Annotated in this window: 46 protein-coding genes, 2 pseudogenes and 1 riboswitch (1 of these 49 cut by a window edge); of the genes and pseudogenes, 32 read left to right on the forward strand and 16 right to left on the reverse strand. The window is 71.4% G+C overall.

Annotated elements, in window-relative coordinates:
• The 4 genes in view from G401_RS58595 to G401_RS57750 are tightly spaced (at most 56 nt apart) and all read left to right on the forward strand, a layout consistent with a single transcriptional unit that may run on beyond the window.
• Nucleotides 1–1321, forward strand: partial view of a helix-hairpin-helix domain-containing protein gene (locus G401_RS58595; RefSeq protein WP_051366841.1) — the 3' portion only. Its footprint begins 176 nt before the window's first position; only the last 1321 of its 1497 coding nucleotides appear in the window; the start codon falls outside the window, past its left edge; the stop codon is at nt 1319–1321.
• Nucleotides 1318–3597: a ComEC/Rec2 family competence protein gene (locus G401_RS46790; RefSeq protein ID WP_051366842.1), complete on the forward strand. Its 2280-nt coding sequence runs from the start codon at nt 1318–1320 to the stop codon at nt 3595–3597. The genes G401_RS58595 and G401_RS46790 overlap by 4 nt, the downstream gene beginning before the upstream one ends.
• Nucleotides 3598–3653: 56 nt before the next feature.
• Nucleotides 3654–4619 (forward strand): DNA polymerase III subunit delta, encoded by a 966-nt coding sequence (gene holA / locus G401_RS0119160; RefSeq protein ID WP_027343780.1) that lies wholly within the window; start codon nt 3654–3656, stop codon nt 4617–4619.
• Complete coding sequence (locus G401_RS57750) at nt 4616–5026, forward strand: hypothetical protein (protein ID WP_051366843.1); 411 nt, start codon at nt 4616–4618, stop codon at nt 5024–5026. Before holA ends, G401_RS57750 begins: the two co-directional genes overlap by 4 nt.
• A 140-nt stretch (nt 5027–5166) precedes the next feature.
• Here G401_RS57750 and rpsT read toward each other — a convergent pair whose 3' ends face one another.
• Nucleotides 5167–5433, reverse strand: coding sequence for a 30S ribosomal protein S20 (gene rpsT / locus G401_RS0119170; protein WP_027343781.1), 267 nt, complete (start codon nt 5431–5433; stop codon nt 5167–5169).
• 257 nt (nt 5434–5690) lie between these two features.
• Between rpsT and G401_RS0119175 the strand changes: the two genes are divergently transcribed.
• The 5 genes from G401_RS0119175 to G401_RS0119195 all read left to right on the forward strand — a co-directional run bounded on the left by G401_RS0119175 (nt 5691) and on the right by G401_RS0119195 (nt 11186).
• On the forward strand, nt 5691–6230 hold the full coding sequence (locus G401_RS0119175; RefSeq protein ID WP_027343782.1) for a DUF4240 domain-containing protein: 540 nt from the start codon (nt 5691–5693) through the stop codon (nt 6228–6230).
• A 203-nt stretch (nt 6231–6433) separates the two neighbouring features.
• Nucleotides 6434–8308 (forward strand): translation elongation factor 4, encoded by a 1875-nt coding sequence (gene lepA / locus G401_RS0119180; protein WP_027343783.1) that lies wholly within the window; start codon nt 6434–6436, stop codon nt 8306–8308.
• Nucleotides 8309–8388: 80 nt separating this feature from the next.
• Complete coding sequence (locus G401_RS46800; protein WP_051366844.1) at nt 8389–8820, forward strand: NUDIX hydrolase; 432 nt, start codon at nt 8389–8391, stop codon at nt 8818–8820.
• Between the two features lie 96 nt (nt 8821–8916).
• Entirely contained in the window at nt 8917–10041 is a 1125-nt protein-coding gene (locus G401_RS0119190) for a hypothetical protein (RefSeq protein WP_027343784.1), read from the forward strand.
• A gap of 203 nt (nt 10042–10244) precedes the next feature.
• Nucleotides 10245–11186 (forward strand): hypothetical protein, encoded by a 942-nt coding sequence (locus tag G401_RS0119195; RefSeq protein ID WP_027343785.1) that lies wholly within the window; start codon nt 10245–10247, stop codon nt 11184–11186.
• Nucleotides 11187–11243: 57 nt separating this feature from the next.
• Here the strand turns inward: G401_RS0119195 and G401_RS0119200 are convergent, their stop codons facing one another.
• The 3 genes from G401_RS0119200 to G401_RS0119210 form a co-directional block, all read right to left on the reverse strand.
• Nucleotides 11244–12152 carry a phytanoyl-CoA dioxygenase family protein gene (locus tag G401_RS0119200; protein WP_027343786.1) on the reverse strand — a complete coding sequence of 303 codons (909 nt, stop codon included), beginning with the start codon at nt 12150–12152 and terminating at the stop codon, nt 11244–11246.
• A gap of 211 nt (nt 12153–12363) precedes the next feature.
• Nucleotides 12364–13218, reverse strand: coding sequence for a hypothetical protein (locus G401_RS0119205; protein WP_027343787.1), 855 nt, complete (start codon nt 13216–13218; stop codon nt 12364–12366).
• A gap of 36 nt (nt 13219–13254) precedes the next feature.
• Nucleotides 13255–14013: an enoyl-CoA hydratase-related protein gene (locus tag G401_RS0119210; protein ID WP_027343788.1), complete on the reverse strand. Its 759-nt coding sequence runs from the start codon at nt 14011–14013 to the stop codon at nt 13255–13257.
• Between the two features lie 73 nt (nt 14014–14086).
• Between G401_RS0119210 and hemW the strand changes: the two genes are divergently transcribed.
• Nucleotides 14087–15268, forward strand: a complete 1182-nt coding sequence (gene hemW, locus G401_RS0119215; protein ID WP_051366865.1) for a radical SAM family heme chaperone HemW — start codon at nt 14087–14089, stop codon at nt 15266–15268.
• On the opposite strand, the gene G401_RS46805 is transcribed toward hemW, so the two are convergent.
• Nucleotides 15261–15743, reverse strand: coding sequence for a DUF4870 domain-containing protein (locus G401_RS46805; protein WP_051366845.1), 483 nt, complete (start codon nt 15741–15743; stop codon nt 15261–15263). The two genes, hemW and G401_RS46805, sit on opposite strands and share 8 nt — an antisense overlap.
• Nucleotides 15744–16033: 290 nt before the next feature.
• Between G401_RS46805 and hrcA the strand changes: the two genes are divergently transcribed.
• The 9 genes from hrcA to G401_RS0119265 all read left to right on the forward strand — a co-directional run bounded on the left by hrcA (nt 16034) and on the right by G401_RS0119265 (nt 24133).
• Nucleotides 16034–17053, forward strand: a complete 1020-nt coding sequence (gene hrcA / locus G401_RS0119225) for a heat-inducible transcriptional repressor HrcA (RefSeq protein WP_027343790.1) — start codon at nt 16034–16036, stop codon at nt 17051–17053.
• Between the two features lie 17 nt (nt 17054–17070).
• Nucleotides 17071–18198, forward strand: a complete 1128-nt coding sequence (gene dnaJ / locus G401_RS0119230; RefSeq protein WP_027343791.1) for a molecular chaperone DnaJ — start codon at nt 17071–17073, stop codon at nt 18196–18198.
• A gap of 12 nt (nt 18199–18210) precedes the next feature.
• Entirely contained in the window at nt 18211–18936 is a 726-nt protein-coding gene (locus G401_RS0119235; protein WP_027343792.1) for a 16S rRNA (uracil(1498)-N(3))-methyltransferase, read from the forward strand.
• Between the two features lie 11 nt (nt 18937–18947).
• Entirely contained in the window at nt 18948–19295 is a 348-nt protein-coding gene (locus G401_RS0119240) for an HIT domain-containing protein (protein ID WP_084557344.1), read from the forward strand.
• A complete protein-coding gene (locus tag G401_RS0119245; protein WP_027343794.1) occupies nt 19292–20641 on the forward strand; it encodes a serine hydrolase domain-containing protein in 1350 nt (449 codons plus the stop codon). Before G401_RS0119240 ends, G401_RS0119245 begins: the two co-directional genes overlap by 4 nt.
• A gap of 227 nt (nt 20642–20868) precedes the next feature.
• Nucleotides 20869–21933 (forward strand): PhoH family protein, encoded by a 1065-nt coding sequence (locus G401_RS0119250; protein WP_051366846.1) that lies wholly within the window; start codon nt 20869–20871, stop codon nt 21931–21933.
• Nucleotides 21934–21994: 61 nt separating this feature from the next.
• Nucleotides 21995–22516, forward strand: a complete 522-nt coding sequence (ybeY, locus tag G401_RS0119255) for an rRNA maturation RNase YbeY (RefSeq protein WP_027343796.1) — start codon at nt 21995–21997, stop codon at nt 22514–22516.
• Nucleotides 22513–23778: a hemolysin family protein gene (locus G401_RS46810; protein ID WP_051366847.1), complete on the forward strand. Its 1266-nt coding sequence runs from the start codon at nt 22513–22515 to the stop codon at nt 23776–23778. Before ybeY ends, G401_RS46810 begins: the two co-directional genes overlap by 4 nt.
• On the forward strand, nt 23771–24133 hold the full coding sequence (locus G401_RS0119265) for a hypothetical protein (RefSeq protein WP_027343797.1): 363 nt from the start codon (nt 23771–23773) through the stop codon (nt 24131–24133). The genes G401_RS46810 and G401_RS0119265 overlap by 8 nt, the downstream gene beginning before the upstream one ends.
• Nucleotides 24134–24168: 35 nt before the next feature.
• On the opposite strand, the gene era is transcribed toward G401_RS0119265, so the two are convergent.
• Entirely contained in the window at nt 24169–25056 is an 888-nt protein-coding gene (era, locus tag G401_RS0119270) for a GTPase Era (protein ID WP_027343798.1), read from the reverse strand.
• 124 nt (nt 25057–25180) lie between these two features.
• Between era and gatB the strand changes: the two genes are divergently transcribed.
• A complete protein-coding gene (gene gatB / locus G401_RS0119275) occupies nt 25181–26674 on the forward strand; it encodes an Asp-tRNA(Asn)/Glu-tRNA(Gln) amidotransferase subunit GatB (protein WP_027343799.1) in 1494 nt (497 codons plus the stop codon).
• Between the two features lie 124 nt (nt 26675–26798).
• Here the strand turns inward: gatB and G401_RS46815 are convergent, their stop codons facing one another.
• Together G401_RS46815 and G401_RS0119285 are read right to left on the reverse strand one after the other, a co-directional pair.
• Nucleotides 26799–28382, reverse strand: coding sequence for a metallophosphoesterase family protein (locus tag G401_RS46815; protein WP_064741798.1), 1584 nt, complete (start codon nt 28380–28382; stop codon nt 26799–26801).
• On the reverse strand, nt 28382–29479 hold the full coding sequence (locus G401_RS0119285; RefSeq protein ID WP_034592170.1) for a PQQ-dependent sugar dehydrogenase: 1098 nt from the start codon (nt 29477–29479) through the stop codon (nt 28382–28384). Before G401_RS0119285 ends, G401_RS46815 begins: the two co-directional genes overlap by 1 nt.
• Before the next feature lie 81 nt (nt 29480–29560).
• On the opposite strand from G401_RS0119285, the gene G401_RS46820 reads away from it, so the two are divergent.
• Both G401_RS46820 and G401_RS0119295 read left to right on the forward strand, forming a co-directional pair.
• Nucleotides 29561–30061 (forward strand): SigE family RNA polymerase sigma factor, encoded by a 501-nt coding sequence (locus G401_RS46820; RefSeq protein ID WP_034592172.1) that lies wholly within the window; start codon nt 29561–29563, stop codon nt 30059–30061.
• Nucleotides 30058–31395 carry a hypothetical protein gene (locus G401_RS0119295; protein ID WP_027343801.1) on the forward strand — a complete coding sequence of 446 codons (1338 nt, stop codon included), beginning with the start codon at nt 30058–30060 and terminating at the stop codon, nt 31393–31395. The genes G401_RS46820 and G401_RS0119295 overlap by 4 nt, the downstream gene beginning before the upstream one ends.
• Nucleotide 31396: 1 nt before the next feature.
• Here G401_RS0119295 and G401_RS57755 read toward each other — a convergent pair whose 3' ends face one another.
• Together G401_RS57755 and G401_RS57760 are read right to left on the reverse strand one after the other, a co-directional pair.
• Nucleotides 31397–32740, reverse strand: coding sequence for an outer membrane protein assembly factor BamB family protein (locus tag G401_RS57755; RefSeq protein WP_322787743.1), 1344 nt, complete (start codon nt 32738–32740; stop codon nt 31397–31399).
• A 111-nt stretch (nt 32741–32851) separates the two neighbouring features.
• A pseudogene (locus G401_RS57760) lies at nt 32852–33298 on the reverse strand (RNA polymerase sigma factor); the annotation flags it as partial.
• 112 nt (nt 33299–33410) lie between these two features.
• Here G401_RS57760 and G401_RS0119305 point away from each other — a divergent pair.
• A complete protein-coding gene (locus tag G401_RS0119305) occupies nt 33411–34334 on the forward strand; it encodes a 2-hydroxyacid dehydrogenase (protein ID WP_051366849.1) in 924 nt (307 codons plus the stop codon).
• Here the strand turns inward: G401_RS0119305 and G401_RS0119310 are convergent.
• Entirely contained in the window at nt 34328–34690 is a 363-nt protein-coding gene (locus tag G401_RS0119310; RefSeq protein WP_027343803.1) for a PH domain-containing protein, read from the reverse strand. The two genes, G401_RS0119305 and G401_RS0119310, sit on opposite strands and share 7 nt — an antisense overlap.
• Nucleotides 34691–34790: 100 nt before the next feature.
• Here G401_RS0119310 and G401_RS0119315 point away from each other — a divergent pair, with 100 nt between their 5' ends.
• Nucleotides 34791–35873, forward strand: coding sequence for a WD40/YVTN/BNR-like repeat-containing protein (locus G401_RS0119315; RefSeq protein WP_027343804.1), 1083 nt, complete (start codon nt 34791–34793; stop codon nt 35871–35873).
• On the forward strand, nt 35870–36565 hold the full coding sequence (locus G401_RS57765) for a hotdog fold thioesterase (protein WP_245601778.1): 696 nt from the start codon (nt 35870–35872) through the stop codon (nt 36563–36565). Before G401_RS0119315 ends, G401_RS57765 begins: the two co-directional genes overlap by 4 nt.
• A 34-nt stretch (nt 36566–36599) precedes the next feature.
• Here the strand turns inward: G401_RS57765 and G401_RS46830 are convergent, their stop codons facing one another.
• Nucleotides 36600–37169: a hypothetical protein gene (locus G401_RS46830; protein WP_034592173.1), complete on the reverse strand. Its 570-nt coding sequence runs from the start codon at nt 37167–37169 to the stop codon at nt 36600–36602.
• 82 nt (nt 37170–37251) lie between these two features.
• Nucleotides 37252–38517 (reverse strand): serine hydroxymethyltransferase, encoded by a 1266-nt coding sequence (locus tag G401_RS0119330; protein ID WP_027343806.1) that lies wholly within the window; start codon nt 38515–38517, stop codon nt 37252–37254.
• A 29-nt stretch (nt 38518–38546) separates the two neighbouring features.
• Nucleotides 38547–38642: riboswitch (ZMP/ZTP riboswitch) on the reverse strand.
• A gap of 143 nt (nt 38643–38785) precedes the next feature.
• Between G401_RS0119330 and G401_RS52940 the strand changes: the two genes are divergently transcribed.
• Together G401_RS52940 and G401_RS0119340 are read left to right on the forward strand one after the other, a co-directional pair.
• On the forward strand, nt 38786–40765 hold the full coding sequence (locus tag G401_RS52940) for a cellulase family glycosylhydrolase (protein ID WP_051366850.1): 1980 nt from the start codon (nt 38786–38788) through the stop codon (nt 40763–40765).
• 110 nt (nt 40766–40875) lie between these two features.
• Complete coding sequence (locus tag G401_RS0119340; protein ID WP_027343807.1) at nt 40876–41205, forward strand: nucleoside triphosphate pyrophosphohydrolase family protein; 330 nt, start codon at nt 40876–40878, stop codon at nt 41203–41205.
• Nucleotides 41206–41214: 9 nt separating this feature from the next.
• On the opposite strand, the pseudogene G401_RS46840 reads toward G401_RS0119340, so the two are convergent.
• Together G401_RS46840 and G401_RS0119350 are read right to left on the reverse strand one after the other, a co-directional pair.
• Nucleotides 41215–42395: pseudogene (locus tag G401_RS46840) on the reverse strand (glycosyltransferase).
• Between the two features lie 200 nt (nt 42396–42595).
• Nucleotides 42596–43180, reverse strand: coding sequence for a thioredoxin family protein (locus tag G401_RS0119350; RefSeq protein ID WP_027343808.1), 585 nt, complete (start codon nt 43178–43180; stop codon nt 42596–42598).
• A gap of 53 nt (nt 43181–43233) precedes the next feature.
• Here G401_RS0119350 and G401_RS46845 point away from each other — a divergent pair, with 53 nt between their 5' ends.
• Entirely contained in the window at nt 43234–43962 is a 729-nt protein-coding gene (locus G401_RS46845) for a methyltransferase domain-containing protein (protein ID WP_034592174.1), read from the forward strand.
• 4 nt (nt 43963–43966) lie between these two features.
• Here G401_RS46845 and ilvD read toward each other — a convergent pair whose 3' ends face one another.
• Nucleotides 43967–45811 carry a dihydroxy-acid dehydratase gene (gene ilvD, locus G401_RS0119360; protein WP_027343809.1) on the reverse strand — a complete coding sequence of 615 codons (1845 nt, stop codon included), beginning with the start codon at nt 45809–45811 and terminating at the stop codon, nt 43967–43969.
• Between the two features lie 212 nt (nt 45812–46023).
• Between ilvD and G401_RS46850 the strand changes: the two genes are divergently transcribed.
• The 4 genes from G401_RS46850 (at nt 46024) to ilvC (ending at nt 52022) form a co-directional block, all read left to right on the forward strand.
• On the forward strand, nt 46024–48411 hold the full coding sequence (locus G401_RS46850) for a putative bifunctional diguanylate cyclase/phosphodiesterase (protein WP_245601780.1): 2388 nt from the start codon (nt 46024–46026) through the stop codon (nt 48409–48411).
• Between the two features lie 143 nt (nt 48412–48554).
• Nucleotides 48555–50375 (forward strand): acetolactate synthase large subunit, encoded by a 1821-nt coding sequence (locus tag G401_RS0119370; RefSeq protein ID WP_027343810.1) that lies wholly within the window; start codon nt 48555–48557, stop codon nt 50373–50375.
• Nucleotides 50375–50896, forward strand: coding sequence for an acetolactate synthase small subunit (gene ilvN, locus G401_RS0119375; protein ID WP_027343811.1), 522 nt, complete (start codon nt 50375–50377; stop codon nt 50894–50896). Before G401_RS0119370 ends, ilvN begins: the two co-directional genes overlap by 1 nt.
• A gap of 61 nt (nt 50897–50957) precedes the next feature.
• Complete coding sequence (ilvC, locus tag G401_RS0119380; protein WP_051366852.1) at nt 50958–52022, forward strand: ketol-acid reductoisomerase; 1065 nt, start codon at nt 50958–50960, stop codon at nt 52020–52022.
• The last annotated feature ends 225 nt before the right edge of the window (nt 52023–52247 follow it).

The raw sequence follows: 52247 nt of genomic DNA on the forward strand, positions 1-52247 counted from the left end.
CGACGAGACGGGCGCGGACTCCGTGCCGTCCGAGTGGCCGGACCCCTCAGCGTGGCCGGAACCCTCAGGGGGGCCGGAACCCTCAGGGTGGTCGGAATCCTCGGTGTCGTCCGGATCGGTGTCGCCGGAGTTCTCAGCGTCGCCGGGATCCTCCTCGCGGCCGGGATCCGCAGCGCGGCCGGACGACCGCGCGGCCGCGATGGACCGGCTCGCCGCATGGGGTCTGCTCACCGGGGAGGCGGTCGAGCAGCGACCGGCCGCCGCCGACGACCGTGACCTGGGCCGCTGGCGGAGGCGGGTCGCGGACCTGCCCGGTGAGCTGGTCGTCGACCAGCCCGGGGCGCTCTTCACCGAAGCGGTGGCGGCACCGCCCGCCGGCCCGCCCTTCGCCGGGGCGCCGCCTGCCGGCCTGCCCCTCGCCGGACCACCGCCTGTCGGCCTGCCCTCTACCGGGTCGTCGCCAGCCGGGTCGCCGCCGGTCGGGTCGCCGACTGCCGGGTCGCGGCCAGTCGGGCCACCGCGAAGGCCTCACGGCACCTGGCCCGATCGCCGCCGCCGCGACCGTCCCAGCGGTCCCACGTGGAGCGACGAGCCGACCGATCCGTTCCGGCCGGCCTGGGCCGACGAGGTGACCGATCCGAGCCTGCGGACCCCGGGCGCGCACCGGCGCGACGGCCGTGGGCACGACGATCCCGGCCGCGGGGACCAACCCCCGGATCCGCCGGCGAAGAGCGCCCTGCCCACCGCGGCAGCTTTCGACCCCGGCCGTCCCGGGCTGAAGGTGATCGCCGTCGTGGCGGCCGTGGTCGTGGTCGGCGCAGCCGGGTTCGCCTGGTTCACCCGCCCGCACGAGGAACCGGTCGCGCCCGCCCCGGCCCTGAGCGCCGAGACGTCCACCGCCTCAGCCGATCCGGGCGGCCAGGTCGTCGTCGCCGTCGGCGGCAAGGTGGCTCGGCCCGGTCTCGTACGCCTCCCGGCCGGCAGTCGGGTGGCGGACGCGGTCGCGGCGGCGGGCGGCGCGCTCCCCGGCACCGATCTGTCCACGGTGAACCTGGCGAGGAAGGTCGTCGACGGCGAGCTGATCACGATTGGCGGCCCGGCCGGCGGGGGCGCGGCGGGCGGCGTACCGGGGAAGGTCAGCTTGAACTCGGCGACCGTTGCCCAGCTGGACGCCCTGCCCGGCGTCGGTCCCGTCCTCGCCCAGCGGATCGTCGAGTACCGCGACCGGAAGGGCGGCTTCGGGAGCGTCACCGAACTGCGCCAGGTCGACGGCATCGGCGACGCCAAGTACGCCGAGATCAAGGACCTCGTGATCCTGTGACCGGCCCCGATCTCCGGCTGGCCCCGGTGGCGCTGGCCTGCTGGCTCGGCGCGTACGCGTGCCTCGGCTGGACCGCGACCGTCTCCTTCGCCGTCGCCGGGGCGGCCGTGGCGCTGGCGTACCTCGCCCGGGGGCGGGCCGCCGTCGCGACCGGACTGATCGGGCTGGCGCTGGCCGGAGCGGCGACCGGGATCAGGCTGACCGCCCGGGACGACCCGGCCCTGCGCGACCTGGCCGACCGCCACGCCACCGTACGCGTCGAGCTGACCGTGTCCGACGATCCACACGCGGTGGCCGGCCGGCGGCCGACCTGGGCGATCGCCGCGCACCTCACGCACCTGACCGGCGGTGACGGGTCCGGGGCGGCGGGACGGGACCGCCGGGAGAACGCCGACGTCCTCGTTCTGGCCTCGGATCCGGCCTGGCGGAACCTGCTGCCCGGCCAGCACGTCACCGCGGACGGCCGCCTCGCCCCGCCTCGGGACCGCGGACTCCTCGCCGCGATCGTCTCCGTGAACGAGCCGCCGGCCGCGGCGACCGCGCCACCCTGGGTGCAACGCGCGGCGGGCGGCCTGCGGGCGGGGCTCCGCGACGCCTGCGCCGGACTCGATCCCCGGCCCGGCGGCCTGCTGCCCGGCCTCGTCGTGGGCGACACCTCCCGGCTGCCGCCCGAGGTGGCCGATGACTTCCGGGCCGTCGGGATGACCCACCTGACGGCCGTCTCGGGCTCGAATCTCGCCGTCATCCTCGGCTGCCTGCTGTACGCCGCCCGCTGGGCGAGGGCCGGGCCGCGCCTGAGCGCTGGGCTGTGCGTACTCGGGGTGGTGGGCTTCGTGATCCTGGCCCGGCCGTCGCCGAGCGTGCTGCGCGCGGCGGTGATGGGGGCGATCGCGCTGGTCGCGCTGGCGACCGGCCGGGGCCGGGCGGCGCTGCCGGCGTTGTGCGCCACGGTGACCGTGCTGGTGGTGGCGGATCCAGGGCTGGCCGGCGATCCGGGCTTCGCGTTGAGCGTGTGCGCGACCGCCGGCCTGCTGCTGCTCGCGCCACCCTGGCGGGATGCGTTGCGGCGCAGAGGTTTCCCGCGCTGGGCCGCGGAGGCGCTGGCGGTTCCGGCGGCGGCGCAGGTCGCGTGCGGCCCGGTGATCGCCGCGATCTCGGGCACCGTCAGCATCGTGGCGATCCCGGCGAACCTGCTGGTGGCCGCGGCGATCACGCCCGCGACCCTGCTCGGCGTGGCGGCCACCGCGCTCTCGGCGGTCTGGCCGGCCGGGGCCGCCGCGGTGGCGTGGCTCGCGAGCTGGCCCGTGTGGTGGCTGGTCGAGGTCGCGCGGGTCGGCGCCGGCCTGCCGCTGGGCAACCTGCCCTGGCCCGCCGGTACGCCCGGCGCGCTGCTCCTGGCCGGCCTCACGATCCTTCTCCTGGTGGGATTCCGCAGCACCCTGATCCGCCGGCTCGTCCTGGTCGCGGTGCTGTCGGCGGTCCTCGGCGCCGCCCCGGTACGCCTGCTCGCGTCGGGCTGGCCGCCGCCGGGCTGGATCTACGTCATGTGCGACGTCGGGCAGGGTGACGCCACGGTGCTGAGGACCGGCGATCATCAGGCGATCGTCGTGGACGCCGGACCGGGTCCATCCCTAGTGGACGGTTGCCTCGACGATCTCGGCATCACCGACGTTCCGCTCCTGGTGATCACCCATTTCCACGCCGATCACGTGGGCGGCGTCGCGGGCGTGTTCGACCACCGGCGCGTACGCGCGGTCGTGACGTCGGCGTGGCCGGAACCGGTGGAGGGCCGGCGGCTGCTGGCCGAACAGGCCGCCGCGGTCCCGGTCACCGCCGCCGAACCCGGCCAGGTACGCCGCATCGGCCCGGTCACGCTGACCATCCTGGGACCGGTGACGGCGTTGCGCGGCACCCGCTCCGATCCCAATGACAACTCGGTCGTGGCGCTGGCCGCCACCGGCGGCGTACGCGTGCTGCTGACGGGGGACGCCGAGGTCGAGGAGCAGGAGGAACTGGCCGGTCTGGTGGGACGCGTCGACGTGCTCAAGGTCGCCCATCACGGCAGTGCCTTCCAGGCGCCCGCCTTCCTCGACGCCGTCCGGCCGAGAGTGGCTCTCGTCTCGGTGGGGCAAGGGAATCCGTACGGGCATCCGAGCCCGTCGGTCCTCGCGTACCTGAGCCGGGGCGGGGCGCGGGTGGTGCGTACCGACCTGGCCGGCGACATCGCGATTGTGGTGACTCAAGGTGCTATTGCCATCACACTCCGCGATCCTTAGCTGCCGGACCCGATCGAGTGAGCGGATCATGGCCGCTGGCATGCGAGGATGGCTGTGTGAGTGCTCCCGCGCTGCTGTTGGTCCTGGGCGACGAGGAACTGCTGGCCGCCCGGGCGGTCGCCGAGGTCGTCGACGCGGTCCGCCGTGACGATCCACTCGCGGCGCTCACCGAGTTCGCCGCGTCCGACCTGCTGCCCGGCGAACTGGCCGGCGCGTTGAGCCCGTCGCTGTTCGGCGGGCGCCCGGTCGTCGTCGTCCTCAATGGACAGGACGCGAAGAAGGACCTGGCCGCTGCCCTCACCGCGTACGCGCAGAATCCCGACCCCGACGTCAGCCTCGTCGTCTGCCACGCCGGCGGCGCCAAGGGCAAGGCGCTCGCCGACGCGCTGAAGAACGCGGGCGCCCAGGTGGCCGTCGCCGCCAAGCTGACCCGGCACGGCGACCGCGCCGAATTCGTCCGCAACGAGTTCCGGCGGCTGGGCGGGAAATGCTCCGGCGACGCCGCCGAGGCCCTGCTCGAAGCGGTCGGCAACGACCTGCGCGAACTGGCGTCGGCCTGCGCCCAGCTGATGGCCGACACCGACGGGCGCATCGACGTCGAGGTGGTCCACCGGTACTACCGCGGCAAGGCGGAGGTCAGCGGCTTCTCGGTCGCCGACGCGGCCGTGGCCGGCGACGTACCGGCCGCCCTGGAGGCGCTCCGCTGGGCACTGGCCACCGGCGTCGATCCCGTTCCGATCGCCGACGCGCTCGCCGACGGCGTACGCACGGTCGCCCGGGTGGCCAGTGCGGCTCGGGGCGGCGGGAACGCGTACCAGATGGCGAGCAAGCTCGGCATGCCGGCCTGGAAGATCGAGAAGGCGCAGCGGGTGGCCCGCGGCTGGACGCCGGAGGGCCTCGTGACCGCGATGGCCGCCGCCGCACGCTGCAACGCCGAGGTCAAGGGCGGCTCCGACGATCGCGGGTACGCCCTCGAACGCGCGGTCATGTCCGTCGCGGCGGCCCGGGGCGGCGGCCGATGAGCGACCGGCCGCCCTACTACGCGCGCATCCTGCGGCTGAAGTATCTGCGACCGGGCGGGCTGCTCTGCTTCTTCTTCTTCGAAGGTGCGATCGCCCTGGCCACCCTGCTCGCCATGGCCGAACTCGTCTCGTGGTGGGCCGTCCTCGTCCTGCCCGGCGCGGTCGCCGCCATGGTCAAGATCAACGACGTGATCGCCGGGTTCGGGGCGAGATCGGCCGCCCGTGCGCACGCCCGGGCCGCGGTCCGGGTCGCGACCCGCAACGCCGCGAAGCGTACGCGTCGCCGGCAGGTCAAGATGATCGGCCGGGCCAAGGTGCCCCAGCCGGTGGTGCCGCTGCTGAGCCTGGAGGAGCAGGCCGCCATCGAGGCGCGCCGCCGCCAGTCGGCCTCCCACCGCTACGACTGACCTCGATCAGGCGATCCGCGGGAATCAGGCGATCCGCGACGATCTGGCATTCCGCGACGATCCGGATCCCACAACGATCCGGATCCCACAACGCGAAAAAGCCCGCCGCCATACCGGCGCGGGCTGATTCGCGTGATGCGTCAGGCGGAAACGGCGCCCAGGCGCTTGGCGATCGACGACTTGCGGTTCGCCGCCTGGTTCTTGTGGATGACGCCCTTGCTGACGGCCTTGTCCAGCTGGCGCGACGCGGCGCGCAGCAGCTCGGTGGCCTTCTCGGTGTCGCCGGCCTCGGTCGCCTCGTGGAACTTGCGGACCGCGGTCTTCAGCGACGACTTGACCGACTTGTTGCGCAGCCGGGCCTTCTCGTTCTGGCGGTTGCGCTTGATCTGGGACTTGATGTTCGCCACGCGACAGCCTCGTCCTGCTCTTCTCGGGTTCGGATTCATTGCACAGGCCGGTGACGGCCGCGACGTGCCAGGTTACCAGGTCGGGGTGGGCGGGGCCAAAACGGGCCGCCACCGACTCCGCCGATGTCACGCTCAGTCTAGCGGCAGCTCCGTGCGATGAACCACCCGCCGGTGTCGGTGATCACGCCGGTACGCGTGCCGGGCCGGCGAGGATGGGACGCCGCGACTCATTTCTCTGCCGGCGGTTAGTGTGAAGTGTGGAGCTGAGCGAATTCTGGAGCATCCTCGCGGCGGCCCGGGCCGATGTCGACGGCGCCTACGGCGAGGACGGCGCGACGCTGGCGAAAGCCCTGCGGCTGCGGTTGGACGATCTGTCCGCCGAGCGTCGCGCGGCCTTCGGGGAGCACTTCGTCCTAGTCGACGCCGCGGCCTGCCGGTGGGACCTGTTCGGGGCGGCGTACCTGATCGGCGGCGGCTGTGATCTTGCGGGTTTCGCGGACTTCCGGGCGGGCCTGATCGCGGCGGGCGAAGAATGGCACACCCGAGCCCTCGCCGATCCGGACATGCTGGCCGGGCACCCGATCGTCGCCGAGGCGGCGGACTGGGACGACGACAGCGCGCTCTACGCGGAGCTCGTCGCCACGGCGGTCGCCGAGGCCACCGGTGCCGCTCAGGCGGAGCGGGAGCTCGCGGGGGAGCGCTGGGACTTCGACGACGACGCCGCGATGCGCCACCGGCTGCCCCGGCTGTCGGCCCTGTTCCTCGGCTGGCCCAAGAACGAGGGCTGCCGCTGCTGACGAGGGCCGCTGCCCCCGGAGGGGGCTGCTGAGGAGGCGGCGAGAGCCCCGGGCGCGCCAACGCAACTCCGAGGAACCCGAGGGGGACGCCCGCCGATTCGGCCGGGGTTGCCGCTGTCGGAAGAGCGATCCGCCGGGCATGGGATCATAGGAGGCGAGCTGCGACCGCAGCCCGCCCTTCTTCCCGACGAAACGGACTGTCCGTGCCTGCGACGCCCGGTGTGAACCAGCCCGGTGCCACCGATTCCGGTGCCATCCGCAACTTCTGCATCATCGCTCACATTGACCACGGTAAATCGACCCTGGCCGACCGGATGCTGCAGCTGACCGAGGTGGTGGACCCGCGGCAGATGCGCGCCCAGTACCTCGACCGCATGGACATCGAGCGGGAGCGCGGCATCACCATCAAGTCGCAGGCCGTCCGCATGCCGTGGACGATCCGTGAGGGCGAGCGCGCCGGTGACGGGGCCGTGCTCAACATGATCGACACCCCGGGGCACGTCGACTTCACGTACGAGGTCTCGCGCAGCCTCGCCGCCTGCGAAGGTGCCGTGCTGCTGGTGGACGCCGCCCAGGGCATCGAGGCGCAGACGCTGGCCAACCTGTACCTGGCGATGGAGAACGACCTCACCATCATCCCGGTGCTGAACAAGATCGACCTGCCGGCCGCCCAGCCCGAGAAGTACGCCGAGGAGCTCGCGAACCTCGTCGGCTGCCTGCCTGAGGAAGTGCTGAAGGTCTCGGGGAAGACGGGAGTCGGCGTACCGCACCTGCTGGACGAGATCGTGCGGCGGCTGCCCGCGCCCGTCGGGGACGCCCAGGCGCCGGCCCGCGCCATGATCTTCGACTCGGTCTACGACATCTACCGCGGGGTGGTCACCTACGTCCGGGTCGTCGACGGCCACATCTCGGCCCGTGACCGGATCAAGATGATGTCCACCGGAGCCGTCCACGAGCTGCTGGAGCTGGGCGTCATCTCGCCGGAGCCGGTGAAGTCGGGCGCGCTCGGCGTGGGCGAGGTCGGCTACCTGATCACCGGTGTGAAGGACGTACGCCAGTCCCGCGTCGGCGACACGGTCACGATCAACACGCGGCCGGCGGCCGAGTCCCTGGGCGGGTACAAGGACCCGAAGCCGATGGTCTACTCGGGGTTGTACCCGATCGACGGCTCGGACTACCCGGACCTGCGTGAGGCCCTGGACAAGCTGAAACTCAACGACGCGGCGCTGGTCTACGAGCCGGAGTCGTCGGCGGCGCTCGGCTTCGGCTTCCGCTGCGGCTTCCTCGGCCTGCTGCACCTGGAGATCATCCAGGAGCGCCTCGAGCGCGAGTTCGGCCTCGACCTCATCGCGACCGCGCCGAACGTGGTGTACCGCGTGGTGATGGACGACGGCAAGGAGGTCGTCGTCACCAACCCCAGCGAGTACCCGGTGGGGAAGGTCGCCGAGGTCTACGAGCCGACCGCCCGCGTGACGGTGCTGGCGCCCAACGACTACGTCGGCACGATCATGGAGCTCTGCCAGGGCCGCCGCGGTGTCCTGCTCGGTATGGACTACCTGTCGGCCGACCGTGTCGAGCTGCGTTACACGCTGCCCCTCGGCGAGATCATCTTCGACTTCTTCGACCAGCTGAAGTCGCGTACCAAGGGGTATGCGTCGCTGGACTACGAGCCCGCCGGCGAGCAGGCGGCCGAGCTGGTCAAGGTGGACATCCTCCTGCAGGGCGAGACCGTCGACGCTTTCAGTGCGATCGTGCACAAGGACAAGGCGTACAACTACGGCACGACGATCGCCGCGAAGCTGCAGAAGCTGATCCCGCGCCAGCAGTTCGAGGTGCCGATCCAGGCCGCGATCGGGTCTCGGATCATCGCCCGCGAGACCATCCGGGCGATCCGCAAGGACGTGCTCGCCAAGTGCTACGGCGGTGACATCAGCCGGAAGCGCAAGCTGCTGGAGAAGCAGAAGGAAGGCAAGAAGCGGATGAAGATGGTCGGCCGCGTCGAGGTCCCCCAGGAGGCCTTCATCGCCGCGCTGTCCACCTCCGACAGCGCGGGCGACGCCGGCAAGTCCAAGAAGTGACCGTCTTCTGTACGCGTTGCGGCGCCCCGCTCCCCGGGGCGCCGCCGGTCAGGTGTGCCGCCTGCGCGTACGAGACGTATGTGAACGCGCGACCCACCGCGAGCCTGATCGTGACCAACGACCGGGGGGAGTTCCTGGCGGTGCGCCGGGCCCGGGAGCCGCAGATCGGGTTGTGGGAGACGCCGGGCGGGTTCTGCGACGGCTGGGAGGAGCCCGCCGCCGCGGCCGTACGCGAGGGCGTGGAGGAACTCGGCGTCGAGGTACGCCTCGGCGGCTTCGTCGGCATGTACATCGGCACCTACCTGTTCCAGGACGAGCCGTTGCCGGTGCTCGACTGTTTCTGGTTCGCCACCCTGCCGCCGGATGCGCCGGTCGTGCTCGATCCGGCCGAGGCCACCGAGATGGCGTGGTTTTCGCTGGTGGAGCCGCCGGGGATGGCGTTTTCCACGATGGACCGGGCGCTGGCCGACGCGGTCGCTCTCCTTTGTAGAAAAGATCAGCCGACCGAGTAACGCCCGGCAGGACCCATCGTTACCCCAAGTGCAGTGTTTGCCGCTTTCGCCCGAATTGCCCGGGATGAAGCGGACCTATGTGCACAAGGAGTGACAATGCAGATGAAGAAGGCCGGGGCTGTCGCCTTTGGCGCGCTCGCGACCGTCGCGGTGATCGGTGCTCCCGCCTCCGCCGCCGTTGGCAACACCGCCCCCGAGGCCAAGGCGCAGACGATGCGTGAGGTCGGCGGGCAGTTCCTGGGCACCTCGATCGCCCGTGACGGCTGGGGCTCCCCGTGGGGTGGCCCGCAGCAGGCGCTGGCCGTGGTCGGCACGGGCTCGGTGGCCAACGCCGCCGCCTGGCAGATCTGCGGTTCGGACGCGGTCGCCGGCGTGGGTGTCACGCTCAACGCGAGCTCGCCCGACACCGTTCTGGACGGCTGCACCAACGCGAACATCTGGCTGAAGCAGGACACCACCAAGCCGGTCATCGGCGCCCTGAACGACTCCGCGATCGCGGTGGCGTCGTGGCAGGCGTGCGGCTCCGCGGTCGGTGGCGGCATCGCCGGCACGATCGCGATCCAGGCGCCGCACACCATGCTGGGCGGCTGTGACAACTCGAACATCGTCATCGCGGGCCCGGGTGACAACTACACCGAGAGCGCGACCGTCGCGACCGCGAAGGTCAAGCTCACCCCGGCGCAGAAGCAGCAGCTCAAGGCCGCCAAGATGGCCGCGAAGCGGCAGCGTCTGGCCAACAAGCTGGCCGGCGTCGGCGGCAACCAGACCGACGTGGTCCGGGCGTCGTTCATGGCCAAGAAGAACAACATGCTGGCGGCCAAGCACGCCGTCAGCCACAACGCCGCGGCGCCCAAGTCCATGGGCGACTGGGGCTCGCCGTGGGACCTGGAGCCGCAGTCGCTGGTCTCCGTCGGCAGCGGCAGCGCGGCCCAGGTCGCCAGCTGGCAGGCCTGCGGCGGCACCGCGGTCTGGGGTGTCGGCGGCGTCATCTCCAGCGGATCGCCGAACACGGTGTTCGGCGACTGCCGCAACGCGACCGTGCACATCACGCAGGACGACCCGACCGCGGTGATCTCGGTGCTCGACAACTCGTCGATCAACGTGGCCCCGTGGCAGGTCTGCGGCTCGAACACCGTCGCGGGCGTCGGCCTCAACGCGTCGGTCCAGTCCCCGAACACGGTCTTCGGCGGCTGCCACAACGCCGACACGATCATCGACTAGTTCCGCGTACGCCACCGGCGTACCGGTGGTGGCGGACGGCTCGACGGCTGTCGGAGAAAACAGGGGGCGGGGCGGGTCTCGGACTCGCCCCGCCTGCTTGTGCGGGTAACGAGATCTGCGACGGGTCGTTACCTCAATTGCAGTGTCTATACCGATTTGAACCAATTCGTCCGCGAGGACTCTTGGCACCACAAGGAGTGACCATGCAGGTGAGGAAGGTGGGGGCGGTCGCCGTGGGCGCGCTCGCGACGGTGGCGGCCTTCGGCGCTCCCGCCGCGGCCGCGCCGTACGGTCCGCCCGTCTCCCACGACGACGGCGCCGTCCGCACCGCCACCGACGCGACTCCGGCGGCGGGCGTACAGCGGTCGGCCCCGGCGGGCCCGGCCGATCTGGGCTCGACCCTCGGCGGCGCGCTCGGGCTCGGGCTGGACAAGGACGCACCGGCCAAGATCGGTGGCTCGGGGTTCCAGCCGCTGATCTCGATCGGCGCCGGCTCCTCCGTGATGGCCGCACCCTGGCAGGTCTGCGGTTCGACCGCCGTCGCCGGCGTCGGCGGCGCGGCGAGCCAGGGCACGCCGAACACCGTCATCGGCGACTGTTCCAACTCTCACGTCCAGCTCAAGCAGGACGGCGTACCCGGACTGATCTCGATCCTGGACGACAGCGACGTCGACGCGCTGCCCTGGCAGGTCTGCGGCTCCAACGTGGTCGCCGGTGTCGGCGCCACGGTGGCCTCGTCCTCGCCCGCCACGGTGACCGGCGACTGCACCAACGCGCAGACGCACATCACCGGCGGCGCGGACGCGACCGGCCCCAAGAGCCTGATCTCGGTGCTCAGCGGCAGCGCCGTGCACGCACTGCCGTGGCAGGTCTGCGGCTCGACCGCGGTCATGGGCCTCGGTGTCGCGGCCGGTCTCAACTCGCCGACCACCGTCATCGGCGGTTGCGACAACAGCCGCATCTCGATCACCAAGCGGGCCAACCCCGCCGTGATCCCGCTGCTGTCGAACGTGGGCCTGAACGTGCTGCCGTTGCAGGCCTGCGCGTCGGACTCGCTCTTCTCGCTCGTCGGGCTCTCCCCGGCGATCGACAGCCCGGCCAACGTGCTGGGCGGCTGCGACGCGGGTGGCGTCACCTACGAGTGAGGCGTACGCGAAAGGCCCCGGGGTACGCGCCCCGGGGCCTTTCTTCATGCGTACTTCCTAGCGGAGCCAGGGGATGCTGCGGTCGAGCTGGCCGCGCTCCTTGAGCTCCTTGCGCAGCGGGATCTCGTCGTCGACGTAGCCGTCCCAGTTGATGCCCCAGTAGTTCGCCGAGTGCGGAGCCTCGCCGAGCAGCTGGCGCTGGACCGGGGTGCGGTTGGCGTACCACTCGCCGTTGGGGTCGAAGTCGATCGCGTCGAGGTGCCGGATCCACCGGTACGTGTACCCGATGAACAGCATCTTGCGCGTGATCGTCGACAGGTTCGTCGAGCGGGAGTGCCACTGGCGGCGGTCGAAGATGAACGCGTCGCCCGGGTTGGCCGTGATCTCCACGGTGCCCTCGGGGTCCGGGTTGTGCACCGTCAGGTCCGCCGGGCGGCTCAGCGAGTTCTTCAGGTGGCTGCCCGGGATGACCTTGGTGGCACCCCGGCCGGTCTCCGACAGGTCGCTCAGCACGTACGCGATCTTCAGCGAGAACATCGGCCGCGGCAGGTTCGGGTCCATCGTCTCCGGGTCGGAGTTCTGCCGGTACCCGTCCTGGTGCCAGCCCCAGTAGGGCTTCTCCGGCTCCTTGGCCGGCGGGGTGACGTCCAGGTGGTTGTGGTGGGAGTAGATGTTCCAGCCCGCCAGGCCCCACATGTAGGGCAGCACCTTCGGGTGGGTGAGCAGGTCGCCGAAGAGCTCGTCGCGGTTGAGGAAGCCCAGCAGGTGGACGGTGCCGTTCTTGTCGTTGCCGGCCGCCACCTCCTCCGCGTACACGCGGTCGACGGCGGCTTCGAGGGCCGCCCGGTGCTCCTCGGTCAGCACGTTGCGCAGCAGCAAGAAGCCCTGCTCATGGAACTCCTTGCGGTCGACCTCGCTGATCGGCTCATAGCCGGTGAGATCGCCGTAGTAGTTCGGGTTCGCCATGTCCTCCCCTAGGGTGGTGGTCAGCGGTCGGGACGGTCGGCGCGGAGCGGGGCTTGGGGGCGGCGGGGATGCTGCCCACGAGGGTGGCCCGTGCCTCGGCCGGCACAAGAAGGCGATGGTAACTCGCGTCCCCGAGCGCCGCGTGACCGAGATCCGCCCGACCCGACCGCAGGGTGATGAATCGGACAGAATCGGGCCGAAAACCAGCTGGTCAGGCGACGCTCGCCACGACCTGCGTCGGATCCGCCGAGGGCAGGTCGTTCCAGGAACCCGTCTGCGCAGTCCACTCACGCCCGGCGAAGGCCACCCGGGCGACCCCGTGGTCGGCCGCGCGGGACACGAGCCAGTGCGCGTACGCCCAGCCCTGCGTGGCCGCCGTCGCCGGTACGCGGACCGCCTTGGCCTGGTCGTCGACCTGCAGCACGAAGGAGGTGCCGTAGTCCAGCCGCATGCTCTCGGCGAGCGCGGAGACGGCCGGACCGCCGACGGGCGAGGACGACGCCTCCGGCACGGTGCAGACCACGGCCGCCGGGGCGTGGCCGAGCAGGGCGTCGGCGATCGTCTGCGCCTCGTCGGCCCACTTCTCGTACGCGTTCGGGTACGCCGAGCGCTGCACCTTCTGGGCGGCCTCGGTGACCCGCATCGCCTGCCAGCCCTTGACCTTCACCAGGGCGGTGTAGAACTTCTTGGCGGCGTACCGCGGGTCGGAGATCTGCTCCGCGGTGCCCCAGCCCTGGCTCGGCCGTTGCTGGAACAGGCCCAGCGAGTCGCGGTCCCCGCCGGACAGGTTCTCCAGCTTGGACTCCTGCAACGCGGTCGCCAGCGCGACCACGACGCCGCGGGCGGGCACCTTGCGGCTCTGCCCGACCGCGGTGACGGTGGCGGCGTTGGCCATCTGGGTCAGGTCCAGCGAGACGCTCCCGGCCGGGCTGGTGACCTCACAGCCGAGCTTGGGCGGCAGGCCGAAGGGCCGCTTCGGGCCGGAGCGGCCGGCGAGGTAGAGCGCGAAGGCCGCGAGCAGCACGACCACGAGTCCGCCGACGATCACCCGTGCCTTCACGCCCACACCATATCCAGATTCACCCTGCTCCAGCGAGTACTCTCAGCCGCCGATCCCGGTCAACCAGGCCGGACGCCGCTTCTCCCGGGCCGCGGCCACACCCTCGCGACCCTCGGCCGACGTGAAGTGGTGCACCGACAAGGCGGCCAGCTGAGCGTCGCCCTGCGGCCGCTCGCGCAGCAGCAGCTTCGTCGCCCGCATCGCCTCCGGACCACCCAGGACCAGGGATTCGGCGTACGCGCGGGCGGTCTCCTCCAGTTCCCCGGCCGGTACGCACTTCGTCACGAGCCCGATCTCGGCCGCGCGTACGCCGCCGAACACGTCGCCGGTGAGGAACAGTTCGGCGGCCGCCCGGCTGGTGATCCGGGACAGGACGACGGCCGAGATCACGGCCGGGACGACGCCGATGCGTACCTCGGTGAAGGCGAAGTGCGCGTCGGCCGAGCAGACCGCCACGTCGGCCGCCGCGATCAGGCCGAGGCCGCCCGCCCGGGCCGGGCCGCCGACGACGGCCAGCACCGGTTTCGGATGCTCGGCGATCGCCCGCAGGATGTCGCCGAGGCGGCTCACCGGCATCCCGTCACCGGTGGCGGCCTGGGTCTCCTTGAGATCCGCCCCGGAACAGAAGACGGTTCCGGTGTGGCGGAGTTCGACGAGGCGTACGGAGTCGTCGGCGGCCGCCTGGTCCAGGGCCGCCAGCAGCTCCGACATCAGCTGCTGGGAGAGCGCGTTGCGGTTGGCCGGGCTGTCGAGCGTGAGCGTCGCCACGCCCTGCGCGTACGCGGACTGGATGAGAGCCATGGCCGCAGCCTAAAGGAACGTTCAGTACGGCAGACTGGGGAACGTGCCCGCGACCCTGCCCGACGGTGAACCCATGCCGCCCACCGGTGAACTCCCCGGTTCGGCCCTCGACGGCGCGGCCGACCGGCCCTTCGGCGTCTACCTGCACGTGCCGTTCTGCGCCAGCCGGTGCGGGTACTGCGACTTCAACACGTACACGCCGACGGAGTCCGGGCTCGACCAGACCGACTACGTGACGGCCGCGCTGGCCGAGATCGCGTTCGCGCGGCGCGTCCTCGGTACCGACCGCCCCGTGCGGACCGTCTTCGTCGGCGGTGGTACGCCGACCCTGCTGCCGCCCGGTGACCTCGCCCGGCTGCTGGCGGCGATCGACGACGCCTGGGGGCTGGCCCCGGACGCCGAGGTGACCACGGAGGCCAACCCCGAGTCGGTGAACCCCGCCTCGCTGAAGACTCTGCGGGAAGCGGGGTTCACCCGGATCTCGCTCGGCATGCAGTCGACCGCCCCGCACGTGCTCCGGCTCCTGGAACGGCGGCACACTCCGGGCCGGGCCGCCGAAGCCGCCCAGGAAGCCCGCGCGGCGGGATTCGAGCACGTCAACCTCGACCTGATCTACGGCACGCCGGGCGAGACCGCGGCCGACTTCGACCGGTCGCTCGCCGCCGCGGTAGCCGCAGGAGTCGACCATGTCTCCGCGTACTCCCTGATCGTGGAGGAGGGGACGAGGCTGGCCGGCCGGGTCCGGCGGGGTGAGGTGCCGATGCCCAGCGACGACGTGGCGGCGGACCGCTACCTGGCCGCGGAGACCGCCCTCGACGCGGCCGGCCTGCACTGGTACGAGGTGTCGAACTGGGCCGCCGACGACGCGGCGCGCTGTGCCCACAACCTGCTGTACTGGACGGGCGGCGACTGGTGGGGGATCGGCCCCGGGGCGCACTCGCACGTCGGCGGGGTGCGGTGGTGGAACGTGAAGCGGCCGGCCCACTACGCGAAGCTGATCGCGGAGGGTGTGTCGCCGGGCGCGGGCCGCGAGCTGCTCACCGGCGAGGACCGCTACGTGGAGGACGTGATGCTGCGCCTGCGGCTGGCGTCCGGGATCGCACTGGCGGACCTGCGGGACGGAGGACCGCCGGCGGCGCGGACCGCGCTCGCCGACGGACTGCTCGACCCCCATGAGTACGCAGCCGGCCGCGCCGTGCTCACCTTGCGCGGCCGACTGCTCGCGGATGCCGTGATCCGCGACCTGCTTACTTGATCACATTCACCGAGAGCGGGTAGCGGTACAGCACGCCCTCGTTCGCCTTGATACCCGCGATGACACCGAAGATCGCGGCGATGATGATCGCGATCGGCAGCGTCAGGAAGCCGATGAACGCGCAGAAGAGCACGTAGCTCAGCACCGCGACGACGGTCCACAGGCCCTGGAAGTTCAGGGCCGCGACGGCGTGCGCCCGGACGGTCGGCGACTCGTTGCCCTTGACGAGCATCGCGACCAGCGGCGGCACCCAGCCGAGCCAGCCACCGGAGATGACTGCCGCGGCCGCGCCACCGATGTGAGCGACCAGCGCCCACGTCTTCTCTTCCTGGCTGGCGTAGCCGGCGGGCGCGACCTGGCCGGTGACCGGCGCCTGCGCGTAGCCGCCCGGCGGGGGCGGCGGCGGTGCGTCGAACTGAGGGGCGGCCGGCGGCTCGGGCTCGGACGACCCCGGCGGGGTGGGGGTTTCACTCATGCGCGACACGGTAAGCCTACGGATCAATACGCGCCAGAGGACACACCCGAGCGGATGCCGGGATATTCCCGACGCACACGCCCATGGCCTGCGGTTCTTCACACCACGGTCGAGTGGTGATCGGCCGAACGCCTGACCGACATCGGCTCCTTCGACGAGGCGCCGGTGAAACTGTAGACTGGCACTCCCCGGTCCCGAGTGCCAAACTTGCCCAAGCCGGGCAGGTCCGGCCGGGGTTCGCCCCGGATCGGACCGGCGGGGAAGACGGCGGCGAGGATGGGAGGTGCGCGGTGGCGCTGGACGATCGCAAACTGGACGTGCTGCGCGCCATCGTCGAGGACTACGTCGCCACCCAGGAGCCCGTCGGCAGCAAGGCGCTCGTCGAGCGGCACGCCCTCGGCGTGTCGCCGGCCACGGTCCGCAACGACATGGCCGTGCTGGAGGAGGAGGGCTACATCCGCCAGCCGCACACCAGCGCGGGGCGGGTGCCCACCGACGCCGGCTACCGGCTGTTCGTCGACCGGCTTTCCAAGATCAAGCCGCTCTCGCCGGCCGAGCGCCGGGCGATCGAGCGCTTCCTGCTCGGCGCGGTCGACCTCGACGACGTGGTGCATCGCACGGTCCGGCTGCTCGCGCAGCTGACCCGGCAGGTCGCCGTCGTGCAGTACCCGTCGCTGACCCGGTCCTCGGTGCGCCACCTCGAACTCGTGCCGCTGTCGACCACCCGGCTCATGCTGGTGATGATCACCGACACCGGCCGGGTCGAGCAGCGGCAGGTCGACATACCGGGCACGCTGCCGGCCGACGACGTGCTGGAGCTGCGCCGGCTGCTCAACAGCAAGCTGGCCGGCGAGCGGCTCGCGAATACGCCGCCGCTGGTCCAGGCCCTGGTGGACGAGGCCACCGAGGAGCTGCGCCCGGCGATGACGACGCTGGCCACCGTGCTGCTGGAGACGCTGGCCGACCGGCACGACGAGCGGCTGATGCTGGCCGGTACGGCGAATCTGACCCGGGGCGGTGTGCTGGACTTCGCCGGCTCGCTGCGGCCGGTGCTGGAGGCGCTGGAAGAAGAGGTCATCCTGCTGAAGCTGATCGGCGAGCAGTCTGACTCGCCGCGCGTACGCATCGGTGACGAGAATGAATTCGTCGATCTGCGTGCCACCTCGGTGGTGACCGCCGGATATGGTCCGGGTGGGCAGATCGTGGGGGGACTCGGCGTGCTGGGTCCGACGCGGATGGATTATCCGGGCACGATCGCGACGGTCCGGGCGGTCGCCCGGTACGTCGGCGACGTGCTGGCGCAGAGTTGAGACTGACAGAGGATCACGTGGCCAAGGACTACTACGGCATTCTCGGGGTTCCCCGGGACGCCACGGCGGACGACATCAAGCGCGCCTATCGCAAGCTGGCGCGCCAATACCACCCCGACGTCAACCCGGACCCGGACGCGCAAGAGAAGTTCAAGGACATCAACGCCGCGTACGAGGTCCTCTCGGACGATCAGAAGCGGCAGATCGTCGACCTCGGCGGCGACCCGCTCGCCCCGGGCGGCGGCGGGATGGGTCCGGGCGGCGCGGGCGGGCCCTTCGTCGGGTTCCAGGACATCATGGACGCCTTCTTCGGCGGCACGACCGCACGGGGACCGCGGCCGCGCGTACGCCCGGGGGCCGACGCGATCATCCGGCTCGACCTCGAGCTGCAGGAGACCGCGTTCGGCGTCGAGGCGCCGCTGACCGTGGACACGGCGGTGCTCTGCTCGACGTGTTCCGGCGCCGGCACCGCACCCGGCACGCACCCGCAGACCTGCGACATCTGCCACGGCAAGGGCGAGGTCCAGTCGGTCCAGCGCACCTTCCTCGGCCAGGTCGTCTCGGCCCGCCCGTGCTCGGCGTGCCAGGGCTACGGCACCACCATCCCGCACCCGTGCGCGACGTGCGGCGGCGAGGGCCGGGTGCGTACGCGCCGGACGCTGACCGTCAAGATCCCGGCGGGTGTCGAGGACGGCATGCGCATCCGCCTGGCCCAGCAGGGCGAGGTCGGCCCCGGCGGCGGCCAGCCCGGCGACCTGTACGTCGAGATCCACGAGCGGCCGCACGACGTCTTCGCCCGCAAGGGCAACGACCTGCACTGCAAGGTGACCGTCCCGATGACGGCGGCGGCTCTGGGCACCCGGCTGACCATCAAGACCCTCGACACCGAGGAGCAGGTCGACGTCAAGGCCGGCACCCAGCCCGGCGCCACGATCCGGATCAAGGGCCGGGGCGTACCGCACCTGCGCGGGACGGCTCGCGGTGACCTGTTCGTGCACCTGGACGTGCGTACGCCGACCAAGCTCGACGCCGATCAGGAGCGCATGCTGCGCGAGTTCGCCAAGACGCGCGGCGAGGAGATGGCGGAGCTGGCCAAGCAGGGCGGCTTCTTCAACAGCCTCCGCAACGCCTTCAACGGCCACTGAGTTGTTCCGTCCGTGAGCAGGCCGCTGTTTCTGGTCGACGCCCTGCCCGGCGTCGGCCCGTTCGTCCTGGACGGTCCCGAGGGGCATCACGCCGCCGATGTGCAGCGGGTGCGCCCGGGATCGGAGCTGCTGCTGAGTGACGGTGCCGGCGGTGTCGCCACCGCCACCGTCGCCGGTGCCGGCAAGGGCCGCCTCGACCTCGCGGTCACCACGTCGGCCCGGCTCGACCCGCCGTCGCCGCGGCTCGTCGTCGCGCAGGGCATCGCCAAGGGCGACCGGGGCGAACTCGCCGTCCAGGCCATGACCGAGGCGGGCGTCGACGAGATCCTGCCGTGGGCGGCCTCGCGCAGCGTCGTCCAGTGGCGTGCCGAGCGCGGCCACAAGTCCCGCGAGAAATGGGCGGCCACCGCGCGTGAGGCGGCCAAGCAGGCCCGCCGGCCGTTCGTCCCGGCCGTGGGCGGCGACCCCGACGTCTCCACCAGGGCGCTGTGCGCGCGGGCCGCCGGCGCCTTCGTCCTGCACGAGGAGGCGGATGTACGCCTGTCGCAGGCGACCCTGCCGGCTGCCGGCGACCTCCTGCTCGTCATCGGTCCCGAGGGCGGCATCTCCGACGAGGAGCTGGCCGCTCTCGTCGCGGCCGGCGCCCTCCCGGTACGCCTCGGCGAGGAAGTCCTGCGTACGTCGACGGCCGGAGTGGCGGCGATCAGCGTTCTCAATGTCCGCCTGGGACGTTGGTAGATTCCTTCTCCGTGACCGACTGCTTGTTCTGCCGGATCGTCGCGGGCGAGATCCCGTCGACCAGGGTCCACGAAACCGACGACGTGCTGGCCTTCCGCGACATCAACCCGAAGGCGCCCGTGCACGTGCTGGTGATCCCGAAGGCGCACCACGACGACGTCGCGGCGATGGCGGCCGCCGACCCGGGGCTGGCCGGCGCGGTGCTGGCCGTGGCCGGTGCGGTGGCGGCCGCCGAGGGCCTGGCGGAATCCGGATTCCGCGTCCTGTTCAACACCGGACCGGACAGCGGGATGGAAGTCGCCCACGCGCACGCCCACGTCTTGGGCGGACGACCGCTGGGGGCTATGGTCGGCCGGTGATCGACTCTCGCCGCCGCAGCGTCCAGACCCTCCAGGCCACCGCCCGGATTCCCGCCGTCACGGTCGCCGTACGCCGCAACGACCGTCCCCTGTGGACGTGTGAGATCGGCGAATCCGGTACGCCGACCCCGCTGTCCGCCGAGTCGCGGCTGCGCATCGGCTCGGTGACGAAGACGTTCACGGCCGTCCTGGTGCTCCAGGCGCGGGACGCCGGCCTGCTGGACCTCGACGACCCGATCGGCAAGCACCTGGGCCTGCCGCTGCACGGCGAGCTGACCGTCCGGCGGCTGCTGTCGCACACGTCCGGCCTGCAGCGGGAGCCGCACGGCGACGTGTGGGACACGCTCGCCGTCCCGGGGCTGGAGCGGTTCCTCGCCGACGTGGCCGACGCCGAGGCGCTCTACCCGCAGTCCCGGCGGTTCCACTACTCCAACCTCGCGTACGCGCTGCTCGGCCAGCTGGTCGCCAAGCTGCACGACGCCACCTGGGCCGAGCTGCTGGCCGACAAGATCGCGAAGCCGCTCGGGTTCGTGCGTACCGGGCCGGAACGGGACGAGCTGAGCACTCTGGGATATCTGGTCGACCCGTACTCCGACCACGCCCGGGTGGAGCCGCCGACCGACTTCGGCGTGTTCGGGCCGGCCGCACAGCTCTGGTCCACCGCCGCGGAGATGGCCACGTGGGGCGCCTTCCTCGCCGACCCGGCCTCCATCGACCCGGCCGGCCGGGTGCTCGCCGCCGCGACCCTGGAGGAGATGCGCTGGCCGCTGACCCCGCGGGACGAGGCCGTCTGGACGTCGAGCCTCGGACTCGGGCTGATGGTGTGGCCGCGGGCGGAACGCGTACTGCATGTCGGGCACAGCGGAGCGATGCCGGGCTTCCTCGCCCAGGTCTGCGGGCGTACCGGGGGACCGGGCAACCCCGGCGGCGTCGGCGCGGCCGTGCTCGCCGCGTCGGGTACCGCGGACGCGATCTTCCCGTTCCTGCACGAACTGATCGACCAGGCCCTACGCGACGATCCGATGGACATCGCGCCCTGGACGCCCGCCGCGCCGGCCCCGGACGGTCTGCGTACGGTGCTCGGACGCTGGTGGGGTGAGGGCTCCGAGTACGTCTTCCGGTGGGAGCGCGGGCACCTGTGCGCCCGCGGCGCCGAGGAGTCGCCGGACGCGCCCGCGGCGGTCTTCGCACCGACGGACGAACCGGATGTCCTGCGCGGAATCTCCGGCCGCGAGGTGGGCGAGAAGCTGCGCCTGCACCGCGACGCGGCGGGCGTCGTCACGCGGATGCACTGGGCGACCTACCGGTTCACCCGCCACCAGGAAACCTTCGACGGCCAGCCCTAGGGCACCTTTTCGCCGCCAAGATCCCGTTTGGATCAGGGAAATCACCCGAATCATGGGCCAAGATTCGGGTGGCAACCGTGATCCAAGCGGGATCTTGGGGCGCGCGAGGTCCGCGAAGATCAACAGCGAATAACGGTGGCGGGCGACGGTAACATTGAGCACGCCGCCCGGAACAAGATCCGGACGCCAGCAGAGGGAGCAGGTGCATCAGGCCAGCCGGCCGGCCCATGACCGAGACGATTGGAAGCAAGACGCCGTCGGACCAGGCGAGCGCGGGCACCGATCGGGTGCAGACGAAGCTCACGGTCAGCGACCCCCATGTGATGGTCAAGCTCCTGGGTGCGGGTGACGGCATCCTCCGCCTGTTGGAGCGTTCCCTCGCCAGTGACGTGCTGGTCCGGGGAAATGAGATCACGATCTCCGGCCCGCCGGCCGAGAACGCCCTCGCGGAGCGTGTCTTCACCGAGCTGCTGGAGCTGATCGAGAAGGGCGAGACACTGAGCGAAGACGTCGTACGCCGCAGCATCGGCATGCTCACCTCGGGTGAGTCCGAGCGCCCGGCCGAGGTGCTGACCCTCAACATCCTGTCGCGGCGCGGCCGCACGATCCGGCCCAAGACGGTCGGGCAGAAGCGCTACGTCGACGCCATCGACGCCAACACGATCGTGTTCGGGATCGGCCCGGCCGGTACCGGCAAGACCTACCTGGCGATGGCGAAGGCCGTGCAGGCGCTGCAGGCCAAGGAGGTCACCCGGATCATCCTGACCCGCCCGGCGGTCGAGGCCGGCGAGCGGCTGGGCTTCCTGCCCGGCACGCTCAACGAGAAGATCGACCCGTACCTGCGGCCGCTCTACGACGCGCTGCACGACATGATCGACCCCGAGTCCATCCCGCGGCTCATGACCCAGGGCACGATCGAGGTCGCGCCGCTGGCGTACATGCGGGGGCGCACGCTCAACGACGCCTTCATCATCCTCGACGAGGCGCAGAACACCACGCCCGAGCAGATGAAGATGTTCCTGACCCGGCTCGGCTTCGGCTCGAAGATCGTCGTCACCGGCGACGTGACCCAGGTCGACCTGCCCGGTGGCACGTCCAGCGGCCTACGGGTCGTCCGGGACATCCTCGAAGGCGTCGAGGACGTCCACTTCTCCCAGCTGACCAGCGCCGACGTCGTGCGGCACCGGCTCGTCGGGGAGATCGTCGACGCGTACGAGCGCTGGGACGCCGACCAGCAGGCGACGCAGTTGCCGCACAACCTGCAGCCGCGCCGCGCCGGCCGCCGCCGGTGACGAACGTCGTCGCGACCGCCCGGCGTCGGCGGCCGCGACGGCACGAGGGAAAATGAGCGACATGTCCATCGAGATCGCCAATGAGTCCGGTGTCGACGTCGACGCCGACGAGATCGTCGCCGTCGCCCGCCACGCCCTCGACGAGATGGGCGTCAACCCGCTCGCCGAGCTGTCGGTGCTGCTGGTCGACGTCGACTACATGACCGAGCTGAACCATCGCTGGATGGGCGGCGACGGCCCGACCGACGTGCTCGCGTTCCCGATGGACGAGGAGACGATCGATCACGGCCCGGCCGACGGCCGGGCCGAGCCCGCCCTGCTCGGCGACATCGTGCTGTGCCCGGAGGTCGCCTCCCGGCAGGCGACCCAGTTCGGCTCCGACGACCCGCGCATGCGGCTGCCCGGCGCACCCGAGCCGGTCCCGTCGCCCGACTACACCATCGGCAACGAACTGCAGATGCTGACCGTTCACGGCGTACTGCATCTGCTGGGCTTCGATCACGCGGAGCCGGAGGAGGAGAAGGAGATGTTCGGCCTGCAGTCCAAGCTGCTGTCGAGCTGGCGGGGGCGCGCCGCCGGATGAGCGACGGACCGCTGCTGTGGACGGCGGCCGCACTCGTGGTCGTCGCCGGTTTCATCGCCATGACCGAGGCCGCCCTCAGCGCCGTGTCCCCGGCCCGCGCCGGTGAGATGGCCAAGGAGGGCGAACGCGGGGCCGCGACATTGCAGGTCCTCGCCACCGACGTCGTACGCCACCTGAACCTGCTGCTCCTGCTGCGGATGGCCTGCGAGCTGACCGCGACGGTGATGGTCACGCTGGTCGCGGTGGACTCCTTCACCACCGGGTGGGGTGCGCTGTTCACGGCGCTCGTGATGACCGTGATCTTCTTCGTCGTCGTGGGCGTCGCGCCCAGGACGATCGGCCGCCAGTACCCCTACCGCGTCGGCCGGTACGCCGCGCCGGTGGTGCTCTGGCTCAGCCGCGCGCTCGGCCCGCTGACCCGGCTGCTCATCGTGCTCGGTAACGTGCTGACGCCCGGCAAGGGGTTCCGCGAGGGTCCTTTCGCGACCCAGGTGGAGCTGCGGGAACTGGTCGACCTCGCCGAGCAGCGGGGTGTCGTGGAGCACGGCGAGCGCCAGATGATCCACTCCGTCTTCGCGCTCGGCGACACCATCGCCCGCGAGGTCATGGTGCCGCGTACCGAGATGGTGTGGATCGAGAGCGGGAAGAGCCTGCGCCAGGCCCTGCAACTCGCGCTGCGCTCCGGCTTCTCCCGGATCCCGGTGATCGGCGAGTCGGTGGACGACGTCCTCGGCGTCGCCTATCTGAAGGATCTCGCCCGCTCGCTGACCGGCGGCTACGAGGAGAGCACCACCGTCGCCCGGGTCATGCGCGAGGCCGTCTTCATCCCCGAGTCCAAGCCGGTCGACGACCTGCTCTCCGAGATGCAGGCGGCGCGTACGCACATGGCGATCGTGATCGACGAGTACGGTGGCACGGCCGGGCTGATCGCGATCGAGGACATCCTGGAGGAGATCGTCGGCGAGATCACCGACGAGTACGACGTGGAGCGTCCGCCGATCGAGCACCTCGCGGACGGCGCGGTGCGCGTCTCGGCCCGCCTGCCGGTGGAGGACCTCGGCGAGATCTTCGACGTCGAGCTGCCCGCCGACGAGGTCGAGACCGTCTCCGGCCTGCTCGCTCAGGCGCTGGGACGCGTACCGATCCCGGGGGCGAGCGCCAGCGTCGGCGGTCTCACCCTCACCGCGGAGGGCGTCACCGGCCGCCGCAACCGTATCGACACCGTGCTCGTCACGCCCGAGAAGGAGCTGCAGGATGCCTGAGCTGGCACCGGCCCCGGCCGCACTGTCCGCAGAGGACACCAAGCTGATCACGCTGGCCCGCTCGGCCCGCGCCCGCGTCGCGGCCCTCGAAGGAGCGGCGGTACGCGACGGCGACGGCCGCACCTACACCGGCGTGACCGTCACCCTGCCCTCGTTCTCGCTGGGGGCCCTGCAACTGGCGGTGGCCGCGGCGGTGGCGGCCGGCGCGGCGACCCTGGAGGCGGCGGCGCTCGTCACCGAGGCGAGCACCCTCGACGACGCCGCGGCCCGGGCGGTACGCGACGTCGCCCAGCAGGCCCCGGTGTACCTGTCCGACGCGACCGGTACGCCGTTCGCCGTCTACGCCGCCGAGTAGAGCCGCCCAGAATAGGGGCGCTCGGAATAGGGCGCTCAGAATCCGAGGCGGCGCAGCAGCTTCGGATCGCGCTGCCACTCCTTGGCGACGCGTACGTGCAGGTCGAGGTAGACCTTGGTGCCGACCAGGTCCTCGATGTGCGTACGCGCCCGGGCGCCGATCTCCTTCAGCCGGCTGCCGCCCGCCCCGATGACGATCGCCTTCTGGCTCGGCCGCTCGACGTAGACGTCGGCGAAGATCCGGGTCAGCCGCTCCTCGGGCTGGATCTCCTCGACGAGCACCGCGATGGAGTGGGGGAGCTCGTCGCGGACGCCTTCCAGGGCGGCTTCGCGGATCATCTCGGCGATCAGCACGTGCTCCGGCTCGTCGGTGAGCATGTCGTCCGGGTAGAGCTGCGGCGACTTCGGCAGGTAGCCGATCATCACGTCGACGAGGACGTCGAGCTGGTTGTTGCGTACCGCGCTGACGGGCACGACGTCGGCGAAGTCGCCGAGCTGGCTGACCGCGAGCAGCTGCTCCGCCAGCGCCTGCTTGCCGACCAGGTCGGTCTTGGTCACGACCGCGACGACCTTGGCCTTCAGCTCGGCGATCTCGGCGGTGATGAACTTGTCACCCTTGCCCACCTGCTCGTCGGCCGGGATGCACAGTCCGATCACGTCGGTCTCGGACCAGGTCGTGCGGACGAGGTCGTTCAGGCGCTCGCCCAGCAGCGTACGCGGGCGGTGCAGGCCGGGAGTGTCGACGAGCACGAGCTGGGCGTCGGGCCGGTGCAGCACGCCGCGGATGATGTGCCTGGTGGTCTGGGGTTTGTTCGAGGTGATGGCGATCTTCTGCCCGATGATGGCGTTGGTGAGCGTCGACTTGCCGGCATTGGGGCGGCCTACAAAGCAGGCGAAACCAGCACGGTACGGGTGATCAGCCACCCCTTAACGCTACTAGGGGCGTCCGGCGGCCCGGTCGGCGGCTGTGGAAAACCCGGTCGCGGGCCGCGAAGGGGCGCGGACTACCCTGGTCGGGTAGTTTGGCGCGATTCGAGGAGCGAGCCGGATGACGACTGTCGCACCGCCTGCGTACGACGATGTGACCGAGGAGTTCGAGCCGGTCATCGGCTTGGAGACGCACGTCGAGCTGGGTACGCGGACCAAGATGTTCTGCGGTTGCCCGACCGAGTTCGGTGGTGAGCCGAACACCCACGTCTGCCCGGTCTGCCTGGGCCTGCCGGGGAGCCTGCCGGTGGCCAACAAGGCCGCCATCGAGGCGACGATCCGGATCGGGCTGGCCCTGAACTGCTCGATCGCGAGCTGGTGCAGGTTCGCCCGGAAGAACTACTTCTACCCGGACATGCCGAAGAACTACCAGATCAGCCAGTACGACGAGCCGCTGTGCAGCGACGGCTGGCTGGACATCGAGGTCGACGGCGAGATCGTGCGGATCGGCATCGAGCGGGTGCACCTGGAGGAGGACACCGGCAAGACGCTGCACATCGGCGGCGCGACCGGGCGTATCCACGGGGCCTCGGAGTCGCTGGTCGACTACAACCGGGCCGGCATCCCGCTCGTCGAGATCGTGACCAAGCCGGTGCCGGGCACGGGCGCGCGGGCACCGCAGATCGCGCGGGCGTACGTCACCGAACTGCGGGACGTCATCCGCTCCCTGGGCGTCTCCGACGTACGCATGGAGCAGGGCTCGCTGCGTTGCGACGTCAACACGAGCCTCAACCGCCCCGGCGACGACTGGGGTACGCGTACCGAGACGAAGAACGTCAACAGCCTGCGCAGCGTGGAGCGGGCCGTCCGCTCGGAGATGATCCGCCAGGCCGGCGTACTGCGCAGCGGCGGCCGGATCATCCAGGAGACCCGGCACTTCCACGAGGACACCGGCGAGACGACGTCCGGCCGGTCCAAGGAAGAGGCGACCGACTACCGCTACTTCCCCGAGCCCGACCTGGCCCCGCTGGCACCGGACGCCGCCTGGGTGGCGGAGCTGAAGGCGGCACTGCCGGAGCTGCCGCGCGTGCACCGCCAGCGCCTGCAGACTGCCTGGGGCCTGTCCGACCTGGACATGCAGTCCGTCGTGAACGCGGGCGCGGTCGAGCTGATCGAGACGACGATCGCCGAGGGCGCCTCGCCCGAGGCCGCCCGCAAGTGGTGGCTGGGCGAGCTGTCGCGCAAGGCGAACGAGACCGGCGTCGAGCTGGCCGCGATCGGCGCGAGCCCCCGCCAGGTCGCCGAGCTGCAGAAGCTGGTCGACGGCGGCAAGCTCACCGACAAGCTGGCCCGTCAGGTGCTCGAAGGCGTCGTGGCGGGCGAGGGCGACCCGGCCGCCGTCATGCAGGCGCGCGGCATCGAGGTCGTCTCCGACTCCGGCGCGCTCGCGGCCGCGGTCGACGAGGCGATCGCGGCCAACCCGGAGATCGCCGAGAAGATCCGCGGCGGCAACCAGGGCGCGGCGGGCGTACTCATCGGCGCGGTGATGAAGGCGACGAAGGGCCAGGCCGACGCCAAGACCGTCCGCGAGCTGGTCCTCTCCAAGCTCTCCTGACCGACTCTCTCCCCGCCTTCGGGCCCGATCTCTCCCCGACGATCTTGCGCGAATGTCCCGAAATCCGCGGCATATGCCCGGAACGCCGGTACATTCGCGCAAGATCGTCGCTGTGAAACCTTCGCTATGAGGGGGACAGCGACGGGGACGGGGAGCGGGTCGTGGACGGCGTGGGGGACGGGGTGTCCGTCGGGGCGGGGGAGTCGGTGGGGGCGGGCATGGTGAGGAACGGCGCCACCTTGCGCTCCAGGAACACCTGCGCCACTCCCGTCCCGCCCACGTGGATGTCGTCGTACGCCTGGAGCGACGGCCGGGTCCCGTCGGCCGATCCGGTCGGCGTGTTGAAGTAGAGCACCGACATCGCGAGCGGCAGCGGCGTACCGGATTCGAGTCCGCGCAGGCCCGCACCGCCGGTGGAGCCCTGGACCATGAGCAGGCTCGGGTCCGTCGACGGCGCGCCGGGCACGGGGGTCAGCGACGCGACCGAGCGGGCGTGCGTGTGCCCGGCCAGGATGATCGGCGCGTAGCCGGCCAGGTTCGTCGCCGACACCGGGTCGTGGACCATCGCCATGTCGACCTGCTCCGACTGCGCCGCGATCGTGGCGGCCAGCCGGGCGCCGACGCCGCGTACCTGGTCGAGGGTCTTGTCGGTGAGCAGGGAATCGCCCGCTCGGGCCTCCTTGTCCGGGGTGAAGCGCGGGTCGCCGATCCCGGCGAAGGTGAGCCCCTTGACCGTCGTGATCCCGTTCTCCAGGACGATGGCGTTGGGCTGGCGGGCCACCGCCGCCGAGGTGACCGCCGAGTCGTGGTTGCCGCGGATGTAGATGTAGGGCACCTTGAGCGTGCCGATCGAGTCCACGTAGGACTCCTCCATCGTCGTGCCCCAGTCGTTGATGTCGCCGGTGTCGACCACGACATCGATCTTGAACTGCTGCACGACCGACCGGACGATCGTCCATGCCCCCGGATTCAGGTGCATGTCGGAGATGTGCAGTACGCGTACCGTCCCCGGCGCCGGGTCGTAGACGGGCAGCGTGGACAGGGTGCTGTACAGCGTCGACACGTTCGTGACGAGCTTCTGCAGCTGATCGGCGTACGCCGAGTAGTTCTCCGCGATCTTCCGGGCGTCGCCGACGACGGCGGGCGCGTTGGCCAGCAGGCCCTGGTACCGGGGTTCGGAGATGGACTGCGGCCGGAAGGTGAGCGCGGCGACGCCGAAGGACCCGGCCGAGACGAGCAGCGCGAGGCCGCCGGCGACGGCGACCCGGCTCATCCGGCGGTAGACCAGGGCGGCGAGGGCCATGGCGGCGAGGACCGAGACGGCCATCGTCCGCAGCGCGAGCCGGACGAGGCCGTCGGCGATGTCGTCGACCGCGTGCGCGCTGGCCTTGCTGATCGCGCTCTTGTCGGTGATGAGCTGCTCGGTACGGCTGCGGTCGAGCGACTGCATGCTGATCGACAGGTGCGCGGGGCCGTCGTGGGTGTCGAACATGAGCGAACCGAGCGGCGGGATGTCCACCTCGCTGCCGCCGTAGACGCTCGGGGTGACCGCCAGCGTGGCCTGGAACGGGCCGACGTCGGCGGTGGTCCGCGCGCCGAGCAGGACGCCCAGCCAGACGCCGGTGAGGGTCACGACCACGAGGAACAGGCCGCGCGCCACGGCGCGCGGCCACGTGGCGGCTCGCAGGCCCGTGACGAAACGACGCATCAAACCATGTTTACCTGAATAATGCGGTCGTCGCTCGTCGCCGGGCTTCCTCTGCCGTCCCGGTTGCTGGTCAGCAGCCAGACGGAGCCGTCGGGCGCGAGCTGGGCGAGGCGCAGTCGGCCATACTTCCCCTGGAGCGCGGCGACCGGCTGACCCGCGAGGCCGCCGGTCGCCCCGTCGACCGGGATGAGCCACAGCCGCTCACCGCGCAGGCAGGCGGCGACGAACACCGATTTCACGATGGTCGCGCCCGAGCACGAGGCGTCGTCGGGGTTCCAGGCCACGACCGGGTCGACGAACCGCGAGTCGTGGGCCGCGCCCTCGACGACCGGCCAGCCGTAGTTCCTGCCGGGCTCGATCCGGTTGATCTCGTCCCAGGTGTCCTGGCCGAACTCCGTCGCCCACATGTGGCCGCCGGAGTCCCAGGCGAAGCCCTGCACGTTGCGGTGGCCGAGCGACCAGATCAGGTCGCCGAACGGGTTGCCCGGCGCGGGCTTGCCGTCGGCCGTCATCCGCAGGATCTTCCCGCCGAGACTCGACCGGTCCTGCGAGTGACCGCGCTCGGACGCGTCGCCGGTGCCCGCGTACAGGTAGCCGTCGGGGCCGAAGGCCAGCCGTCCGCCGTTGTGGATGCCCGAGATCGGGATCCCGGTGACGATCGGCTGCGGGCGCTCGCCGACCTTCCACTTCGCGATCCGGTTGTCGTCGGCCGTCGTGTAGTAGAGGAACAGCTGGTGGTCCTCGGCGTACTTCGGGGAGGCGGTGATGCCGAGCAGGCCGCCCTCGCCGTGCGCGTCCGCCTCGTCGATCGTGGCGACCTCGCGTACGGAGTGGTCGGGGGCGATCGCCTTGACCTTCCGGGTGTCCCGCTCGGTCACCAGCGCGGTCCCGTCCGGCAGGAAGGCCAGCCCCCAGGGCACGTCCAGCCCTTCGACCAGGACCTTCTCCGAGCCCACGGCGGGCTTGGCCGAGCCGGTCACCGCGCTCGGCGCCGCGGAGGCGACCGTGTCGGCCCGTTCACCCGGCGAGCAGGCTGCCGCGGCAAGGGTCACGGCGGCGGCCGCGAAGGCGGCTGTACGACGGGCGGCTCGGCGCATGAGGACAACCTTAGGATCCGCTCTCAACGTCCGCACCCGCTCGCGCGTCTGGTCATACGTCATCACGGAAGGGAGACACCGGTGCCGCCGGACGAGTTCCGCGAGTTCGTCGAGGCCCGCTACGCGGCCCTCCTGCGCACGGCGTACCTGCTCACCGGGTCGACGCACGCCGCCGAGGATCTGGTGCAGACCGCGCTGCTCGACCTGCTGCCCCGGTTCGCCACGGTCGCCGAGCCGTTCGCGTACGCGCGCCGTTCCATGATCAATCAGCGCACCAGCCTCTGGCGGCGGCTGGGCCGGCGCGAGGTCCTCGGCGGGTTCCTGCCCGACCGGCCCGGCGCGGACCACGCCGCCGCGGCGGACTCCCGCCAGGACCTCCTCCAGGCGCTCAACACCCTGCCTGTACGCATGCGCGCGGTCCTCGTGCTGCGCTACTGGGAGGACCTGTCGGAGGCCGACACCGCCGAGATCCTCGGCTGCTCGACCGGAACAGTGAAGGCACAGGCGAGCCGGGGGCTGGCGCGACTGCGTACCGCCCTCGGCGCCCGGCCGGCGATCGCCGTGAAGGAGGCGACGGCATGACCGAGACCCAGCTGCGCGCGGGGTTCGCCCGCATCGTCGAGACCGTCGTCCCGATGCCCGACGCGTACGCGCGGCTCCTGCAACGGCGCCGCCGGCAGCGGTGGCGGCTGTTCGGCGCGTTCGCGGCGCTGGTCGCGGCGGCCGTGGCGGTCCCGCTCGCGATCCAGCCCACCGCCCAGCCGCCGCGGCCCACCGCCTGGATCCAGCGCTTCTTCGACGGGCCCACCCAGGGCGGCCTGGCCGGCGACCCGCGGTTCCTCGAACAGCTGACCCAGCTGGTCCTGCCGGCCCTGGAATCCAGCGCGAAGGACGTGAAGATCGCGTACGCCGACGACGTGGACACGATCCGGCTGGTGCTGATCGTCTACCGCACGTATCACTCGACCGTGGCCCACTGGCTGTACGCGCGGCGGGGCGCGACCCCGCAACAGCTCGCGGCGGTGGCCGACGACCCGCGGTATTCGCGGCCCACGGAGCTCGACCCCTTCGCCGCGCCGGTGCAGGGCCTGCGGGTCGACTTCGACGCCGCCGACGGGCTCGGCTTCGAGGCGCACGACGTGATCGCGGTGGCCCCGCCGGGCTGCCTCTTCGACGTCGCCCCGCTGCCCGGCGCGGGCGGCGGCTGGGTGCCGACCGGCCAGGGCGCGATCACCCGCCGGTACGCGACGGCCGCCGGGCTGTGGCGCGTGACCTGCGACGGCAAGGTACGCAGCGAGGGGCCGTCCTGGCAGCTCGTCCCGGTCTCGGGCGGCGTGCCGATCGACCCCGCGTACGCCGGCGGGTCCCAGAGCCGGCCCGGCGGGTCGCTCGAAGAGCAGGCGTACGCCATGTACCTGCAGAGCCTGGCCGCGTTCCCGATCGCCGACCCGGAGACGCTCTACAGCGACGCCTCGGTGGCCGTGGTCGGCGCGCCCGTCGCGAACGTGCTCCAGAGCGGCGCGCCCTGGAACGTCACGGTCTACTGCCCGATGGGAAGCGCGTCGCCGGCTGCCAACCCGACCGGCTCGGCGCGGGTCGACGCCGGCGGCGTCGCGTTCTCCCTCCGGCAGGACTGGGGCGGCCGCGACGACGTGCTGACGGCCGTCCCCTGTGGATCCGCGAAGGACGGTGACCGGATCTTCATCCTGGCCGACAAGTCGGTACGCGCGGCCCGGATCCTGACGGGCGGCCGGCCCGTCGACGTGCCGCTCCACGACGGCGCAGGCTGGGCGACCGTGCCCGCGGACCAGTGGCCCGACGCGATCCTCCAACTCGACGGCCGGTCCGGCGGCCGGCCGCTGCGGCCGGTCGAGACGGGCGGCGTACCGGTGCCGGAGCTGTCGCAGAGCTGGTGAGTCACCGGAGGAACCGATAGATGTGCAGGCCGCCGGCGGTGTCGACGAGGTAGCCCCGGCTGGCCGACGCCCCGATCAGGGCCAGCGTCGCGGTGCCGAGGTCGGTTCGCCGCGACGTGGCCAGGTCGATCCCGGTGAGCCGACCGTGCGCGACGGGACCGCCGGCCGGATCCACGCTGTCCACGGCGAACAGGACCAGGCCGCCGGGGACCCGCATCGCGTACCGCAGCCCGTCGGAGTCGGTGAGGACCGGCCGCCCGTGCGCGTCGAGCAGGGCGGTTCGCTGGCCGTCCTTGCCGGAGGTCTCGACGAGCACATGATCGCCGGCTGGGGCGAGGGTGGTCGCGTCGGGTACCGGGGTACGCCACACCGCGCGGCCGTGTTCGATCGCCACGACCTCGGTCCGCTTCTCCGCACCGGCGAGGCGGGGCCCGTCGATCACGCAGATCCGACCCGTCCCGCAGGGGACCGGTTCGGCCAGCCAGTTTCCGGTCTCCGAGGTGAAGGCCGGCAGGGCCGGGCCGCCGTCGAGGCGCACCGCGAGGAGGCTCGCGTGGTCGACGACGTAGAGAACGCCGTCGTATGCCAGGGTGAGGAGGTAGTCGCCGATGTGGATGCCCGACCAGGTACGCCCCGTCGGCCGGCCGGTCGCCACGGCGTACTCCGTGATGCCGCCGGCGGGGTCGAGCCGGAACAACGTGTCCCCGGACAGCAGTTCGCCGAAGACGGACGGCCGGTAGAACGCCGACGAAGTGTCCAGGTCGCCCGGGCCGTGCATGCCGAACACGGTGGTGATCGCACCGTCGAAGCTCCAGAGCACCCGGCCGTCCGTCCACGCGTACGCGGTGGTGCGGTTCTTGTCGTGGTCGGCCAGCACCAGCACGTCCCGGTACGCGAGGATGTCGAACCCGTTGACGTCCATGCCGATGTGCCAGCGCAGCCGCCCGGTGGCCGGGTCGACGACGAACAGCTCCTTGTCCGGCGACGCGCCGTTGTCGCGCTCGCCGATCAGGACCGTCGCCGACGGCAGCCCGATCAGGCCGTTCCAGTCGCCGAACGTGCCCGGCAACGTCGTCGTCGGCCACAGCCGGGCGCCGGTGGCGAGATCGGCCGCCGTGACCTGCAACCGCCCGTCCCCGGTACGCCATCCGGCGAACACGCGACCGTCCACGATGGACGTCTGTGCGTTGGCGTCGCCGGCGGCCACGGGGATCGGCGTACCGCCGACCGGGCGGAGCTTCGAGAAGGCGACCGGGCTCGTGGTCGGGGCCACGGGCTGCGGTGGCTGGGGCCTCGGGCCGTGGCCCTGGAGCAGGACGGCGGTGAGGACGGCGACGAGCAGCACGGCCAGCCCGGCGGCTGCCGCCGTCGTGACGGCCCGCCGGCGGGACCGCTGCCGGCCCCGTTCGACGGCGTCGTCAGCCGAGGGCAGCGGGACCGCGTCGGCCTCGTCGCGCAGCGCCTCCGCGAGCCCGGCCCGTCCCCGCGACAGCCAGGACTTCACCGTGCCCTCGGCCACCCCGGTCTCGGCGGCGATCTCCGCCACCGAGAGGTCGAGCAGGTAGAACAGGGCGAGCGCGCGCCGCTGCGGCTCGGGCAGCTGCCGCAACGCCGTCGTCAGCAGCACCGTGTCGTCCGAGGGCGGCGGCACGGTCCGCTCCCGTGCCGCCGGGGTCCGCCGGCGCACGCCCAGGTGGCGCCACCAGTCGAAGACCAGCCTCGTCACCACGAGGCGCAGCCACGCCTCCGCGTCGTCGTAGCCGCTCACCTGACGCCAGCGCTGCCAGGCCCGCGCGTACGCCTCCTGCACGACGTCCTGGGCCTGGGGAAGATCACCAGTCAGCCCGTACGCGTACCGCAGCGTCCGGGGCGAGGTGGCGCGGTAGAACTCGGCGAAGTCCACGGTCTCACCTGTCGGTCGGGGCGGTCCGCCGGGCGGGACCGCTCATGTGGTGCGATTCGTGACAGGACACGGTCCGCGTACTCCGGCGGTTGCGCGACGATAGCCTGAGATCGTGAAGATCTGGACCGCGCATCCCGAGTCCGTCCGCTACCTGGGCGACCTGCCCGCCGGCGCCGAGTTGGCCTTCCTCACCGCACCCGGGGCGCCGCTGCCCGGCGATCCGGCCGAGGTCGAGTTCTGGGTGCCGCCGTTCCTGTCCGGCGGCAGCGTCACCGGGCTGATGCCCGAGATGACCTCACTCCGGGTGATCCAGCTGCTGTCGGCCGGTGCCGACGCCTGGGCGCCGCACGTGCCACCGGGCGCCACGCTCCACGACGCGCGCGGCGTGCACGACTCGCCGACCGCCGAGTGGGTCCTCGCCGCGATCCTCAGCTCGCTGCGCCGCTTCGACCACTACGCCCGGGCGCAGGCCGACCGCCGCTGGTCGATCGGGGAGGTCACGCCGACCGACGAGGTCGCCGGCAAACGCGTACTGATCGTGGGGGCGGGTTCCATCGGGACGGCGGTCGCCCGGCGGCTGGAGCCGTTCGAGGTGTCGCTGACCTACGTCGCCCGGACGGCGCGGCCCGGCGTACACGCGGTGGAGGAACTGCCCCGGCTGCTGCCCGAGGCGGACGTCGTCGTGGTGATCGTGCCGCTGACCGACGGTACGCGCGGCCTGGTCGACAAGGATTTCCTGGCCGCCATGCCGGACGGGGCGCTGCTGGTGAACGCCGCCCGCGGGCCGGTCGCCTCGACGGACGCGATCACCGCCGAGGCCGCCGCCGGCCGGCTGTGGTTCGCGGTGGACGTCACCGATCCCGAGCCGCTGCCGGCGGACCATCCGCTGTGGACGATGCCGAACGTGCTCATCACCCCGCACGTGGCCGGCTCGGTACGCGGGCTGATGCGGCGCGCGTACACGCTGGCGGGCGATCAGATCCGCCGGTACGCCGCCGGTGAGCCGCTCGTCAACGAGGTGTCCGGCGGTTACTGAGCGGGTTGTTCGCCGAGCTCGTGGCCGCTGGCGGCGACGAGCTCGGGCAGGTCCTGGGGGCGTACGCCGGTCAGCGTGACCTGGCCGCCGTCGGTGAGGGCGGCGACGACCGTACGCTGCGCCGGCACGAGCGCGGCCACCCGGCTCCACGCGATCTCGCGCTTGCCGAACAGCGCCCGTACGCGCAGCCCGGCCTCGGTGGCGTCGGTGCCGCTGCGCCACGCCCAGACGGCGAAGAGCACGGCCGCCAGGGGGACGACGGACAACAGCCACGACGCGTTCAGCAGGGGCAGCGCGCCGATCGCGGCGAGCAGGCCGGCCACGGCGAGCGCGGGGTTCTGGCGGAAGCTGGTCACCGGCGAATTCTCGCACGTCGCGCGAAGTGTCCCACCTCACGGGCATACTGTTCTGCGGTCGCGGCGCGACGAGGCGCCGCCCGGCGGAAGGTCGACGCAGATGCCAGTCCTCCTCATGATCGGTACCGCCAAAGGGCTCTTCCTGGGTACGGGAGACGAGACCGGGGCCTGGACCCTGAGCGTCCCGCACTTCCCCATGACCTCGGTGTACGCCGTCGGCGTCGACCGCCGCGGGGCCGCGCCCCGGCTGCTGGCCGGCATCGAGAGCTCGCACTTCGGCCCGAGCGTCGCGGTCAGCGACGACCTCGGCGGGTCGTGGCAGGAGCCGCAGGAGGCACCGGTCGCGTTCCCCGAGGGCACCGACACGTCCCTCGTCCGGGTGTGGTCGTTCGCGGCCGGGCCCGACTCCGCGCCGAACGTCGTGTGGGCCGGCGTCCAGCCGTCGGCGCTGTTCAAGTCGGTCGACGGCGGGGTCAGCTACGAGCTGGTCCGGCCGCTGTGGGATCACCCGCACCGGCCCGAGTGGGGCGCGGGCTTCGGCGGCCAGGCGATCCATACGATCCTGCCGCACCCCGGCGACCCCGACCGCGTCCTCGTCGCCATGTCCACCGGCGGGGTCTACCGGACCGCCGACGGCGGCGCGACGTGGACGGCGAGCAACACCGGGATCAAGGCGTACTTCATGCCGGACCCGTGGCCCGAGTTCGGGCAGTGCGTGCACAAGGTGGCCCGGGACGCGGTGAACCCCGACCGGCTGTATCTGCAGAACCACCACGGCGTCTACCGCTCCGACGACGACGGCGCCACGTGGACCTCGATCGCCGACGGGCTGCCCACCGACTTCGGCTTCACGATGGTCGCGCACCCGCACCGGGCGGACACCATCTGGAACTTCCCGATCACGGCCGACGCCCAGCGGTTCGCGCCCGACTTCCGCTGCCGGGTCTACCGCAGCACCGACGCCGGCACGACCTGGGAGGGGCTGGACGACGGGCTGCCGGACGAGCCGTTCTACCCGACGGTCCTGCGCGACGCGATGTGCACCGACGACGCGCCCGAGGCCGGGCTGTACTTCGGTTCCCGGGGCGGCGACGTCTACGGCAGCACCGATGGCGGCACGACCTGGCGGACCGTCGCCGCCCACCTGCCGGACGTGCTCTGCGTACGGGCGGTGTCGGTGTGAGCGTGACGATCCTGGTGCCGTCCGCGCTGCGGGTCGAGGTCGAGGGCGCCAAGGAGCTGTCGGTGGAGGCCGCCGGCACCCTGGGCTCGGTGTTCGACGCGGTCGACCAGCGCTGGCCCCGGCTCGGGCGCCGGTTGCGCGACGAGCAGAAGCAGCTGCGCCGCTACGTCAACGTCTACGTCGACGGCGAGGACTGCCGCGGCCTCGCCGGGCTTGCCACCCCCGTCCGCGACGGCGCCGAGGTCCAGGTGCTGCCGTCGGTCGCGGGCGGCTCGATCGACGAGGCGACCGGGTTCTCGGTGGCGACCGCCGGGCAGGTGCTCGCCGCCAACTTCGCACCCTGGGTGCTGGACCTCGGCCTGGTGGTGACGGAGGTCGGTGCCGATTTCGCGACGCTCCGGCTGCCCTGGTCGGCCCGGCTGGCCCGGGAGGGCGGGGCGCTGAGCGGCCAGGCCCTGATGGCGGCGGCCGACACCGCGACGGTGATCGCGATCAGCTCGGCCCGCGGCGGCTTCGCCCCGATGACCACCGTCGAACTGTCCTCGACCTTCCAGCGGCCGGTCGTCGGCGAGGACGTCCTGGTCACGGCCACACTGACGAAGACCGGCCGGACCCTGGCGTTCGCCCGGATCGACATGACCGCCGGCGGGAAGCTGGTCGCCCAGGCGACGACGGTCTACGCCCTGCTGTGAGCCTCTCTCATGATCCGCTCCGAATCGGAGTGGATCATGAGGCGAGGTCGCTCCAGAACGGCACCCGCACCGCCTCGGCAGTGCCGTCGGCGCCGCCCGCGCCGTCCGAGCCGCCCGGTTCGGCCGGGCCGAATTCGCGCCGCAGGTAGGTGCCCAGGTCGGCACCGTAGACGATCACGTCCGTCTGCATCACGGAGAACACCGGCAGGCCGGGCTTGGGCAGCGCCGGGGCGTACCGGTGTTTGAAGACCGGGACGAGCAGGGGGACCTGGGCGAGGTTCCGGCGGGCCACGTCGACCGCCCGGCCGGTGGTGCGGGGCCGGTCACCCCAGGCGGGCGCCCAGAAACCGTTCTCCTCGACGTCGAACAGGACGCCCTCGATCGGCGCCGAGAGCCGGTCGGCCAGCGATCCGCGCGGCGTACGCCAGTCCGGCCAGCCGTTGCCCGTCGGCAGCCCGGCCATGAGGAACGTCTTGTGGTCGGGATTGAACACGAAGCCGAAACGGGTCTCGGCCGCGCGTACCTCGGCGGCGGTCAGCCCCTCGGCGACGGCGACGGGAAGCGCCTTCAGCAGCGCGTGCGCGGCCGCTTGTGTGAGACCCATGCCGCACAGCGTAAAACGGCCGGCGGGCGATCACCGACCCCGACCCGGAGCCCGTGACCGCCCGCCGGCGATGCTTCTCGCGTCAGGCGACGAAGCCCGGCATCGGGTACGCGGCGAGCAGGTCGCGTACCTCGCCGGCGATCCGCTCGAGACCGGCGGTGTCGTCCTTGACGGCGGCCGCGATGGTCTCGTCCATCCACTGGGCGACCTGCGGCATCTGCGCCTCGGTGAGGCCGCGCGTGGTGAGCGCCGGGGTGCCGAGCCGGATGCCCGACGGGTCGAGCGGCCGGCGCGTGTCGAACGGTACGCCGTTGAAGTTCAGCTCGATGCCGGCCGCGTCCAGCGCCTTGGCCGCCGGCTTGCCGCCGATCTCCTTGTTCGACAGGTCGATCAGGATCAGGTGGTTGTCGGTGCCGCCCGAGACCAGGTTGAAGCCCCGCTCGGTCAGCGCCGCGGCCAGGGCCTGCGCGTTGGCGACGATCTGGTGCGCGTACTCCTTGAAGGCGGGCTGCGACGCCTCGTGCAGCGCGACGGCGATGCCGGCCGTGGTGTGGTTGTGCGGGCCGCCCTGCAGGCCGGGGAAGACGGCCTTGTCGACGGCGGTGGCGTGCTCGGGCTTGGCCATGATCATCGCGCCGCGCGGGCCGCGCAGGGTCTTGTGCGTCGTGGTGGTGACGACGTCCGCGAAGCCCACCGGCGACGGGTGCGCGCCGCCGGCGATCAGGCCGGCGATGTGCGCGATGTCGGCCATCAGGATCGCGCCGACCTCGCGGGCGATCGCGGCGAACGCCGGGAAGTCGATCGTACGCGGAATCGCCGTGCCGCCCGCGATGATCAGCTTCGGCCGCTCGGCCAGCGCCAGCTCGCGGACCTTGTCCATGTCGACCCGGCCGGTCTCCGCCTCGACGCCGTAGTGGACCGGCTTGAACCACTTGCCGGTGACGGAGACGGGGGAGCCGTGCGTCAGGTGGCCGCCGTGCGCCAGCGCCATGCTCATGACCTTGTCGCCCGGCTGCAGGAAGGCCAGGTAGATCGCGAGGTTCGCGGGGGAGCCCGAGTAGGGCTGGACGTTGGCGTGCTCGGTGCCGAACAGCGCCTTGGCCCGCTCGACCGCCAGCGACTCGATCGGGTCGATGAACTGCTGGCCCTCGTAGTAGCGCTTGCCGGCGTAGCCCTCGGAGTACTTGTTGTTGAGGACCGTCCCGCACGCCTCCATGACCGCGGTGGAGGTGTAGTTCTCGGACGCGATCATGCGCAGCTTCTCGAACTGCCGCGTCGTCTCCGCCTCGATGAGCTCGGCGATCGCCGGGTCCTCGGTGGCGAGATGGGTGAGCTTCGGCTCGTGCATGGTCAAACCCTCCTGGCAGAGAAGTGTTCGGCCGGCACCCAGGCGCGCGGTGCTCTCGTGGGCCGTGGCAATCGCTCCCCGGTGGTGTCTCCACCCGAAGTTCCGCGCCAGTCGCGACGCCTCGAAGTCTAGGCCACCCGCCCTGGCCCGGCCCGTCGGGCGCCCCTCGTACGCCCCTTGCGGCGGCACCCAGAGGGCGTGGGTGTTGACTTCTGAACCGGTTAAGTGATTGTATTCGGTCGATTCCAGCGATGAATGGAGTACGCCCATGCTCCGTCGCCTCGGCGCGCTGCTCGCCGCCGCCGTGCTCGTCCTACCGGCCACCCCGGCCGCGGCGGGTACGCCGGCGGGAGACTTCGTCACCCGGCACGGTTCCGAGCTCCACCTCCACGGACAGCCGTTCAAGTTCTACGGCTCCAACAACTACTACCTCATGTACCAGTCGCACCTGATGACCGACGACGTGCTCGCCGACGCGCACGCGGCCGGGTTCACGGTCCTGCGTACGTGGGGGTGGTTCGACATCGGCGGCCTCGACGGGTCCGGCACGGTCGGCGGCGGCAAACAGAACGGGGTCTACCTGCAGTACTGGGACCCGGCGGCGGGCGCGCCCGCGTACAACGACGGTCCCGACGGGCTGGAACGCCTCGACTACGTGATCGCCCGGGCCGGCGCCGAGCACCTCAAGCTGGTCATCCCGTTCACCAACAACTGGACCGACTTCGGCGGGATGGACCAGTACGTCCGCTGGGCCGGCGGCGCGTACCACGACGACTTCTACACGTCCCCGCAGATCAAGAGCTGGTTCAAGGCCTGGATCTCGCACGTGCTCGACCGGACCAACTCGATCACCGGCGTGAAGTACAAGGACGACCCCACGATCATGACCTGGGAACTCGGCAACGAGCCGCGCTGCCAGGGCTCCGGGGCGTACCCGACGTCGCCGGCCTGCGGTGCGCAGCACCCCGAGACCATCACGAACTGGGCCGACGAACTGACCCGGTACGTGAAGGCGGCCGACCCGAAGCACCTCGTCAGCGTCGGCGACGAGGGCTTCACCTGCGCGAACCCGGGCACCGACGACTGGACCACCGACTGCGGCCCGGGCACCGACAGTGCAGCGCTGACCGCTCTCCCGGCGGTCGACGTGATGTCCTTCCACCTCTACCCGGACGGGTGGGGCAAGGACGCGGCCTGGGGCACGCAGTGGATCACCGATCACATCCGCACGGCCAAGCGCCTGCACAAGGCGGTCATGCTCGGCGAGTTCGGCCTCAAGGACAAGGCGACGCGCAACCCCGTCTATCGCGAATGGACGGACGCTGTGCGGTCCGCGGGCGGAAACGGCTTCCTGTACTGGATCCTCTCCGGCATCCAGGACGACGGCTCGCTCTATCCGGACTACGACGGCTTCACCGTCTACTGCCCGAGCCCCGTCTGCACCACGATCTCCAACGGCGGCGAGGAACTCGTCCACGGCCAGAGCAGCCGGCCGCCCGTCGCCGACGACGACACCGCGGTCACCCCGTTCGACACGCCGGCCACGCTCCGACCGCTGGCCAACGATGTCGCGTACCGCACGTATCTGCGGGTCGCGTCGCTCGACCTGGACCCGGCCACCGCCGGGATCCAGAGCACCGCCACCCTCGCCGGGGGCACCTTCAGCGCCGCGAACGGCACGGTCACCTTCACACCCACCATCGGGTACGCGGGGAAGGCTGTCACGCGGTACGTCGTCCAGGACGGTGCCGGCCGCCTGTCGAACAGCGCCGCCCTGACGGTGACCGTGCAACCGGACCCGACGGCCGCCATCGTGATCTCGTCGTTCGAGACGGGCACCGAGGGCTGGGCGCCGGGCAGCTGGCAGGCCAACGCCGGAACCGTGTCGCAGACCGCCGCCTTCCACACCGACGGCGCGTACGGGCTGCACGTGGACGCGGCGGACGGCGGCTGGTTCGGGGTCAACCCGGCCACGCCGATCAACCTCACCGGCAAGACCACCCTCAAGTACGAACTGCACGCCGGCGACGCGGCGGGCACCAGCTCGGCGGTCGCCCTCCAGGTGGGACCGGGCTGGACCTGGTGCCAGGGCAGCTTCACCTGGGTCGGGCAGGGCTCGACGGCCACCCTCCAGACCGACCTGGTCTCCGGCCTGTCGTGTGACCCGTCGCTGCTGTCCGAGGTGCACGGCGTACTGATCTACATCAGCTCGGGCCAGTTCGACGTGGACTACGTCCGGGCCGAGTAAGGGAAGAGCCCCCGCAACCTCCACGGACGCGGGATGTGACGGCGCAGGCCGGATCGATCGGAGTGGGAGCCGACCGGCCTGCGCCCTCCCCGGCCGCATAATGATCTGCTGTGGATCTGGACGAGTACCAGCGGGGCGCTCTGCGTACCGCCGCTTCGCGCGACAAGAGGAACGAACTGCTCCACCTGGTGCTCGGGCTGGCCGGCGAGGCGGGCGAGGTCGCCGAGAAGTTCAAGAAGTGGGTCCGGGACCTCGACAGCGACGAGTCGAGGATCGACCGCCCCGGCATCGCCAAGGAACTCGGCGACGTTCTCTGGTACGTGGCTGTCCTGGCCGACTACCTCGACCTGTCGCTGGACGACATCGCCACGGCCAACCTGGTCAAGCTGGCCGGCCGGCAGAGCCGGGGCGTCCTGGGCGGCAGCGGGGACGACCGCTGATCGGCCGGGTCAGGCGCTACGGAAGACCCACACCTTCAGCAGCCCGAACCGGAGCACCGTCGCGGCCAGGTTCGCCGCGACCAGGCAGACCATCTCGACGGCCGCGCTGCGCGTACTCCCGAGGAGGGACAGCGTGCCGGCGGTGAGCAGGAGGCCGAGGGCGAAGATCAGCAACCCCTGGGCCTGGTGTTTGAGGGCGTGCGCGGAGCCGCGGACGCCGAACGTCAGGCGGCGGTTGACGGCCGTGTTCGCGATGGCCGTGACCAGCAGCGCGAGGATGTTGGCCCCCTGCGCCCCAGGGTGGGCCGGGCGAACGCGAACAGCGCCAGGTACGCGATCGTGCTGCCGACGCCGATGACCGCGAACCGCAGCAGCTGACCGAGCAGCCCGGCCTGGGCGGGTGTCGGCGGTTGCGGAACCTTGCCGGTCAGCAGCGTGCGCGCCATCCGGGCGATGCCCTTGAGGTCGGCGACGGCGGTCGAGACGATGTCGACACGGCTGTCCGGGTCGTCCACCCAGTCGACGGGCACCTCGTGGATCCGCATGCCCGCGTTCTGCGCCAGCACCAGCAGCTCCGTGTCGAAGAACCACCCGGTGTCCCGCACGTGCGGCAGCAGCTGCCGGGCGGCGTCGGCCCGGATCGCCTTGAACCCGCACTGCGCGTCGGAGAAACTCGCCGCGAGCGTCCCCTTGAGCAGCAGGTTGTAGCTCCGCGAGATGATCTCCCGCTTCGCGCCGCGGACCACCCGCGAGCCGCGTGCCAGCCGGCTGCCGATCGCCAGGTCCGAATGCCCCGTGATCAGCGGCGCCACCAGCGGCAGCAACGCGCGCAGGTCCGTGGACAGATCCACGTCCATGTACGCGAGCACGGCCGCGTCGGACTGCGTCCACACGTGCCGCAGCGCCCGGCCGCGGCCCTTCTCGGCCAGCGTGGCGACGCGTACCTCGGCGAACTCGCCGGCCAGACCGGCCGCGACCCGGGGCGTGCCGTCGACACTGGCGTTGTCGGCGATCGTCACCCGGAACGGATACGGAAACTCGGCCCGCAGGTACGCGACCAGCCGCCGGACGCTCGGGCCGAGATCGGCCTCCTCGTTGTAGACGGGCACGACCACGTCGAGGACGGTCGTCTTCCGCTGCTGGGGCTGGAGCTGTTCGGCCTGGATCGTGGCGGGAGCTGGAGCGGTCATGCGCTCGACGATGCGCCACGGGTCTGCGCACTCCGTCGACCCTCGCTGGACCTTCCCTGAACGCCCCCTCGATCTTCCCCGCTCCTTTCCCGACGATCTTGCGCGAATGTACCGGCCTATCGGACAAAAGCCACGAAAAACGGGACATTCGCGCAAGATCGTTGGGTATGGACGGGCGGGACGAAGCAGGGCGGGGTGGGTCAGGCGGGGTCGTTGCCGGGCTTCCACTTGATCGAGCAGCCGGCGCTCGGGTACTGCGGATCCACCGGACCCTCCCCGGCCAGGACGGCGTCGACCGCCGTCGCCAGGGACGCGCCCGTCGCCGCCTTGCCGCTGTTCGGCCGGGTGTCGTCGAACTGGCCCCGGTACACCAGCGGCCGCCGCCCGTCGGCACCCGCCGGCCCGTACAGGAACAGGTCGGGCGTACACGCCGCCTTGTACGCCTGCGCCACCACCTGCGCCTCGTCGTACGCGTACGGGAACGTGAAACCGGCCCGCTTCGCCTGCTCGGCCAGCTGCTCGGGAGCGTCGTCGGGGTAGTTCGCCGCATCGTTGGCGCTGATCGCGATGACGGCCAGCCCCTGCTGCGCGTACCGGGCGGTGAGCTCGCCGAAGGCGGACTCGATGTGCCGGACGTAGGGACAGTGGTTCGAGAGGAACGCCACCAGCAGCGCCGGGGCGTCGGCGAAGTCGGCCGGGGAGACGAGGGTGTCGTCCACGGCGTTGGGGAGGGTGAAGTCGTGCGCGGGGGTGCCCAGCTCCACCATGAAGGAGTTCACGGCCATGGGGAGAATCTATCCGCCGGTCGTGAACACCAAACCTGCGCCAGAATCGCGGCATGAGTGACATCGCGTACCTGGACGCTGCGGCGCGTACGCCCATCGGCCTCGACTACAAGCGGTTCAGCATCGACGCCCTCGACATCCGTCCTCAGCAGACGGTGCTCGACCTGGACTGCGGTCCCGGCACCGATCTCGGCCGGCTGACGGCCACGGGGGCCGTGGTCACCGGGATGGACGCCGACGAGACCATGATCCGGGAAGCCCGCCGCCGGTACCCGGAGGTGGAGATCGTTGCCGGTGACGCGCACGACCTGCCGTTCGGAGACGGCACCTTCGATCGGCTGCGGACCGACCGGGTGCTGCAGCACGTGGCGGATCCCGGGCGGGTCATGGCGGAGATCCGCCGGGTGCTGCGGCCCGACGGGCTCATGGTGACGGCCGAGCCGGACTGGGACACGCTGACGGTCGCGGACGCCGACGAGGAGACGAGCCGGGCCTTCTGCCGGTTCAACGCCGGCCGGGTCCGCAACCACTCCATGGGGCGGCACCTGAAGCGGCTCGCGTACGCGGCGGGGTTCGAGGTGCGGGCGGTGACGCCGATTCCGGTCGCGTTCGAGGATTTCGGGGTCGCCGACACGATTCTCGGGCTGAGCCGCAACGCGCGGCTGGCGGTGGCGGAAGGCGTACTGGAGAAGGAAAAGGCCGAGGAGTGGCTCGCGCGACTGGCCCGCGAACCCTTCCTCGGCTCTTTCCTGTTCTACGTGGTGACTGCTTCCCGGCCGTGAGGGCTCAGGGGACGCGCCGGTAGGCGCCGTCGCTCGCGCTCGTGGTCATCGACGCGTACGCGCGCAGCGCCGCACTGATCGGGCGGACGCGGTCGACGGGCGTGTAGGGCTTGTCGCGCTTGTCCTGGGCGACCCGGCGCTCGTCGAGGACGTGGTCGGGGACGTCGAGGCTGATCGTGCGGGCCGGGATGTCGATGGTGACGATGTCGCCCGGCTCGACCAGCGCGATGAGGCCGCCGCCCGCCGCCTCGGGGGAGACGTGGCCGATGGACAGGCCGCTGGTGCCGCCGGAGAAGCGGCCGTCGGTGATCAGCGCGCAGGACTTGCCGAGGCCGCGGCCCTTGAGGAAGGAGGTCGGGTAGAGCATCTCCTGCATGCCCGGCCCGCCCTTCGGCCCCTCGTAGCGGATGACCACCACGTCGCCCGCGACGATCTCGCCGGCGAGGATGCCGGTGACCGCGTCCTCCTGCGACTCGAACACCTTGGCGGGGCCGCTGAACCGCCAGACCTCCTCGGGCACGCCCGCCGTCTTCACGACGCAGCCGTCCAGGGCGAGGTTGCCATGCAGCACCGCCAGGCCGCCGTCCGCCGTGTACGCGTGCTCGACCGACCGGATGCAGCCCTCCGCGCCATCCGTGTCCAGTGTGGACCAGCGGTTGGCCGTGGAGAACGGTTCCGTGGTGCGTACGCCGCCCGGCGCCGCGTGGAAGAGCTCGACGGCGGCCGCGGACGGCGACTCGGCGCGGATGTCCCACTCGGCCAGCCACTGGTCGAGATCGGGGGAGTGCACGGAGTGGACGGTGTCGTGCAGCAGCTTGCCGCGGTGCAGCTCGCCCATGATCGCGGGAATGCCGCCGGCCCGGTGCACGTCCTCCATGTGGTACTTCTGCGAGTTCGGCGCCACCTTGGCCAGGCACGGTACGCGTCGCGAGATGGCGTCGATGTCGGCCACCCCGAAGTCCAGCTCGGCCTCGCGGGCGGCGGCCAGCAGGTGCAGGACCGTGTTGGTCGAGCCGCCCATGGCGACGTCGAGGGCGACCGCGTTCTCGAAGGCCTCGCGGGTGGCGATCGCGCGCGGCAGGACCGAGGCGTCGTCCCCGTCGTAGTAGCGCTTGCAGAGCTCGACGATCAGCTCGCCGGCCTGCTCGAAGAGCGCCTTGCGCGAGGCGTGGGTGGCCAGCGTCGAGCCGTTGCCGGGCAGCGCCAGGCCGATCGCCTCGGTGAGGCAGTTCATCGAGTTGGCGGTGAACATGCCGGAACACGAGCCGCAGGTCGGGCAGGCCGACCGCTCGATCTTGTCCAGCTCGGCGTCGCTCACGTTGTCGTTGGAGGCGGCGACCATCGCGTCGATCAGGTCCAGCTTCGTGTGCACGATGCCGTCGACCGAGACGGTCTTGCCGGCCTCCATCGGGCCGCCGGAGACGAAGACCGTCGGGATGTTGAGGCGCAGCGCGGCCAGCAGCATGCCGGGGGTGATCTTGTCGCAGTTGGAGATGCACACGAGCGCGTCGGCGCAGTGCGCCTGCACCATGTACTCGACCGCGTCGGCGATCAGCTCGCGGCTGGGCAGCGAGTAGAGCATGCCGGCGTGGCCCATGGCGATGCCGTCGTCGACGGCGATCGTGTTGAACTCCCGGCCCACCCCGCCCGCCTGGGCGATCGAGTCGGCGACCAGGCCGCCGAGGTCCTTGAGGTGTACGTGGCCGGGTACGAACTGGGTGTAGCTGTTGGCGATCGCGACGATCGGCTTGCCGAAATCGTCGTCGGTCATGCCGGTGGCGCGCCAGAGCGCCCGCGCGCCCGCCATCGTCCGCCCGTGCGTGGAGGTCCTCGACCGCAGCTCAACCATGGAAAGAAGTCTGCCACCGTCCGGGGTACGCCGACACGCCACGTACACGCCGCGTCCATCTGTCGGGAAGGCGTCCCGGCTGCGGGGCGGCGCCGGTGCTAGCTGGCAGGAGTGCGGTCGGTGAGACGGCGGCTACGCCCGTTTATGAAATTGTCGTCCGCTATCGCACATCGAGTGCGGAAAGGATCTCTCTGGTGCGGCAGAGTAGAGCCGTGCTCCTCCCCCCGGGACTGCCGGTAGCCGACCCGCTCGGTCGGCCGTTGGCCCTTGCCGTGTCGGCGAGCGCCTTGGTCGCTCTCCCCGGCGCCTGGTCCCTGTGGCGAGCGGCCCGTGCCAGCGGCCGGTCCTCCCGCGGCGCCCGCCTTCTGGCGGTCGGCGTCGTGGTGGCCCTGGCCGGGCCGCTCCTCGCACTCCTGTGCGCGTGGATGCTGCTGGCCGACGAGTGGTACGACGTCCGCGAACAGCGGATGATGCTGGCCGGGCTGATGAGCCTGGGCGTGATCGTCGGCTCCCCGATGCTCGGCTGGGGTCTGCTGCGGCTGCCCGGCATCGGCGACACCCCCGGCGTACGCATGCGGCACCTGCTCGACGGGCTGACCGTCGGCGCCGCGATCTTCATCTTCGGCTGGGCGCTCATCATCAACCCGAACTCGGCCTGGTTCCCGCTGCCCGACCGGGGCGGCTGCATCCCGGTCGCGGTCGCCGCCTCCATCGCTCCGCTGATCGTCGGGCTCGCGATGATCCTGGCGGTACGCGTACCGGCGCCGCGGCGGCCGATCGCCCGGGCCGCGGTCGGCGCGGCCGCCGTGTCCGTCGCCGGAACCGGCCTGGCCGTCGGGATCTGCTACGACCTCGTCTGGATGGTGCTCACCGGCGGACTGCTCCTGCCGGCCGGGGTGTTCCTGATGGCGTACAAGCCGCGGTGGCGGGAGGTGCGGGCCGAGATCGGAGCGCCCGCGCCCACCTCCGGCCTGCTCACCGCCCTGCTGCCGGTCTCGGCGATCCTGGTGGCCACCGTCTACCAGGCGGTACGCAGCGGGGGCACGCTGGACGTGCCGACGATCGTGGCCGGAATGTTCGTCGGGCTGCTGCTCGTGGCCCGCCAGCACCTCGGCTACCAGGACGTCAAGCGGTACGCGACGCGCCTGGCCGACAGCGAGCGGCACTTCCGTGAACTCGCCCACACCGACCCGCTGACCGGGCTCAGCAACCGCCGGGGCCTGCTGCGCACCCTGTTCGAGGACGCGGTCGACGGTCCACCGTGCACACTGCTCGCGATCGACCTCGACGGCTTCAAGAACATCAACGACATGCGCGGCCACGACGTCGGCGACGACGTGCTCGTCGAGGTCGGCCAGCGGCTGCGGCTCAACCTGCGCCCCGGCGACGTGGCCGCCCGGCTCGGCGGTGACGAGTTCGCCGTGCTGATGTGGGCCGGCCCCAAGGACGCCCTCGAAGTCGCGCAGCGGCTGCTCGGCGTGCTGGCCAAGGCGTACCAGGCCCGGCAGGGGATGGCGTACCTGTCGGCGAGCATCGGGCTGGCCGGCTGCGCCCGGGCCGACAGCGTGCCGATGCTCATGCGCAACGCGGACCTCGCCCTGCGCTTCGCCAAGCAGCGCGGCAAGAACCGGGTCGAGGAGTACTCCGCCGAGTACGACGAATGGCTGCGCCGGCGTACCACGGTGGAACACGAGCTGCGCGGCGCGATCGAGCGCGACGAGCTGTCGGTGGTCTTCCAGCCGGTCGTGGCGCTGCCGTCGATGCGGCCGGTCGGTGCCGAGGCGCTGATCCGCTGGCACCACCCGCAGCTGGGGAAGATCAACCCGGACGAGTTCATCCCGATCGCCGAGGAGTCCGGGCTCATCCAGTCCGTCGGCATGTGGGTGCTCAACCAGGCCTGCCGCCAGCTGGCCCGGTGGCTCGCCGACGGCCACGACGTCTGGGTCTCGGTCAACGTCTCCCCGCGCGAGCTGCATCCGGCCGAATACGTGAACCGGGTCGCGGACGTGGTCCGGGCGCACCGCGTACCCCTGTCGAGGTTGGTCTTCGAGGTCACGGAGCAGGCGGTGGCCGAGGACCTGGAGGAGCTGAAGATCCGGTTGTCCACGCTGCGCGACATGGGCGCGCGGATCGCGCTGGACGACTTCGGCTCGGGCTACTCCTCGCTCAGCCAGCTGCGGCACCTGCCGGTGGACATCCTGAAGATCGACCACAGCCTGGTGCGGGACATGGGCCGGGACGCGCGTCCGGCGCCCATGGTGGACGTGGTCGTCCGCCTCGGTCACCGGCTCGGCCTGGAGGTCATCGCGGAGGGCATCGGCGACATCACCCAGCGGCAGGTGGTGGAGCAGGCCGGCTGCCGGTTCGGGCAGGGCAGCCTGTTCGGCTGGGGCGTACCGGCCGAGCACATGGAGGCGCTGCTCGCCTCGGCCCAGCCGTTGCACAACGGCCACCCGCTTCCCGGGGGCGGGGTCGGCCCGGCGGCCGCCATGGCCCCGCCGACTCCGCTGCCCGCGCAACTGCCCCCACCACAGGCCGCGACACCCGTGTCTCAGCCCGTGGGAGAAGTTGACTCAGCGGCTGAGATGCGTAAGAGTTAGGACCATGTCGAACCGGCTCCACCGAGTACTTACCTGAGCGCACTCTCTGACGTTCGAGAGTGCGCTGGCCCCGTGCATACCTGCACGAGGGTCTTTTTTATTGGTCAGAATCGGTAGAGCGGAACCCTCGGGAAGAGTGAGTGATGACCAGACCGACACCGGAGGCGCTCGCGCAACGCGCGGCCGCCCATCGCACGGCCACGCCGTCCGCACCGCCGGCGCCCGTTCAGATGACCGGGGCGCAGAGCCTCGTCAAGTCGCTGGAGGCCTTGGGCGTAGAGGTGATGTTCGGCATTCCGGGCGGAGCGATCCTCCCCGCCTACGACCCGATCTTCGATTCGACCGTACGCCACATCCTGGTCCGTCACGAGCAGGGCGCCGGCCACGCCGCGACCGGGTACGCGCAGGCGACCGGCAAGGTCGGCGTGTGCATCGCCACCTCCGGGCCGGGTGCCACCAACCTGGTGACGCCGATCGCGGACGCGTACATGGACTCGGTGCCGATCGTGGCGATCACCGGACAGGTGGCCCGCCCGGCGATCGGCACGGACGCCTTCCAGGAGGCCGACATCCAGGGGATCACCCTGCCGATCACCAAGCACAACTTCCTGATCCGCTCCGGCGACGACATCCCGCAGGTGCTGGCCGAGGCGTTCCATCTGGCCTCGACCGGCCGGCCGGGTCCGGTGCTGGTCGACATCCCGAAGGACGTGCTGACCAACCAGACCTCGTTCGCCTGGCCGCCCGTCCTCGACCTGCCCGGCTACCGGCCCACCCTGCACCCGCACGGCAAGCAGATCCGCGAGGCCGCCCGGCTGATCGGCACCGCCAAGCGGCCGGTCCTGTACGTCGGCGGCGGCGTACTGAAGGCGCAGGCGACCGAGGCGCTGATGGAGCTGGCCGAGCTGACCGGCGCGCCGGTGGTGACCACGCTGATGGCCCGCGGCGCGTTCCCGGACTCGCACCCGCAGCACCTGGGCATGCCCGGCATGCACGGCACGGTCGCGGCCGTGTACGCCCTCCAGCGCTCCGACCTGCTGATCACGCTGGGGGCCCGGTTCGACGACCGGGTGACCGGCAAGCTGGAGTCGTTCGCGCCGGACGCGCAGATCATCCACGCGGACATCGATCCGGCCGAGATCGGCAAGAACCGGGCCGTGGACGTGCCGATCGTCGGTGACGCCCAGCACGTGATCACCGAACTGGTGACCGCGCTGGCCGGCACCGAGGAGGCCGCCCAGCAGCGGTTGAAGGACTGGTGGACCCAGCTCGACCAGATGCGCGACACCTACCCGCTGGGCTACGAGGAGCCGTCCGACGGCACCCTCGCGCCGCAGTACGTGATCGAGCGGATCGGCGCGATCGCCGGGCCCGACGCGATCTACGTCGCCGGCGTCGGCCAGCACCAGATGTGGGCCAGCCAGTTCATCAAGTACGAGAAGCCGAACACCTGGCTCAACTCGGGCGGTGCCGGCACCATGGGGTACGCGGTCCCGGCCGCCATGGGCGCGAAGGTCGGCCAGCCCGGCACGGTCGTGTGGGCGATCGACGGGGACGGCTGCTTCCAGATGACCAACCAGGAGCTCGCGACCTGCGCCCTGGAGGGCATCCCGATCAAGGTGGCCGTCATCAACAACGGCAACCTCGGCATGGTGCGGCAGTGGCAGACCCTCTTCTACGGCGAGCGCTACTCCAACACCGACCTCGGTACGCACAAGCACCGCATCCCCGACTTCGTGAAGCTGGCCGAGGCGCTGGGCTGCATCGGTCTGCGCTGTGAGACCGCGGCCGACGTGGACAAGACGATCGCGGCGGCGATGGAGATCAACGACGCCCCGGTGGTCGTGGAGTTCGTCGTCGGCAAGGACGCCATGGTGTGGCCGATGGTCGCGGCCGGCACCGGCAATGACGAGATCATGTTCGCCCGGGGTGTGCGCCCCATCTTCGACGAGGACGATCTGTGATGGCAGCCAAACACACCCTCTCCGTGCTGGTGGAGAACAAGCCCGGCGTCCTGGCCCGGGTGTCGGGCCTGTTCTCGCGGCGGGGCTTCAACATCGACTCGCTCGCGGTGGGGGAGACCGAGCACGCCGAGATCTCCCGGATCACGATCGTGGTCGATGCGGAGCAGCAGCCGCTGGAGCAGGTCACCAAGCAGCTCAACAAGCTCATCAACGTTCTGAAGATCGTGGAGCTGGAGCCCGCCGCCTCCGTCCAGCGCGAACTGCTGCTGGTGAAGGTACGCGCCGACCGCCCGATCCGGTCGCAGGTGCTCGAGACGGTCCAGCTGTTCCGGGCCCGCGTCGTCGACGTGGCGCCCGACGCCCTCACCATCGAGGCGACGGGCACCTCGGAGAAGCTCGAGGCGTTGCTGCGCGACCTGGAACCGTTCGGCATCAAGGAGATGGTCCAGTCGGGCCGGGTCGCCATCGGTCGCGGATCGCGATCGATCACGGCCGCGCCGGCCCTGCGCTCGGCAGCCTGAGCGTCCTACAGTTTGAGAAGATCCGTCCCACTTTACGGTCTGCGTACCGTCGGGTAGCAGGATGCAGGATGACTGCGGCGGCTACGCCCGGTGCGCGCAAGGAAGGAAAGTTCAAGTGACCGAGGTTTTCTACGACGATGACGCCGACCTGTCGGTGATCGCCGGTCGCAAGGTGGCCGTCATCGGCTACGGCAGCCAGGGCCACGCGCACGCACTGTCGCTGCGCGACTCCGGGGTCGACGTGCGTGTTGGCCTGCCCGAGGGCTCCAAGAGCCGGCCGAAGGCCGAGGAGCAGGGCCTGCGCGTCGTCACGCCGTTCGAGGCGGCCGCCGAGGCTGACGTGATCATGATCCTGGCGCCGGACACCGCCCAGCGGAAGATCTACGCCGAGGCCATCGAGCCCAACCTGACCGCCGGCAAGGCGCTCTTCTTCGGCCACGGCCTCAACATCCGCTACGGCCTCATCAAGCCGCCCGCCGACGTCGACGTCGCGATGGTCGCCCCGAAGGGCCCCGGCCACCTCGTCCGCCGCCAGTACGTGGACGGCAAGGGCGTACCGTGCCTCGTCGCCGTCGAGCAGGACGCGACCGGCAACGGCCTCGCGCTCGCCCTGTCCTACGCCAAGGGCATCGGCGGCACCCGGGCCGGCGTCATCAAGACCACCTTCACCGAGGAGACCGAGACCGACCTGTTCGGCGAGCAGGCCGTCCTCTGCGGCGGCACGGCCGCCCTGGTCCAGGCCGGCTTCGAGGTCCTCACCGAGGCGGGCTACACGCCCGAGGTCGCGTACTTCGAGTGCCTGCACGAGCTCAAGCTCATCGTCGACCTCATGTACGAGGGCGGCATCGCCCGCATGCGCTACTCCGTCTCCGACACCGCCGAGTACGGCGACGTCACCCGTGGCCCGCGCGTCATCAACTCCGCGGTCAAGGACGAGATGCGCAAGATCCTCGGCGAGATCCAGGACGGCGAGTTCGCCCGCGAGTGGATCGCCGAGGACGACGCCGGCCGGCCCAACTTCACCAAGCTCCAGCAGCAGGGCGCCGAGCACCCGATCGAGAAGGTGGGCGCGCAGCTCCGCGGAATGATGAGCTGGGTGGACCGGCCGATCACCGAGACCGCGTGACATCCCTGTAAGGCTGCCTGCCCTCCACAACCGAGGAGCGGGACGTACCGGGCTGCCCTCAAGGCGATCCCTTGTGGGCAGCCCGGTCTTTCTTTGCCGGCTCAAGATCTTTTTTAGATCAAGTTCAAGATCTTTTTGTCCCGGGTTCGTCGATCTCGCTTCCGCTCCTCCCGCGGGAGACCGTTGCGCCCCTATCGCTGCGCTCCGGGGACTCCACTGCCAGGT

The sequence above is a fragment of the Hamadaea tsunoensis DSM 44101 genome (genome assembly GCF_000428945.1).
Taxonomy (GTDB): Bacteria; Actinomycetota; Actinomycetes; order Mycobacteriales; family Micromonosporaceae; genus Hamadaea; species Hamadaea tsunoensis.

Bases quoted from the DNA above. Each gene is read 5' to 3' on its own strand.
- G401_RS57750 (WP_051366843.1), top strand. From the start codon at position 4,616: ATGAGCGACCGGCCGCCCTACTACGCGCGCATCCTGCGGCTGAAGTAT.
- G401_RS0119190 (WP_027343784.1), top strand. From the start codon at position 8,917: ATGCAGATGAAGAAGGCCGGGGCTGTCGCCTTTGGCGCGCTCGCGACC.
- G401_RS0119195 (WP_027343785.1), top strand. From the start codon at position 10,245: ATGCAGGTGAGGAAGGTGGGGGCGGTCGCCGTGGGCGCGCTCGCGACG.
- G401_RS0119200 (WP_027343786.1), bottom strand. From the start codon at position 12,152: ATGGCGAACCCGAACTACTACGGCGATCTCACCGGCTATGAGCCGATC.
- G401_RS0119210 (WP_027343788.1), bottom strand. From the start codon at position 14,013: ATGGCTCTCATCCAGTCCGCGTACGCGCAGGGCGTGGCGACGCTCACG.
- hemW (WP_051366865.1), top strand. From the start codon at position 14,087: ATGCCGCCCACCGGTGAACTCCCCGGTTCGGCCCTCGACGGCGCGGCC.
- G401_RS46805 (WP_051366845.1), bottom strand. From the start codon at position 15,743: ATGAGTGAAACCCCCACCCCGCCGGGGTCGTCCGAGCCCGAGCCGCCG.
- G401_RS0119250 (WP_051366846.1), top strand. From the start codon at position 20,869: ATGACCGAGACGATTGGAAGCAAGACGCCGTCGGACCAGGCGAGCGCG.
- ybeY (WP_027343796.1), top strand. From the start codon at position 21,995: ATGTCCATCGAGATCGCCAATGAGTCCGGTGTCGACGTCGACGCCGAC.
- G401_RS46810 (WP_051366847.1), top strand. From the start codon at position 22,513: ATGAGCGACGGACCGCTGCTGTGGACGGCGGCCGCACTCGTGGTCGTC.
- G401_RS0119265 (WP_027343797.1), top strand. From the start codon at position 23,771: ATGCCTGAGCTGGCACCGGCCCCGGCCGCACTGTCCGCAGAGGACACC.
- gatB (WP_027343799.1), top strand. From the start codon at position 25,181: ATGACGACTGTCGCACCGCCTGCGTACGACGATGTGACCGAGGAGTTC.
- G401_RS46815 (WP_064741798.1), bottom strand. From the start codon at position 28,382: ATGCGTCGTTTCGTCACGGGCCTGCGAGCCGCCACGTGGCCGCGCGCC.
- G401_RS0119285 (WP_034592170.1), bottom strand. From the start codon at position 29,479: ATGCGCCGAGCCGCCCGTCGTACAGCCGCCTTCGCGGCCGCCGCCGTG.
- G401_RS0119295 (WP_027343801.1), top strand. From the start codon at position 30,058: ATGACCGAGACCCAGCTGCGCGCGGGGTTCGCCCGCATCGTCGAGACC.
- G401_RS0119315 (WP_027343804.1), top strand. From the start codon at position 34,791: ATGCCAGTCCTCCTCATGATCGGTACCGCCAAAGGGCTCTTCCTGGGT.
- G401_RS46830 (WP_034592173.1), bottom strand. From the start codon at position 37,169: ATGGGTCTCACACAAGCGGCCGCGCACGCGCTGCTGAAGGCGCTTCCC.
- G401_RS0119330 (WP_027343806.1), bottom strand. From the start codon at position 38,517: ATGCACGAGCCGAAGCTCACCCATCTCGCCACCGAGGACCCGGCGATC.
- G401_RS52940 (WP_051366850.1), top strand. From the start codon at position 38,786: ATGCTCCGTCGCCTCGGCGCGCTGCTCGCCGCCGCCGTGCTCGTCCTA.
- G401_RS0119350 (WP_027343808.1), bottom strand. From the start codon at position 43,180: ATGGCCGTGAACTCCTTCATGGTGGAGCTGGGCACCCCCGCGCACGAC.
- G401_RS46845 (WP_034592174.1), top strand. From the start codon at position 43,234: ATGAGTGACATCGCGTACCTGGACGCTGCGGCGCGTACGCCCATCGGC.
- ilvD (WP_027343809.1), bottom strand. From the start codon at position 45,811: ATGGTTGAGCTGCGGTCGAGGACCTCCACGCACGGGCGGACGATGGCG.
- G401_RS0119370 (WP_027343810.1), top strand. From the start codon at position 48,555: ATGACCAGACCGACACCGGAGGCGCTCGCGCAACGCGCGGCCGCCCAT.
- ilvN (WP_027343811.1), top strand. From the start codon at position 50,375: ATGGCAGCCAAACACACCCTCTCCGTGCTGGTGGAGAACAAGCCCGGC.
- ilvC (WP_051366852.1), top strand. From the start codon at position 50,958: ATGCAGGATGACTGCGGCGGCTACGCCCGGTGCGCGCAAGGAAGGAAA.